Here is a 57,671-nt window from a genome sequence, read left to right on the forward strand (position 1 = left end):
AATGCGAAGCAGTCCCGGCTCTGGATAAGGCCCTTTTTGATAGGAAAATTGCGTATACATCCACTGCTTTAATCCATCTCTGTCTCCCTCGTGCAGCATATCTACCCATGTCCGCTGTTCGGCGGGAGTCAAGAACGGGTCTATCGTTTTCCAATTGATCACATTTTCTGCGACGGATACTTGCCGATATCCTGTGAAGAAGCGAATTTGCAATGCCTGACTCGCATCCTGATATTTTTCGCTCAAGCTTTTTTGCTGATCCTGCGCCTCGTAGACGACGAGAAACAGCGGAGAGTCATGCCTCGCCTCCCACTCGATCAAGATTCTTCTCGCCAGCTGCTGCATGGACGCAAGTGATTCTTTTCCCTGCTGTGTGTCGAAAACCCCGACGATGACATCTGCCAGAGGCAGCAGCACGGGTTTTTGACGAAACGGGAACTCCTGTAAAAAGGTGAGCAGCGCAGGATGATGTCTGGTCTCCTCCAGTTGCGCCAGCAAAAGGGTTTGCTCTCTGTGGTTCTGCGAATCAGGAACAAAGAGCTCGCGATACGTCACCCCTTCTCCCTCTGACCAACTGCCCGCTACACGTACATCTCGCCCCCCGTTTCGAGCCTCGACAATCTCCTGAGAGCATCGGGTCAGGACACGTCTGATCACCTCAGGCGTTTGCGGCTTCAGCCATAGGTCACGTGCGCGCAGCTCGATCGCAAGCATCGCTTTCTCGAACGTAGCCTCTGCCGTCATCACCAGAACAATGGGACGAAACTGCTCGACTAACAGCTTGAGTCGCTCCCAATTGCTTCTAGCTACCATGTCCAGCTCGATACAGATGACATCTGGCACATGGTCTTCCAGCACCTGAAAGACGTCCTCCATCGTTCCTGCCTTGTATACATGATCGTAGGGAATTTGCCAACTGTTGAGCAGCCAGCTGATCCCGGAGCGTTCGTTGGGGTCGCGATCGGCAATCATGATGCTCGGCATGTACATCCCCTCTTTTATCACAGAATATTCTGACGCTACCACGTAAAGGAAGATGTCCCCAGCAGGGACATCTCTCGCTTCATTCATTTAGAGGAAAATGGATTCTCAATCATGGAACCCATGATGTGTTCGAGCGGAATAAAGCCAAGCTCTCGGGAATCCGTGCTGTCATTGCGATTATCGCCCATGACAAAGACGTGGTTGTCAGGAACCGTCAAGATTTCGTCTGACACGTACTCCATTTTTTCCTTGATGTACGGTTCTTCTAATGCTACGCCATTGCGAAATACCTGATGATCTTTAAATTCCAGCACATCTCCAGGCTTTCCGATCACTCTCTTGATGTACATGGATTTGTCCTCTTTTTGACCCAGAACCATGCGCACCAAAGGATGGCCGGTCATATCATCCATCAGGGTTCGATCTCTTTTCACGCGGCTATCAATCACAACGATGTCGCCGTATTCAGGCAAATAGGAAAAGGTATGCGATAGTTTGGACACAAAAACGCGCTGCTCATCCTGCAAAGTTGGACTCATCGATTGTCCATCGACCTTGTACGGTTGAAAGACGAAAATTCCCAAAGCCAAGGCCAGTACGATGGCAAAGCCAATCGAACGAACCCATCCGAAAATCTCTTTCACGTTTAAACGTCACTCCTTCCTCCGAATACATCCTGTCAGTTGCTATCATACCACAAACATCGTCCAAACCAAAAAAGGGGAGAAGGCTCCGCGAGGCGATCTAAAAAAAGATCAAAACTCGTGTTCACGATGATCATCTCTTTTTTAAAATCCCTAAATACTCGGTCCAAGGACCAACGTCCTCCCTGTATCTTTCTGCCAACCGCTGGTAGAAAATGCAGTCAAGCACGGTCTCCTTCGTCAGTCCAAAGGCGGCACAGTCCTTATTCGGATTGCGCGGCAGGACGATTTTACACTCATTGAGGTACACGATGATGGAAAAGGAATGGAGCAGGAGGTAGTCAATCAATTGCTGAGTCCAACAAGAAAGGGAAAAGGCGGTATCGGTCTGTCCAATACGAATCGACGTTTGACGCAGCTATACGGACGAGGCTAGTCGATCCAAAGCAAGCCGAATGAAGGAACAACCGTGTCGTTTGTCATCCCGCATAATCAAAGGAATCAAGAGTCATAATCGAAGTTGCAGGAAAAAGAAGACAGGCTTGGTGCTTCTAACACAAGCCTGTCTTCTTTTGACCCGATGGAAGCTGATAAGCGTTACGTCTAGCTGACATCCATACAGTACAACAACCGTTTGGCTTCCAGATGAAAACCATACTGATCCAGTCTGTTGTACAGGAGCTGCATCACTTCCGAATGATTGAAATACTGCGATTGACAATCTCGTATGAATGCCAGCAGGGTTTCCATCTCCGCATTATGAACAAAGGCTTTTAAATCGTTCAAATTCACATCAGACAAATCTATTCTTCGCCATGGATGAGGGATGTACACCTTCGTCTCTTCCCTTTCCCCCAACGGAACAATCCCCAAACCGTCTGCTGTTTTCAAGACTCTATCTGTTTTGCGCTGGGCCTGCAGCTCCTGAACATACGCAAATCCGTCCTCAATCGGTTCGAGGTTGAAAGCCTTCACTGCTTCTTCCCGGACTATCGCTCTTTGGCGATCCCATTTTTCACGGTCAAAATGTTCGGAGGCTTGTGCGTCGTCTTGGCTTTGGAGATAATGCATATACTCCTCTTTCGACTCAAAATCTAGCAGCAGCAAACCTTCATGACCGAAGAAATGAAGCCTAAAAAAGTCGCGGATACCGTCATAGCCCGTACCTGCAAACATGATCGAATCTACTGGTGAACAGCGATATCCGCCGTTATCGTTTTCATTGAACGTTAAGTAGAAGCCCGTGGGAGTATCTAGATAAGGGACTTCAGGTGCAATGTCTTTCTCCCACTGGATGATGCTTTGTAATAGATCCGGTATCACCGTGTTACCTAACATCCGCATTCCCCTATTCTCGTATTCCACTTATCGCTTGCCCCTATGATAACCCGTATTCCTTGATTTTCCGAAAAAGGGTTGCCCTGCTGATCCCAAGCCATTCAGCCGCGTCCTCCTTGCGTCCCCTAGTCTGTTCTACTTGACTCAAAGCCTGTTGAATGGCCGCTCGCTCCAGCTCCTTGAGGTTGAGCGGGAGGTTCATATCCGACGTGCTTGTCCTGCCTGAAACCTCCACCCGTTCCCGCTTTTCTCGCAGTTCTAGCGGCAGGCTTTTGGTCTCAATCAACGCCGATGTCTCCATATTGACAGCGTATTCGATCGCGTTTGCCAGCTCTCGGACATTTCCAGGCCAGTCATAATGAAAGAGAATGGCTTGCGTTTCTTGTGAGAACCCGATAACGTTTTTGCCCAATCTTTGAGAGCAGCGCTGCAGACAGTCATTTGCGATGATCAAAATGTCTTCGCGTCGCTCTTTTAAGGATGGGAGGAAGATCGGAATTACATAGAGACGGTAGAACAAGTCCATGCGAAATGCTCCTTGCTCTACACGACTCCGCAAATCATGATGGGTGGCCGCGATGATCCGGGCTTTCAGCGGGATGGTTCTGCCTGTCGACCCTACCCGCATGATTTCTCTCTCCTGTAGAACGCGGAGGAGCTTACCTTGCACGTGCAGCGGCATGTCACCAATCTCATCCAGAAAAATAGTCCCCCTACTCGCTGCTTCCAGAAGTCCGATTTTTCCTCCCCTGCGGGCACCCGTAAAAGAGCCATCTTCGTAGCCGAACAACTCACTTTCGAGCAAATGCTCCGGGATGGCCGCACAATTGATCGAGACAAAAGGCAGATTGCGACGCTGGCTTTCCTGATGAACAGCCTTGGCAAACAGCTCCTTGCCAGTTCCACTCTCCCCATACAGCAACACCGTAGACTCGCTGTCCGCGACACGCCTAGCCACTTCTTTTGCCTGCGCAATGGCGGGACTATTGCCCACGATGCGAGAAAAGGCATCCTGTCGTTCGAAGCCACCTACCTGTCGAGCTATCTCAACCACTTCCCGGACATCATCGATCGTGATGACCCATTCTCTCGTAGTCCCTTCCAGTTGAATGGGCTTGATCGCAAACAAAAATTCCTTTTCCTCTTCCCCCACCGCAAGCATGACTTTTTTCGGCGTGATCCCGGAGCTGTCGACCTTGCGTATCGCTGTGATCCATTCTTTCGCTCTTGCACTGCCTTCCGTTGCCAATGTTTGCAGCAGCAAGTACTGTCTGGCACGTTGATTGGCTTGTACGATCTGGTCTGACTGATCCACGATCAACATGGCCTTGTCCAGCTCATCCATCAGCACGCGCAGCTTTTCCAGTGTCAGCTGCTGCTCTACGTACATCAGATGTTCCTTCAGCTTGCTTGCGATCAGCTCCGCAATCTTTTGCAGAAAGTTGAGAATGGAGTCCACATCTGTAAACAAACGCTCGCGCTGTGATGGATCAAAAGCCAGTAGTCCGATGACCCCCACATTTTTCCCATCCATCTGGATCGGGCAGCAAATCTCTCCCGTCTCGGCACAGTTTCCATAGTGCATGCAAGGTTTGCAGCGATCATCTTCCCCAGGGTGCGTGATGACCACCGGCTGTCCAGCGAACAGAGAGGATCGGTACACGTGATCCTCCCCAGCCATCGTTCGCAAGACACCTGGTTGTGTCTGACCTGTACCAGCTATGCGCAGCAAATGATGATCGGCGATCTCCACTTCCACACGTAATACGGAAGCAACTGCTTCGGCAATCTGCTGGACGCTCTCCTGAATTTCGCGCAAAGGCATATGGATTCCCCTCTCCGCTTGCTTTGTCTCCATTATACCTTGCGAGGCAAGAGAGCGATGACAATCCCTGGCGTTATCCGCAGAAATCACAGATCGTCTCGACCAGGATGTGAGCCATGTCCACGAGGCTGTCTGCTTCCACATATTCAACCGCTGCGTGCAAGCCTACTCCGACAGGCCCGAAGAGCAAGGTGGGAATGCCCGCTCCCTGTAGCAATGCTGAATCAGCCCAACCGGAAAAGCCGGAAATCTCCGGTGAACGCTGCATTTTTCGTTCGAAAGCCGCGTGCATCGCGCGAAAAATCGGCTCATCCGTCGATACCTCGAACGGCTCGCGCCAGAAGAAGAGCTCTGCTTCTGCGCGAAAGGACTCGTCTTCCTGCCGCAGTTTTTGCAAAATAGCTTGGATTTCCTGCTCCACCGCATGCTGTGTTTCTCCAGGGATGGTTCTACGCTCCCACTCCAGACGACAATAGTCCGGGTACGTAGACAGCTCCGTCCCGCCCTGAATCAGGGAAGCGTGGACGGATGCCGCGCCTACGATCGGGTGCTTGCTTGTGCCAAGGTTCTCTGATAGTCGCTCAAGCTCCTGTAGGACCCTGCCTGCCCGTACGATGGCGTCTACTCCTTCAGCCGGTCGGCTGCCGTGCGCCGCTTTTCCTTCTACCTCGCAGCGGACCCAGCCAAAGCCTTTGTGCACGATGCCGATCGCCAAATCTGTCGGCTCACAAACAATCGCAGCATCAGCACGGTACTCTTTCACCAGCTCTTCTGTGCCGATGCTCATGTACTCTTCATCCGCCACAAACGTCAGGATCACATCGCCAGCCAGAGCCATTTGCGCCTTGCTGATCGCCTCCACCGCCGCAATCATCGCACCAAGGCTTCCTTTCATATCGAGACTGCCGCGTCCGTAAATGTTTCCATCCTGATAGGTCGGCTCAAACGGGGGGATCTCCATCCGCTTGGCACTGACGGTATCCATGTGTCCGTTCAGCATAAGGGATTTGCCGCCACCACTTCCACGCAATACGGCTATGACATTGACCGCTGTCTCATTGATTGGCTGCATGTTGACTTCCAGACCGCTCGCTACCAGACGTTCACGAATAAAGCGCGCGATCTGGCGTTCCCCATGACCATCCGCATCGAGATAGGGATTGACCGAATCGATGCGGACCAGCTCCTGGACCAGACTGACGATTGCATCACGCTCAATCAACATGTTCATTCCTCCAACGCTCCTCTCACCTGTGCAGGTGTAGATTTGTCCGAATAGGCGCTGTGCATGACAATCCGCTCGTACGTTTCGCGATCCGTATCGCCCTCTGTGCTGAAGCAAAGCACGACGGAATGGTCATCCAGCTTCAGCTGTTTTCGCAGATGTGCCAGCTCTTCCTTTTGCATAATCGCTGCGAGAAGTCCGATCCCGACTGCACCGCTCTCTCCGCTGACAACCGCCGCATCTTCATCTGTTGGTGATGCCAGCAGTCGCATGCCATTGGCTGCGATGTCATCCGGACAGCTGACAAATGCATCTGCATAATCCCGCAAGATCTGCCATGCCATCGGATTGGGCTCCCCACAAGCAAGCCCTGCCATGATCGTCTGTAGCTCCCCGGTCGCCACCTGAGCCTGCCCGTCTCCAGCCGCTGCTGATAGATACATGCAGTTCGCCGCATGAGGCTCTACGATCACCGTGATGAGATCATTCCCTTGATCAGCCTGGACAAAATGTCCAAGTACCGCTGCTGCCATCGATCCCACACCAGCCTGTAGGAACAGATGCGTCGGTTTGTATGAAGGAGCCTGATCAGCCAATTGTTCGATCGCCTCGGCCGCCATCGTCGTGTATCCCTGCATGATCCACTGCGGAATCGTCGTATACCCTTCCCACGCCGTATCCTGTATCACCTGCCAGCCTCGCTCCTCGGCCATTTGATTGGATAGCCGGACGGCCTCGTCGTAGTTTCCGTTGATCACATGGGCATGAGCACCTGTCTGCCGAATCGCTTCTACTCTTTGAACAGCTGTCCCCTTCGGCAGCAAGACGACTGCCTTTTGCCCCAATTGAGAAGCCGCCCAGGCGACAGCCCTCCCGTGATTGCCATCGGTTGCCGTAACGAAGGTGATCTCTCCGAGCTGACGCCGAACCTCTGCAGAGCGCAGCGATTCAAAATCGACTTCTTCGACGGAGCGGCCCAATCGTTCACAGATATAGCGAGCCATCGCATAGGAAGCTCCCAGAACCTTAAAAGCATTCAGACCAAAGCGATGAGACTCGTCCTTTACGTATAGCTGGCGAATCCCGCATTTGCTGGCTAAACCCGGCAGACTGACGAGTGGAGTGGGCTGATAGTTCGGAAAGGATTTATGGAAGGCTTTTGCTGACAGACTGGCTTGTGTAGACAAATATTTGGGCAACGAATGACCCTCTCTGGATAATGGCTTGCGACTCATCCTGTTCATAGCTACGCGAATTTCTTTGTGAACCATATCCGACATACACTTTCATCCTCCTAGCTTTTTTGTATCCATCTTTTTACGTACTGCCAAATAAGATAAAGCAAGGAATGTGCCAGTCTTTCGCTGATGCTGGACGCGAGGGTAATTGGCTCACTATCTGCATGAGTATCGATTTGAGATAAAAAAGTATCAAAAAGAGATTGCTTGTATCAATTCGATACGAACAATCTCGTCAGTTCGTTGCTGGCTTTGATACACGCTAATTGTACACTTCGTTCAAATAGCTCGCTACGATAACGAGTGGTGCATTGTAATCAATCGCGTATTCATTCGTCGCATATGAACGATGATCATCTACATAGCTGAGCGCCCCCTGCCGTTTCGGTGCAATGCCGTCATTGGCATGTGAATTGGGACCGCCGACCAGAAGTCCGGGAATGAGAATTCCACTGGCAACCGTGTAACGATGATGAGGCTCGACAGGCGAAAACATGCCCATGCCAGTGACAAATGACTGAGAAAGTGCGTTGCTTCCCAATACCCAGTCCAATTGTCGGATGATCGCGTGAATGTAGGCGGGCTTTGGTTCCAGCTTGTGCGCTGACGCCAGATGTACGCCATATCCAAGCGTGTTCTTGGCAGAAGCCCAATCGAAGTCATCCGCTTTGTTCAAAATCGTCCCGTAAGCCCTCCGCTCGATAGTAGCTGCCACCCGATCCGCATGCTGAATGATCCGTTGGCGCATCAGTGCTGTCAGCTCCCAATCCGACCGATCATTCAGAGCCAGCGTCAGAATGGTCATAGCGGAAGTGTTTTGCCAATAGGCGGGGAACATTTTCTTCGGACGCAATTCCAACACGCTGTAATGCTCCTCTACATACTTGCGAAACAATGGCAGACTCGTCGTTACATACAGCTCAGCTGCTGCCCAGACACGTGATTGACTATCGCTTTTGCTGCGGTAGGCCTGATCTTTGCCAGGAACCAGTATCTCTTCGTTCCCTTCCAGAAACCGCCATGCTTGCATCGAAGCATTCAGCAGAATCTTGGCGTAATCTGCGTCATAAGCTTGATACACGCGTGCAGCTCTTGCCATCGCCGCTGCATAAATCGCCGTATCCGGCGTCGCGATCGGCTCTACATACTGAATCTCCTGATCCTCCTCCGGTCTGATCATGCCAGGAAACTCTGCTGTTTTGACACTGTGGTAAACAGCCCCGTCCTCTCTTTGCATCTTCCTCATCCAATCCAGCTCTACCCGGATGACTGCCAGCACGTCAGGCTCATCCCTCTTTTCACGATGCAAGGAGAGCGAGGAATGCTTCAGCGTGCCCGGGGTCAGCTCTTGCAGCAGCAGCAGCGAAGCGACAGTCATTCCGGCATTGGGCATGTACTTGCCGTAATCCCCGGCATCATGCCAACCACCTGTCACATCTCGCACTCCCCCTCCATCCGCGGATAGAATGGCAGGCCGAGTATGGCACGCCTCGTGATTGACGTGTGAGATGGGATCGTCAATTGCAACCCCGCAACGCTGTAGTTCATAGGAGCGCATCGCCATTCTGTAGATGCTTTCAAAGACGTTGTCTGAAATCTGAAAGGGAGCACTTCCCAGTCCGTTGGATAAATGAATCTGATACGTTCCAGGCTTTTGAAATGTTGAAAAATCCAGCTGGTACACCGGCTTCCCCGTCTGTCCATCCTGAGGTCCGCTTTTTGGCACCCCACTGTATACAGCCCGATGATCCGCGAGATCGACGAGGGTAAATTCTGAAGCTGGCAGCGTAGTTGAAGCCATTTTGATGGCATCTGGCGCATAGCCCACCTGATTGACACTGATCTCTCTGGTCACTGGCAGCGGTGCGACCATCGGAGGAGGCTCCTGCCTCTGCCCCTGGATCAGGAAAAGTCCGGCTATAATCAAGGCAAGCAGCAGGAGAAGCCATCTCCATCGCAGGAGATGCACCATCCCCTTTACCATGGCTGAATCTCCCTGTAGACGTGCTCCATTTTTTTACCGAACGATTCCCAGGTGTGTTCCTTGGCAAAATCATAGCCAGCACACCCCATGCGCGCTCGTTCCTCCGGCTGTCGATACAGGGCTTCGATCGCTGCTGCCATATCGGAGGTCACCTGCTCTGGAGAAGTGACAGGGATCTTGATTCCTGCCGTCGTCGGCACAAAATCACGTACACCGTGATGATCCAGCACAATCACGGGCAATCCATACGCCATCGCCTCCAACACCTGTGCCCCGAAGGAATCGCGCAAGCTGGTAAAGAGAAAGACGTCGCTCGTCAAATAATGCTGCTTGACCTGCTCCCAGGGAAGCTGCCCATGAAACTCCACTCGATCCTCGACCTCGTATTGCTGTATCCACTTCTGAACCTGGCCCTCCAGCTGCCCTCCGCCTACAATACAGAGCTTGATTGGATGCTCGGGGTTCACCTTTGCCACAGCCTCCAGGGCGATTTGCAAAGCTTTGCGCGGCATGAGACGACCAACCCAGAGCAATTTCAGACTTGTATCTGCCTTTCTTTGCGGGAGGTTGTCCGGAAAAAAATCATGTGGCAGCGAAGTATCGAGAAACAAGGAGAGATTTTTCCCGCCCATGCGTCGGGCGATTGCCAGCGTATCCTGATTGGTCGCAAGCGTCGCACTGGCATGACGGATGGTTCCACGCAGGACAGGATTCCACGCTGCCATTCTGCAACGAAACAAGGACCTCGCAGCTTCCTGTCGCCACTCCCTGCCAAAATACTGTTTAAAGGCTTCCGGAGCGGTCTGTCCGCCACCTACTGGACCAAATACCATCGGCTTTCCAAGACGCCACAGCCAGGAGCCTCCCTGCAGGCTTCCCAACGTGATGTGATGAATGATGTCAAATGATACTTCCTTCTCCAATCGCTTGGCCGTTCGGTAAGCCTGATACTGCCAATAAAAATAATTGACAAAATAGCCCGAATTCCCTTTTATCACCTTGCGAATCTGCGGAAAGTCGTCCACGATGACGAAGTGCAAATGAGGCAGCGACTCTCTTGACAGCCTTTCCTCGATCGCCCTGCGTCCCTCCGGTCTGGTCAGGATCCACACTTCATTTCCTTGACGTGCCAGCTCTATCGCACAATTCCATCCAAAACCGGGCTCCGATCCGCGATCCGGCTCACAGGCAAAAGCAGACAGCAGTATTTTCATTGCTTTTCCTGCCCTCCGATCCTTTGTCTTTTTCAAAAAATCAAACAACCGCTGATACAAGCATGCTCTCATTTTCATAGGATGGAGAGAGCAAAAGTTCACGTGCTAACAAGGAGGTTTTGGACAATCACATGAAAAATAACATTTTGGTGACCTCGCCGATAGATCGCTCATTTTTCGGGATTCAAATTCAGGATGTTCGCAATATGCGTCCTCTTGGATTTGGCACGATGCGCGTAGGTACCACCTGGCGTCAGATCGAACGAGAAAAGGGGAAGTTTACTTTTGGCGAAATCGATCAGTATGTCGCCTTTGCACAGCAACAAAATTTGGATGTCATCATGCAGTTGGGTCAGCCCCCGAACTGGGCAACTGGCGGAATTTCATCTTCCCCGTACGGCAATCTGTTCAACAGCATTCCGCCTTACAACATCCAGGATTGGCGAAATTATGTGACGGCATTGGGACAAAGGTACAAAGGAAAAATTCGCTACTACGAGGTGTGGAATGAGCCGAATCTGAGCGGCTTTTACTCCGGCAGCCTGGCCAAGCTGGTGGAATTGACGATGGAGGCAAATAAAGTACTGAAAGCCATTGATCCGCAAATCCAGATCATCAGCCCCACCTACACGACCGAGAATGGCGTTGCCGGTATGGGAGATTTTTTACGTGCAGGAGGAAAAAACTGGATAGATATCGTCGGAATTCATCTCTATGGCTATCCGAAACCGCCAGAAGACATGCTCACTCTCGCCAATCAATACCGACAGATCGTCACGCAAGCAGGTGCCGGTCATCTCCCTGTCTGGAATACGGAAAGCAGCTGGAACAGCTACTATTACAAAGGAGTCCTGTACGGAAGCGATGAAAACGATTACTCCATCCAAATGCCTGACGATTTGGCTATTTCCTACATTCACCGCATGTTTTTGTGCAACTGGATCGCTGGAATGGAGCGCGCTGTGTTTTACGGAATGGATCAGCCTTGGTCGCGCATTCGCTTGTTAGACCTGAAAAATCTCCCGAATGTCGCCGTCACTGGCCAGGCTTATCAGCGAATAGTGGACTGGCTGACCGGTGCATCCATGCATCAGTACTCGTTTTCCTCCAAAGGGTTACACACGATTTCGCTCCTGTACGCGGATGGACGCTCCGGCTATGTGCTCTGGACCGATGATGACCGTACGGCGACGATCCAACTCTCACCAGAGCTTGCCCTCAGTCAGATGCAAACTGCGGACGGAAAGCAAGTCCCTGCAACAGAAACTGTGACGATCACCTCCATGCCCCTCTACCTGAAGAAATACGATGATCATCTGACCCTTCCCGAGATTGTTCCCAATAGTGAAACCCAAACAGAGTTGCTCTACAATGGCGATTTTTCCATGCGAATGTCAGACAATTCCTTTCCACTTGGCTGGTCGACAGGCAATTTGAGCGTGAGCAAATATGCAGGGGCAGACGCTCCACCCAATCAGACGACGATCACCCTCACACCTGCCGCGCAATACGATCAGATGGTTCAACGACTGCGAAAGCCACTGGCGAAAGGCAGCCTGTACAAAATGTCGATTACCTACAAGCTGCCCTCTTCACCAATAACGGGCAAATGGACGATGGGACTGGACGTTAGCGCAATGGGGACACCGCTGATTGCGAATGCCTTTATGCCACTCCCTGCCCAGGATGCCTTTCAAACCAGAGAAATCACCTTTTACTACGGCTATGAAGACCCCGATCCGTCTCCCGATCTGCGGATTTCCATCGTGAACATGGCGCCAACCGGACAAAAGCAGCCGCTTTATATCACCCGTATTTCGCTGACGAAAATCAGCGAGAGCGGGAACATCGATCCACACACCTACAACCTGATCTACTCACCGGTCAAACCCATGTCCGGTTCCTTCTCTGTCCATGATCAGATCCATTTTACGGATGCCAATCTGATCGCAACAGAGGGGATGGGCTGGGTCTGCGTTTCCTCGGGAACCTACGGCACACTGAGTGGAGTGAGCGGGACCTTGACCAGCGGCAGCCACATTCTCGTCGTCAGTCGTGCCAATTCCCTGCGCGTCGGTGATTATGTGAAGGTGGGCAATGATACCAACGTGTATCTGGTATCCTACCAGCAGAACGGGACTCGTTATGAACTGGGAAGTGTGGCGAGAAGCTCCCAACAAAATCAAAGCGTCTCCTACGTACCTCCTGTCTTTATTCCGCTGGCAAAGACTGCTCAAGCGGCACTGCCCGCACCTGCTACCCAAACCGCCGGACGCAGCCCCTACGTGTACCAAAATACACAATCGTATCCGGTAGACATCATGGTCGCCAAAGGAAACGTCTCCCTCTTGGAATGGAGTCGAAATGGAACGACTTGGTATAATACAGGCTTGACCAGAGGAATGGTCACATTGTCCGCAGGAGATCGAATTCGTATCACGTATTCCTCCGCCCCGCAGATAACGGTCGTCCCTCGCTAGCAAATGAGCGCCTCCCAGGCGCTTTTTTTGTACAATCTGAAAGTAACCGCCCTAATGGGCTAAAGGATTAACGGAAACTACAGCTTGCTTGCTTGCTAGCCTGCCTAGCCAAAAGACTCTTCACGCACCTGCTGATCGGGAAACAAGACAGGGATATTGCGCACCCCTATAGCCTGGGCAAACAGGGAGAGCAGGTAGAGCGGATTCAGGTACAGGTAGCGCCTCCACAGCCTTTTGGGCTCTTGAATGAGCCGAAACAGCCATTCCAGACCGCTGCGTTGCATCCACGCCGGAGCCTGTGGCAAGTGTCCGGCGTGAAAATCAAACGCCGCTCCTACAGCCAGCAAGGGCATCTGGAGCTGGTTGCGGTATTCATACACCCAGGTTTCCTGACGCGGGCAGCCAAGTCCGACAAACACGATCTTGGCTCCACTCTCCTGGATCTCGCGGATGACCTCCTGCTTCTCTGCTGGAGACAGCCTGCGAAAACGAGACGGAGATGCCCCTGCGATACACAGCTCCGGGAATCGTTGCGACAGCTTGAACGACAACGTGCGTATCGTCTCAGAAGTACTTCCGTAAAGGTAGACGGGAATCTTCCTGGCCGCAGTGGCCTGCATGACGCGCAAGGTCAGCTCTGGACCATATACACGATCCGGCAAACGAATCTGATGCAGGATGCGCAGTCCCCATCTTACAGGCTGACCATCTGGCACCAGGAGATCGAGACCGTTTAATCTTCTACGCTGTATCTCATCCAATGCACCCGTCATCACACCGTGCACGGCAAGTGCCGAGACACCAAAAGCTCTTCCCTCTTGTGCATGTGCGATGATCTCTTCTACGGCATACTCGTAATCCACCGCCGATATTTGGACGCCCAACACGGAATGTTTGCCTTGATTGATCATCGCGCCAAGCTCCATCGTTCCCTGTTTTGCTCATGAATCTCTTCCATGATCATGGAGATGGAATAGCTGATGCGCCACTCCGGATAATGGTCCATCAGCTTTTGGATGTCGCTTACGTACCAGATATGATCACCGGCCCTGTGCTGATCGCGGTATTGATAATCCACTGTCCGGCCGGTAATCTTTTCCGTCAGCTTGATCGCTTCGAGCATGGAGATATTGGAATAGATGCCGCCACCGAGGTTGTACACCTCTCCCGGATTAGGCGGTCGGGTAAACACAGCGTCGATTGCTCCGATGACGTCCTTGGCGTGGATCACATCGCGCACCTGCTTGCCTTTGTAGCCCAGAATCGTATAAGCCGTCCCGGTCATTGCACATTTCATCAAATAGTTGATAAACCCGTGCAAGGGTACACCAGCCTGCCTGGAGCCGCTCAATACTCCGCCTCGAAAGCAGACTGTCCGAAGCCCGAAGTATCGTCCATACTCCTGAACCAAGATATCGGCAGCCAGCTTGGAAGCTCCAAAAAGAGAGTGCATATTCTGATCGACACTCATATCCTCTTTGATTCCCAGGTGATACGGGTGCGACTCCTCCACTTCCCACCTTGTTGCTTTTTCCACCAGCGGCAATCGGTTGGGTGCGTCACCGTATACTTTGTTGGTCGAGGTAAAGACAAAGACCGCATCCGGACAATGGCTTCTCGCCGCTTCCAGAAGATGCAGGGTGCCATTGGCATTCACCGTGAAATCCATGATCGGATGACTTGCGGCCCAATCGTGCGAAGGCTGGGCGGCTGTATGAATGATCAGGGAAATCGCTTGGCCGAAACGGGCGAAGATCCGATCCAGCTCCTCGCGATCGCGTATATCTACGTCATGGTGTTCATAGCTATGTCCGAATTCCTGGATCAGTTGCGTACGATTCCATAGCGTCGATCCTTCTTCTCCAAAAAAGGTCTGCCGCATATTGTTGTCAATTCCTACCACATGATAGCCTCTAGCCGCGTAAAAGGCTGCTGCTTCCGAGCCGATCAAGCCCGCCGATCCTGTGACGACTACGACTGCCATATATTCTCTCCCCTATCTGCCGCCGCTCTGTTCGGATAGGCGGCGTCCATTGCCTGACAAATTCCTTGGGCAAACCGCTCAGCCATTTCTTCGATCGTGTAGGTCAGGCTGGCTCGAGCACACCCTTGCTGTAATGTCATGAGGCGTTGATCATCGGTCAAAAGCTCAATGACCTTTTCAGCATAGCCCTCTACATCTTCCGGATCTTCCAGCATGACACCATTTTCCTGATCCCGCAGATATTCGATCTCCGGACTGTGATAAGGGACATTGGTGGTGACGAGTGGAACGCCAAGCGCAAAGGTATCGAGGACGGCCAGCCCCACGAGACCGGGCATGAGAAACAGCTTGGAAATCATAAAGTACGGGACTTTTTCCTCTTCAAATTTCGGCCCGACATAATGGATCCAGGCATGGCGGCTGGCCGCCTCTATGATCCGTCCATCCTCAACACCTGCTCCAATAAAGATCATGTGAAATTCCGGGACAGCCTTGCGAATCCGCTCACACGCCTCCAAGAGAAAAGGCAGCCTTTTTTCCGGATACATTCCGCCCGTATACAGCCCTATATGATCGCTTGAGATGCCAAGCGACCGCTTAAACGCCATAAGCTTTTCCCGGGACCACGTTTCTTTTGCCTGAACGAGCTGACGCGTATCGATAGCGTTTTGCACAGCGGTGATCCTCTCTGCTGGAAAGCCCAGCTCCTTTACCACTTTGGCACTCCGCTCATTGTAGGAAAACCACCAGAACACCCGGCGAGACATCCACGCCTTTACCCATTCCCCTGACCTGCTGGCGTTGTGATCCTGAAAATTGCGGCCATGCCCCCAAAAAGCCATTTTTCTTCTGCCAAAAAAGCTTTGAAGCATGAGCCAGTAATTCAACAACAGCTTGCTTGCTTGTTCCACAATCACCAAATCCGTATCTTTCAACAGGCGTGTGCAGGGCTGCCAGTACAGCTCTCTTGACCCCAATCGAAAAATGCTGTTCTTGATCTTGTGCGCCCAGGGCAGCTCGATCGAATCTTTTTTGCTCGCCTCCGAATGGCCCGGCTGTCCGTAGATCAGGACAAATTCGATTCCCTGCTCTTCCAGACGTGCTTTTAGCAATTCGTAAAAACGGCGCCGATACTGAGGGAGCGACTTGTATACAATGGCTACGCGGGGACGTCTTTTTGGCTTCTTCAAGTCGTTTCCTCCTTCCGCTTGCGAACTCCCCGTCCTCTTCCCTTTTGCAGTACCCGGTAGCTGTAATACAGTCCTCCTCGCAATGTTTCCTTGCAGAGATCTTTGAGCAGTTTCGGAAAAGGCAGAGGGTTGATCGGCATCTGCAAGGTCTCCGGCCACATTTCCCGGATCATCTCCCGGTACAGCTCATTTCGCAAACCATAGCTATGCTTGACGGACAGCACGGTGATCAGCAGCTTGCGATTATTGAATGGGCTGAATTCATCTATGGCAATATCTTGTTCAGATACATAAATTGCGCCCCAATTCCCGGAAATTTGTTCCCACTCAAACAGCGTCAGCGGATTGATGTCCCATTTTTCCTTTGCATCTCTGATCCCCTTCAACCAATGCTCGAAGCTATCTATGACATAAGGCTGTTTGCCCAGCCTGGCATGCTTGGCCAGAAAACTGCCCGTTACCTCGCGTTTCGGATGATAATCGTAGTACGCTTCTCGAGCGATTTCGCTATGATTGCCTGTGATGTTCACCTTGCCCTGGGAACGCAAAAAGTGCTGATAGATGATGCTCGATTTGGCCAAATCCCGCATTTGGGTGTTTTGCTTGTTCAAGCTGACAAAGCTCCCATCCAATTGCTCGATGGACGGCAGAACGTGAAAAGGAAGGCCGAGACGTGCGAGCAATCTGGACGGTACGGTGACGTCCGTCGAGTCTTTCTTCAATCCGGGATGCAAGGAAATGTAATAGAACACATGGCTGCTCACATGGCGGCTTGCAGCCAATAAGATGCGGCTGTCCCATCCCGCGGTGACGGGCAGCATCACTTCGGAGCGGTTGGCTATGGCCTTCATCGAGCCGATGAGCATGTTACTCGCTTGCTGAACGGCCTCACGCAAGGCAATGGGTTGCAGTCTGGCTCTGGGCCAGTAGCGTGCTGTTTTCCCACTGTGCAAATCCAGATAGTGATTGGGAGTCAGATGCTTGATTCCGCAATAAGGCGAGCCATCCCCAGGCCAGAAATTTTCAGAATGATGATACTGGGGTGAGTGCAGAAACGTCTGCAGGTCCTCATTCTCATCAAGTTCAATTCCGAGATGATCTGCGAGTGTGCTCGCCTGAGACGCACACCACATGCCTTCTGGCTGAACCGTATAAAACACCTGTCGCATGCCGCACGCATCATGAAAAAGCTTAAGCTGCTTCCCGTCCTTGTAAAGAATGATCCACCGCCCCCCGCAGTGATCCATGCCTTGCAGCAATTGTTCAAAGGACGAGCATTGCTGATGGATGTCCTGCAAGATCTCTTCGTTGGACCAATCAGGATGCTCGGGATCGATCAGATACCCGAGCAGGATCAACTGGCTGTTTTGTCGGAAGGATTGGGTGATTGGCAAGTCTGGATGGACAGAGAGGAACAATCGATCATCGAGCGGCAGGTGAATCCAGTCATCCCTTTCGAAATAACGGGAACCGATTATAAATTGACGGCGATAAACGAGCCGTTCCGTATTGGGGATCATCACGTAGACTCCTTTGGATTCGCTCGGACAAATCTGTTCAGGAGATTGGCTGTTACCCCTTGGGTGATCTCACTTACCGTCCCGCGCTCATCTTCCCAGGGATTGGCCAAACCAAAGCACCAATATATCGTCCCTGCATCAAAGACGAGTGAATTCGTCCAGTAGCGATAAATGGTCGTGTGTGCCACTGCCTTTTCACCCTGCGAATTGATCAGAGGGGAGGCAGCAATTACTTCCAGATTGGCAGGCGTAAAAATATCGTCGGTCACGGTGTCGTACTCCCACCCAACCAATCCTTTCACCAGATCTCCCTGCTTGACGTCGAGACCTTCGAATAACCAATGCTCCGGATCGTCGATGACCCAGTCTTGCGGCTGCTCGACGATTCCTTCATACATTTGACCCAGAACCTGACTTTCCGGTTCGTCGATATTCCGCCACTCGGTGCTCATCAGCTTGCGCTGGGGAACTGGATCTTCCTCTATTGCTCTGTATTTGTAGCAGGTCTGTATGCGGGGTTCCGCTTTTTCTTGAGAGGGCTCATCCAAGCGAATTTGCCAGTACAGGTCGTTTGCACCGAAAAATGCCAGGTTGACCCCCATATCTCGCAATCGCTCCACATACTGTCTCATTTGACGTGAGTAATACTCATCGTGTCCAATGGAAACAAAGCCTTTGGGTATCCATTTAACCCGTCCCAGATGGGTGTCCATATTCGTCACATAACCGATGTCATAGCCCTTGGATTCCAGCCAGTAAACAGTGGGGTACTCCAGATACAAATCTCCTGAGCCGTAGTATTGTTCGTACGGGCGGTTGTAGGAAATGACGACAGCCGTATTCTTGGGATCATCGTCATACTCGATGTATGCGCCTGTCTGATCGTCGTAATGCCCGTAGTACCCGTACCCTCCCCAAGCGCTGTAGGCATGCCAGGTCGTCACGGAAGACTGCACCATCAGATCATGCTCGTACGTCTCGTCACGCACCAAGAACGGAATATATTGTTGAAATCCCTCTTCTTCCGTCAGTCTGACAATGTAATAGCCTGTCACCCAATCCTCCTGAATCGTCAGCTCAAAAGCTTGCTTCCAGTTCAGATTCAATAGCTTTGTCTTCGGATCTGGTTCAGGCAGGCCGTTTCTTCCTGACTGCTTGGACCACCACCCCTGTGCTTGCCCGATCAAGCCTGTCTTGGAGAAAACAAGCCTCGCTCCCTTCCCTTGGTAGTAGCCCAACCGAAACACTTCCAGCTTGTACCTGCGACCGCTGGTCTTCGTACTGATGTAGAGTCCCAGCTTCTCCCCTGCTACGACACTCGTCGCGGAGGCGTAACCCTGGATTTCTCCTGCAGCCGGCCTGGTGACCTTCCAGTCTGCATGTCCGGGCTTTGCATTTTCTTCTGCTATGAACGATTTTCTGGGGTACTTTTTTCCTACAGGCATGGCAAAAGCAGGTGCAGCAGTCGCCAGCATCCACTTTTTATGCAGCAACGGGATATTTCCCAGCGTTAGCAGAACACCCGAAAGCATCGTATACTTCAAAAACATCCGCCTTGTAATCCGACCTTTTTCTTCGTTCATTGGCCGATCACACCATCAGGGGAAAGCAGATGCTCCGACACACCCATTCCCTCGTAGTGAATCTTGGCCTTCTGAATTTCATTCGGATTCAAAAAATTGCGTGTATCCAGTACATAAGGCTGACGCATCAGACTAGCGAGCTTCTGCCAATCGATTTCCCGATATTCCTGCCAATGCGTCAGCAACACCACGGCGTCTGCCAGGCGTCCCGTCTGGATGGGATCATGACAGTACTCGATCGGCAAATCCGGGTTCAAAGCCCGGAACATGCCCATTCCCTGGGGATCGTGCACCTGAACCAGTGCCCCCCGCTCAAGCAGCTTATCAATGATGAACGAAGCTTGTGTTTTTCGCGCATCATCTGTATTCGGCTTAAACGAGAGTCCCAAAATGCCAATTCGTTTGCCATTGAGGGATTTCAAGCGTCGAATCAACTTTTCCACCACATACATGTGCATCCGTTCATTGGATTCGACTGCCGCCTTGACCACCATCAACTCACTCCCGTATTTTTCACTGGTCGAGAGGATTTCAGATGTATCCTTAGGAAAGCAGCTGCCACTCCAGCCGCTGGATACCTGAAGAAACTTATGACCGATGCGGCTATCCAGCCCCATGCCCGCAGCGATGTCCTGCACGTTGCCACCGATCACCTCGCACAATCGGGCTAACTCGTTGATATAGCTGATTTTTACAGCCAGAAAAGCATTCGAGGCGTACTTGATCAGCTCGGCACTCTTGGTATCCGTCTCGAAATAGTTCGCCCGTGGTGCGTTCAGATCGTACGTAAAGGTGAAGTGCGGCGTGAGACGCTCGTACCCTTCTCTCGAGATGAAGCTCTGGTACAGCTGCCGCATCTGCTGCAAGCCCTGTGGATGAACACTCCCAATCACGATGCGATCCGGGAAAAAAACATCTTCCAACGCATAGCCTTCTCGCAAAAACTCTGGATTGCTGACGACGGTAAAATGCGTTTCGGCAGTCAGCCCGGACGTTTCTGCCAGTAACGTAGTGACCAGCTCTGCCGTTCCTACTGGAACCGTCGATTTCATGGCGATCACGGTAAAATGATCAGACGACAAGCGTTTTCCGATCTGTTCGGCAGTCGCTTTGATATAGCGCAGATCGGCAGACCCATCAGCGCCTGACGGAGTACCCACTGCGATAAAGACGACCTCCGCATCCGCTACCGGATCGTAGGAGCTAGTGGCAAACAGGCTTTTTCCGATCAGCTCCGGTACCAGAGTATCCATCCCTGGCTCGTAGATCGGACTCTCTCCCCGATTCAACCGATCAATCTTATCCGGGTCGATATCGACTACCGTTGTCTGGTGACCGTTCGCTGCCAACGCGGTTCCCGTCACACTGCCGACATACCCTGCTCCGATGCAAACGACCTTCATACCGTTTTCCCCCTCCATTCTCACGACTGGACGCGTTCTATCATCTGTCCCCTGTACGCTTTGATCGTACGCCGAAGCCCTTCCTCCAGATTTACCTGCGGCTGCCAATCCAACAAACTTTTCGCTTTTTCAATAACGGGGCGGCGCATCTTGGGATCATCCTGCGGCAATGGATGGAAAGTGATGGTGCTGCGCGATTCGCACATGTGCTTCACCATGACGGCCACTTCCAGGATTTGATATTCACTGGGATTTCCGATATTGATGATCTCTCCCGTCGCCTCCTGTCTATCCATCATGAGCTGCAGTGCGCGAATATTGTCATCGACATAACAGAAAGACCGCGTCTGCTTCCCGTCTCCATACACGGTGATATCTGCACCCGTCAATGCCTGCGTGACAAAGTTGGAGATGACCCGCCCATCGTCGTTGCGCAAACCCGCTGAGTACGTATTGAAAATCCTCGCCACCTTTACCTGGACGCCAAAGCGTTGAAAATACTCGTAGCAGAGCACCTCGCCAAGACGCTTCGCCTCGTCGTAGCAAGCCCTCGGCCCCCACGTGTTGACATTGCCGCAATACTCCTCGGGCTGAGGATGCATGACAGGATCTCCATACGCTTCACTCGTACTCGCATACAGAAGCTTGGCGTTGTTCATGCGCGCCAGCTCCAGCATGTGCTGGGTACCGATGGTATTGACAGAGATCGTAGCAAAGGGTTCATGTTGATAAAATTTGGGCGATGCTGGAGACGCGAGATGATAGATCTCCGTGACATCCATGAGCAAGTCGAGTTGGAGCACGGCCGGATCGGATACGTCAAACCGAAGAAATTCAAAGTTCGGATGATGACTCACCGTCTCTATATTTTGCATGCGACCAGTGGACAGGTTATCCAGTCCGATCACGTACTTCCCCTGTTCCAGCAATGTTTTCAACAGATGGGAGCCCAGGAAACCAGCCACACCCGTTATCAGCGTTTTCATAAACAGCTCCTCCTGCCCTATGAAAGCAAAAATCCCTTTATCAAGTGCCGTGCGTCTGTCTGTACTCCTCGTAGCGCCTTCCTGCCAAACCCATGACCATGCCAGCACCCAGACTGATTTGCTGCAGAGCCTTGTACAACCGGACTCTCCCCATCCCAACGGCTGGTAGGATGAGAATGGCCCCTATCGTGATGCGCGCGAGTCCCTTCAAGGCACGGAGCAGCAATTTTCGTGTCGGCAGCTGGATGTCGCGTTCACACAGGGCATAGGTGTTCCCTGCCCGATAAGCTCTTTGCAAAATCCAGCCCAGCTTCATGCGACTTGCTGGTACGGTCTCGTACACGACTGCTTCGTCTGCCCAAATGATTTGATGGCCTTGCTTGCTGATACGCAGAAAAAAATGGGTGTCTTCTCCTCCGGTCAAGGCATAGCGCGGGTCGAATCGGTTTTCATCACGAGCAAAAACCTTCGTGTGAATGAGTACATTTCCTGTTCTCGCCAACTCCATGTGATAGCCTGTCGGGTGGCGCGATCGCTCGTAAAATCCACCTTTCACACTCCACACAGGTGCTGCATGCCCGAAAACCGGCAGGACTGGGCCAGTCACCACATCCACCTGGTACGTTCGCTGCACAAGCATCAAAGCTTCCAGCCATCTCGGATCTGGCACTTCGTCATCGTCGATGAAAGCCATGAAATCATACGTGTCCTTTGTCAGCTGGATCGCAGCGTTACGAGCATGGGATATGCCCCTTCGCGGTTCGTGAAATAACCTCAAGGTCCAGCGATAACCGTCTTGTAGCCTGGAGCAGATAGCAGACGCACTCGACTCGGGATCATTGTCAATCACCAGCACGTGTACCTCAGGTGCGTGACCGGATGTGAAGTCCAGCTGTGCCAGGCCAGCCAGCAGCTGCCGCAGCCCTTCCGGTCGTTTGTAGGTCAGCACACAGATCGCTACCTTCATCCCTCCATCCTCCTCGTCGTTCTGAGACGGCTCCGTATACGCCCTCTTTGCTCAGCTCTCTTTTTATGCGGAAGGGAGAATCCGAGCGTGATGAAGAGCGTCCAAAAAAAGCTGTTGTGATCTAGCAAGGTGGTCTCGGTCAGATTGCACAGCACGAGATAGATCAGATAGAGCAGCGGCCAGAGGTTTTCCCATCTGTGGGAGGATACATGGTAGCGCATCGCTTTGTATAAACGGCTCACGAAGCTAAATAGAATCAGACACAGCCCGATCAAGCCAACATCGAGAGCGGCATCCAGAAAACCGTTGTGGGAATTCGGCGGCTCCCAGGTGGTAACCATCCAGACATATGCCGACTCTCCTTCCCAGCCCAGCCAAAATCCACTGTAGCCATATCCCAGCCAGGGATGAACCTGAATCATTTCGATCACGATGTCCCACAATCCAGTCCGTCCTGTCAGCGTCATATCTCTCCCAAAATACCTGAGCAACGCTTCCATATGAGGAAAAATAGCGAGACATAGCCCTATGAAGAAGAGGCTTGCAGGCAGCCAGAAAAGAATCCGGGCGTATGGATTCCATCGCAAGGTCGTGAGAAATGGAATACAACCCATGGTGATGAGCAAGACGATCATTGCCGTTTTGGATTCTGACATGGCAAGCATCAACACACTGAGCAGAAAGCCTCCAACCGTCAGCCATCGCGGCCATTGCTTCATCAGGATCAGCAGGAAGAAGACGATCGCTGCCAAGGACATGATCCTGCCTAGCTGATTTTTATGTGAAAATATCCCTCTCCAGACTAAGTTGCCCTCATGCATCATCGTCCCGAGCTCGGGAAACAAAATGGTGACAATCAGGCTGAACACCGCCCCCGCGAGTAGTGCCCATGCGATCAATTGAAACAACTCGCGCAGGCTGAATCTGGTTGCCAGATAGATGGCGAACAGATTGGTTCCTACAAAGGCGATGCTTCTGCGCATCGTAATCTCCGGCGCAGCTGACCAAAGAGACGAGAGTACTATCATCAGCAGAAGAACGAGCGTAAGTTTGTCCCTAGATATTATTTTCATCACGTGTTTTCGATGGATGTAGATCAGCACAGCTGCTATAACGTAGATCAGCTTCCAAATCGTCTGTAGCAAAGCATTGCCATCGGCCACACTGTCCATTTGCCCGGCCTGAAAAAACGGAAAGAAGGCCTGCGCAAATAATAGGAGAGTGATGATGACATAGACCTGCTCAAAGCGTCTCCATCGCTGGGATGACTGCTCTTTCCTTTTTCGGGCCTCTACCCTCGTCTCAACGATCACTCCATTGTGCAAGCTTCGCCTCCTCATGGGTCAGCTGTCCCTCCATCCGCACCACTCGCTCCCGCCGCAGCAGATAGCCAATAATCAACCAGTAGCAGCAGCAAAGCATGATATCTCCCACAATGCTGACTACGATTGCACCCTTCCAGGAATAGAGCGGCACGATGAGCATGTGCAGGACTGCCACAATGACGGCAACCATGACCTGAATGCTGGAGCGCCATCCCTGAAATCCGGCTCCTGTCAGGGCATCAGCGGCAAAGATATGAATTCCCTTAAATAAGGGAACAACAGCCATCCAGCGAATGGCCTCGACTGCGAACAGATAATCCTCTCCCAAAATCCAAGGCAGAATCGGTGCCATCAAGTATAGGATCAGCCAGGCAATTGCCGCATAGATCAATGCGAACGGAATGAGTCGTTTGGCATAGCCGACGCTGCGTGCGATGCCGTTCTTCCCTTCCTGAAAAAAGCGGGAGAAGGATGCGCTCATCAAGGAGTAAATCGGCGTCAAGGCTACATCCACGATCCGACTGGCTGCTGCATAAATGCCGGCATGATCGGCTGAGCCATATCTCACCAGCATGGTTTTACCGATGTCGGAATAGACAACAAGCGAGGACATGCTGATTGAAAAATATGCTCCTTCTTTGACTTCTCTGATCAGCTTGCGGATGTTCATGACAGGCCTGCCCAATTCCTTGATCACCAGGATCAGTGCTGCGAGCATCATCACGAGTGTCGTCATCAGGTAAAGGAATCCCCATAATTCAATGTTTTGCTCGGTATTCATCCATGCGAGTGTAGCCGCACCCGACAGCCGCACTCCGCCCATCAGCATATTTAATTGTGCTGTGCGTTTTAATCGCTCGAAAGCTTGATACGATTGCCCGCTAATGTTAAACACGCGATAGCAGATCAGATCAGACAAAGCGACCCAGAGAATCACCAGCGGATTGATCGTATCGGGAAGAAAGAGTCTGCCCAGCGTTACAGTGACGGCCGTCAGCACAATTCCCGAAATGAGTGTCATTAACAAGGCATTGCCCAGATACTCGCGAAAAACGGTCTTGTCGCGCGAGACGTTCATGACCAAAAGCTCTCCTCGTCCCAAACTGGAAAAGGGGGCCATGATCGCGACTAGTGTGACGACTCCCATGAATAATCCATAGCCGTGTGCTCCGAGGGTTCTCGCGATGATCACGAAGTATGCCATCTGCAGGACCAGCTTGACTCCTTCGCCCATCAGCATCCACAACGTATTGCGCATCAGCAGGCTGTTCCAATGCTGGCGCCATACAAGCAACTGTTCTTTCCAACTCATCCGCGCCTTCAGCATGTATTGCTCCGAACGACCACACGTATCGTCTGACAAATGATTTTGACATCTGTACAGAAGGAAATTTGCTGGATATAAGTAAAATCGTGCTGCAGATTTTCATGAATCGGCCTGTTTCGATCCGGGCTGATCTGCCAAAGACCCGTAATTCCCGGCTTTACCAGCCAACGCTGTTTTTCATGGAAGGTGTACACCTCTTCCACGATCATTTTTTGTTCGGGACGTGGACCGACAAAGCTCATCTCCCCTCGGAGAATATTCAGAAGCTGTGGCAATTCGTCCATGCTCGTCTTTCGGAGAATTCGCCCTACTCTCGTGATCCTTGGGTCGAGCTCAGTAGTCGGCGAAAATCCTTCTGACGGCGCATGTGTGTACATCGTCCGAAACTTATAGATGTTGAAGACCTTACCGTTCTTGCCCACGCGAACCTGGCGAAAAAGCACACAGCCCGGAGAATCCAGGTAGATCAACACAGCAAGCAGGAGAAAGAGCGGACTGAGCAGGAGAAGCAGAAGCGCAGCAAAAGTGAAATCGAGGATGCCTTTCACGCAAGTCGCATAAAGGGAAGTATTGACTCTGGGTCTTGTAACAGGGATATAGTCCATATGCTCATCATCCTACGGGAAGCTTCCAATGATTTTGCAAGTATTTGTCCTTCACTTGCGTCAGGTACAGTCCAAAATCCTTATTGAGTTCTTCATTTTTCATGGCAAATTCGACCGTTGCTTTCAAAAAACCAAACTTGCTGCCTACGTCATACAGCGTGCCTTCATAGCGGTAAGCCAACAAATCCTGCTCTCTGGCCAGGGTCTGCAGAGCATCTGTCAATTGGATTTCACCTCCTACACCCGGCTCGATCTGCGCGAGAATCTCAAAAATGCGCGGGTCGAGGATATACCTGCCGATAATGGCCAGATTGGAAGGCGGCGTGCTTTGCGGCTTTTCGATCAGATTGTGGATCAGGTCCAGACGCTCCCCGATTGCCACCCCGTCAATGACACCGTATTTACTCACGTCGTCCCAATCGACTGCTTCTACCGCGATGATGCTGTTCTGATGGTGATGGTATAGGTCCATCATCTGTTTCAAGCAAGGCACCTCGCTGTCGATCACCATGTCCCCCAGCAAAACCGCAAATGGCTCATCCCCGATGAATTTGCGGGCGCACCAGATGGCATGCCCCAACCCCAATGCTTCCTTTTGTCGGATGTAATGGATTTCGACCAGATTGGTGAGTCCTTCTACGATTTCGTACAAATCGTTTTTCGAGCGCTCCCTGAGATTGATTTCCAGCTCGTAATTTTTGTCAAAATGATCCTCGATGGCTCGCTTGCTGCGCCCGGTGACAATGATGATGTCTTCGATACCAGAGTTTACAGCCTCTTCGACGATGTACTGAATCGTCGGCTTATCTACGATAGGAAGCATTTCCTTGGGCATCGCTTTTGTGGCTGGAAGGAACCGGGTACCCAGGCCTGCGGCAGGAATCACTGCCTTTTTGATCTGCTTCTTCATACCCTCACCTCATTCGTATCGTTACGTTCCAACGGTTCCCACTCATGTACGGGTCTTTGTTCCGGCATTGGTCCTAGCTTCGGCTCCGATTCCAGCTTCTGCTCAGCTATCGCCTCCTGCTTCGGCTCTGCTTGTTCCAGGCTCATTCGTTTTCTCCTCGGCTTCTTCCGGATCGCGGCTAGTGCTTCGACCCAGATCAGTACGCATACCATAAGCACCAGTCCCAGTACAAAAGCCAGTGACATATTGAGCAGCGGTTTGGGAAAGACGGGTTCCATGCCAGCTTCGTACTCTGCCTCGTCGACGATCATGACGTTGTCGACATTCATAAACAGGTTGATATTTTGTGAAAATGAACGGGAGACTTCGTTTGCGATTTGGATAGCTAGAAGGGGGTCATGGTCGGTGTAGGTAACGGTGATAATGAACGAGATGTTTGAGGTTTCGACTTCCAATTGCTCCAGCAGTTCTTCCGGGGTACGGGATAATTCCAGCTTGCGGATCACATCCTGTGCCATTCGTCGGGTTTGAATCAGGCTGCTGTAGGTCTTTATCAGTTGCTGGTTGCTCAAGATACTGTTGTAAAGATCCTGTCTGTCCAAATCCTGCGGTTTGACAAGCATCGTGGTAGTAGCAGAATAAGTGGGCGTCAGTACAAAGTAGCTCAGGTAACCAGCTCCCATCACGCACAGCAAAGGTATCAGGACCATCAGAATCCAGCGCCTGCGCATGGCCTGAAGAACCAGCAGGACAAACTCTACATTCATGTGTAAAAGGACTCCTTTTTCATTCGTTTCATGCAAATCACCTCTTGCGAACGTTATGATTGCCCCATTTTTCCCGACAGGCAACACGGCACAGGTAGTCCAATTTCCCTAAACTTTAGTGCCAGTATATGTACAAAGCTTCGGGATATATGTCATGTTCCCAGAAGTGTCGAACCCTTTTTTTCTTGCAGGTCCGCAGCCTCGGAAACCGGTTTTTTCAAAAACTGCTCGATTTCCTCCTTGAGTCTTTTTCGCTCCTGATCCGTGACGAGGTAATAATAGATTCCGCCTATCATTCCGCCTTCTCCACGGATGCTTAATACCTCAAGCTCCTCCAGCGCACTTTTGTAATCCAGCATCAGCTCCTGCATATCGGTGAGCGCGAGGTTGGTCTTGATACTGTTTCCGACATTGGCCAGTATGGTGTCCAGTTTGCCTACGGTACTCACCTGCTTTCCCTTGCTCATCAGCTCCCGGATAATCTGCTGCTGCCTTTTGTTGCGGCCAAAATCCCCTTCCGGATCCTCATAGCGCATTCGCGCATAGGCGAGTGCCTTGTTTCCATCCATCGAGATGCTTCCTTTGGGAAAATGATAGCCTTCATAGTCAAACGCAAACGCATTCTCTACCGTGACGCCGCCAAGCGTGTCGACGATAGCGGAAAAGCCCTCCATCTCTACTTTTACGTAATAGTCGATAGGGATGTCCAAAAAGTGTTCTACCGTTCGAACCGTCGAGGGGATGCCACCCGCACTGTATGCGTGATTGATCTTGTCCTCCTTGCCGTTGGAAATGATCGTGGTGCGGGTATCACGCGGGATGCTGAACATGAGCGTCTCATGCTTTTCAGGATGGACAGCTAGAAAAATCAGGGTGTCGGTTCGACCTGGATCAGCTCCCCTTTTGTCTACTCCAAACAACAGCATCGTAAGTGGGCGTTTTGGTTCCTTTGGCACGACTTCTGGAGTCACGGTCAACTCCATGTCTTCCTTTTTTTCGCTGACCTGTACAGGGTGCGCAGGGGGTGGCAAGGGTTCATAAATGATAGAAGCCGTCTCGCGAACATTCTGCCACAGCTGATAAAAAGAAAAGGCGATTACACTCGTGCCGACCAGCGCAATGGCTATCGTGATTTGCCAGAATCGTCGCTTCATCCCCATGCATCTCCTGGTCCATGCTCATGAGCATTCTAATTAGTCCCAACCCGGTGTCAAATCAATCCCAAATCAGTCCCATTACCAAGGTATTACCCTTTAGCGCTTTTCTTTCCCCAAAAATACAAAACCCCCTCTTCTCGCAAAAGAAAAGGGGGCGTATCGATCTAATCCGTAGGTCTCTTTAGGAAATGGGATCCAGATCCGGATTGTAGCGCTTCACGTATTCAAATATTTCATTACCGCGCAGTAACGTACAGGTAAAAACCTCCTGTTTTTCACCGAGATGGGCTAAAAGCTGCTCCGTCCCTTTGTCGATGCGACGAATAGCCGCTTCCGGCAATGTAAGCACGTGCGGGACCAGGAGCTGCAAGTACCATTTGCCTTCCTCTTCCTCTGAAACATCGATCTCCAGCTCCATATCGTTCGAGTCGAATGCATACAGATGTTTGAACAGCTGTTCCCGCGTTCCAGAATCCAAAGAAGAGATATCTGCATGACTCACGCTCAAATAATATTCTTCGTTAAACAATACGACCTGCTCATTGATTACCTTGTACTTTTTAATCAGGGGATTCACTTCCATGTTGGGCCTCCTCACAGGTTGCTTGGCATTGTGTATAGCATACTATCTTTCCGAACTTTCACGCAACTTCTGCGCTGCACAACGATTCGCAAAGGCTTTTTCGGGCAGAGAAAAAAGGCCCTGCCGTCTGTTGGCAAGGCCCACTGCTTGTTTTCGTTCACTTGATTTTAGACCAGGGTAGAACCGTCTACGACGGCTTGCGCATCCTCGAGAGAGATCAGCACCGCTCTGGCTTTTCCTCCGCTTTGACCCGCGACATAGCCATCCGCTTCCATCATCTCGATCAAGCGCGCTGCCCGGTTGTAACCTACCCTGAATCTGCGCTGAAGTCCAGATGCAGAGGCTTGTCCCTGCTCGGCTACATACATGAGCGCCTCCAGATAGAGAGGGTCATCTCCTGCATCGTATGACTGCACCTGATGCTCCAAATCTTCCTTGCTGAAAAGGAAGGAAGGCTTTCTTTGCTTTTTGATCACGTGCGTTATGCGTTCGATCTCATCATCCGAGACAAAGTTCCCTTGCAGGCGCACAGGGGTCGTTCCGCTCTCCAAAAAGAGCATATCCCCTCTTCCCAACAACCGCTCTGCTCCAGACTGATCAAGTATCGTCCGGGAATCAACCTGGGAAAAGACGGCGAACGCAAGACGCGTCGGTACATTGGCTTTGATGTTGCCTGTGATGACATCGACGGAAGGACGCTGGGTCGCCAGCAAAAGATGAATTCCGCAAGCCCTTGCCTTCTGCGCGATCCGAATGATGCAATCCTCTACGTCCTGTGGAGATACCATCATCAGGTCAGCCAACTCGTCAATCACGATCACGATAAACGGCAGGACATCGTCAGTCGTTTGGTTGTAGCGGTCAATATCGCGCACTCCAGCATCCACAAACAATGCGTATCGCTTTTCCATCTCTTCGACTGCCCATTTGAGTGCTGCTGTCGCTTGCTTCGCTTCCGTAACGACCGGAGTTACCAGGTGCGGCAAGTTGTTGTACGGAGCTAGCTCTACCATTTTTGGATCGATCAAAAGCAGGCGCACCTGTTCAGGAGTCGCTTTGAACAAAAGACTGACAATAATCGAATTGATACAGACGCTTTTACCGGAACCAGTGGAACCAGCGATCAGTCCATGCGGCATTTTTTTGATATCCGCGATGATGGGTTCTCCACCGATGTCCATCCCTAGTGCCACGGCAAGCGGGGAGGAATGCTGCTGGAATTTTTCCGAGCCGATGATCTTCTCGATCAGAACTGGCTGACTGGACAGATTGGGCACCTCAATCCCGATTGCATTTCGACCAGGTATCGGGGCTTCGATCCGGATGTCCTTGGCTGCCAGGTTCAGCTTGATGTCGTCAATCAATCCGGTAATTTTATTCACCTTCACGCCCGGCGCCGGCTGTAGTTCAAATCGGGTAACGGATGGTCCTTTTACGATCCCTACCACCTGAGCACTGACGTTGAAATTAGCCAAGGTCTCTTCCAACAGCAGCTTTTGCAGCTGCGTATGCTCGTCGTCATCCCCTGTTGGCTCAGGGCTCGGATTAAGCAGCTCCAACGCTGGCAATTGATACGTTGGTTCTTCCAGCTCCCCCACCTGTTCAGTCGGTTCGACTGTGGCGCTGGATTCGCTTGCTGGAGTGTCGCAATGCTCTGGTTCTTGTGCAGAGAGGTTCAATTCCGTCTCCTTTGCCTCTGCTCGCTCCAAAAGCCGCGTCAATTCAGGGCTTCTCCACGGTTGGACAACCACTGAAGTCGGGGAAGCATCTTCATGAACACTCTCCATGACTGGCTGCTCATCGTCTACCAGATCTGCAGGCAGCTCATCTTCGCTTTCATCCTCGTCGAGGGAGATGCTGTCGTCCTCCTGCACCTGTGTCAGCTTTATTTCTTCCATTATAGCCGGTGCCGATTCTTCCAGCTCTTCATCCGCTTCTATCGACTCTACGATTGCCGCAGGCTCTTCGGTTTGGCTTGCGCTTGCCTGCCATGGGTAGTCGTGCGCTGTGGCGTCGTCCACCTGCTCCTCGTGAGTCATGTCAGAAATGTTCTGCGACTCGTCACTATGCCATGCGAGTTCTTCTTCTTTCCATTCACTCTCGTAGCTCTGCACGTCATCGGCTGCATCTGCCTCACGCTGATCCGTAAGCGTGTTGGTTCCAGCAGGCTCGTCCACCAGTACAGTCTCGATCGTGACTGCCACTTCATTTGTATGTAACTCAGCTTCGTACAGGTCCTCTACCGGCACCGTGGACGCTGTCTGCAAAGAAGATTCTGCTGGCTGTAAATCACTCATTTCATCCGCGAGTGCAGGTTGCTGCTCTCGGGTAAAAAGGAACAACGGCTCCTCATTCTTTGCCTGTACTTCCGTGCCATCAGAACGTTCTACCGCGCCATCCTTGCTTTGCGCTTCTTCTTTTTTCAATTGATCCCATCTCTTGAGCTGTTTGAGATTCTCTTCCTGTTCCTGACGCGGATACACGATTCCCGCCGTCGTATGGATGCGATGCTCCTCCTCTTTGGTAGCCGGAGTGATTTTCCCGTAAACGGGCGAAACAATATCAGACGGCTGATAAGTGCGTTTTTCCACACCCGCTAAACGCGATGGATTGGGAACTGGTGGAGTTGACGGTTTTTCAGCCTGTCTTTTATTCGCAGTTCTTGGAATCTCCGGCTGTTTTGGCTGCTGTGTATGCACGCTTGATTTTTCCTTTGACACCTGTGCACGTTCCTGAAAATCTGTCAATTCGTCTCGTCGCTTGGACTTCCGCTCGTTTTGGGGCGGTATGTATGCTTGAGCCTTGTTCGTCTCTTCTCGTATTTCTCGTTCACTGTTCTTTCGTTCCGGATAGTGATCAGGAACAACCGGGAATCGGAAATACCGCTGTTGATTCAGACTGAACTCATCATTTGTCCGATCGGTCTCCCGCTCTCTCGGGTAGATGCTTTTTGTCTTCGCCTGGAGCTGACGGGGATTGGAACTGCCGGATGGACGCACTTCATCCGTTTCAACCTGTTCATCTTCACCCCGGAAAAAACTCATCAGCTTTTGAAGCCACGACCACATGTTGCAACGCCCTTTCTCACTTACCTTCATTTCTCTTTTATTTTACCACGAAATAGGTCTTGATTTCGTTCAATTATTATTTTTTCGTATTTGCGAAACTTTTCACAGCTCTAATGCGTAAATAGTAGGAGAACTGAAAAAATAGTACATAGGGAGGAAGACAGGATGTGGAAGAAAAGTAGTGCCCTTCTATTAGCGGGTATGCTCGTCTTGACTGGATGTGCTGGCGAAGCATCGATGGTGCGTGACTCCATTGTGCAATCCTTGGATAAACCCAACTACGATTACGAAGGTACACTGAAATTGACTGGTGATTTCGACAAGCTGCCAGCAGCATTGGGAGAGACACCAGATGCTCAGGGAACAGCTCTTCTGGCTGCTCTGAAAGCCGGCGTATCCGTCAAAGGTTCACAGCTTGACCTGGAAAATACCAAGGCTGTGATTGAGGTTAACGACGACAAATTGCTTCGCGACAACAACTTGTGGACAGGAGACAAAAAAGCTTCTGTAGAGCTGTTGGTCAACAAGGATTCTTTCTTCGTGAAATCCCCGCTGGATAGCAAATATCTGGTGATGAGTGCTGATATTTCGGGAGATTTGACAGGTCTTGGCGCAAGTGAAGGTGTCAACCCTGCCAAACTGAAAGAATATCAGGAAAAAATGAACGACCTGACGATTTCCTTTATCAAAAAATACGTTGCAAAATACGGCTACAAGCTGAACAACGTGAAAAACCTGGGCGCTGCAACCGTAGAGCTGCCGAATGGTGAAAAAGTAGAAACCACTCATATCGCGATCCAGTTGGACGCAAAAGAGCTGGTAAACATGTTCTTCTACACGGCTAACGATGCAGTAGCCAGCCAAGATGTCAAAGCATTTGCAATCGATATGATGGTTCTCTCTACTTCTCTGCAGGAAGAAATGTTCCCAGAGGATGGCCGCACGACTGACGCTGAAAAGCGTACAATGGCTGAAGCCGCTGTAACGGCTGGCCTGGCTGAAGCGAAAGTTTGGCTGGATGAAGTAGGCAAAACCTACACAGTTGACAAGATCGTAGAAGAAATGAAAACTGCTGGCTTCCACGGATTGAACTGGAATCTCGACTTCTACATCGACAAGGATAAAATGCCTGTACAACAAAAAAGTGCTCTGAATGTTACCTTCCAAGTAGAAGAAATGAAAGAAGCACTGACGATTGGCCTCGAAGCTGACCAATACGCTTACAACTTCGGCAATGCAACCAAGTACGCAATCCCGGCTGCTAGCGAAGGTGTGACCGTGGAACAGCTGTACAACGATGAAAAAGCAATCGACAGCTTTAGTGACAAAGGCTTCTTCCGCCTCTTCGTACAAAGCACCCTCGATTCCTACAAAGCTCAAAAAGAGTGGGAAGCGGAATGGTCTGAGTGGGAAGACGTAGAGGAAACAGAAGCGGTTGAAGAACCTGCTGCTGCATAATCCTCAACACGAGGAAATGTGAAAAGCACGATGCCATCATACGGCATCGTGCTTTTTTCTTTCCCTCTATTCCTGTATATATCCGCGAATCGTATCATGCAGCTGTCCGTTGGTAGCCACTAGAGAAGCCAGCTCCTCCACCCGAAAAGCTTTGTGACGATAGGGTACTCCCTGCCAATCCGTAATCGTGGCACCGGCTTCCCTGGCGATGACAATCCCTGCGGCCACGTCCATTATACTGGATCTCTGCATCACCACGTAATCGAGCCAGCCATTGGCGAGCAGACACCAGTCCAAAGCAGGAGCCACATTGCGCAGAAGGCGCTTGGTTTCCATGACAAATGGCTTGGTAAAGGCCAGCTCCTCTTCTTTCGTGATGGAATGACGCCCGCGAATATACGTGCCTACTGCTCGCGTCCGATCTGTTCGCTGATTGACTGATATTCTCTTTCCATTTAAATAAGCGCCCTTCCCTTTTTCAGCCCAGAACATTTGACCTGCGACGGGATTGTAGACGACACCCAGCACCAGTTCGTTTTGAACTTGCAAAGCAATCGAGATGGAAAAGTAAGGAAACCCAATGAAGTAATTGTTGGTTCCGTCGAGCGGATCGACAATCCACAGATATTCCGCTTCTCGCTCTACCAGTCCCACCTCTTCCGAAAAGATCGTATGGGTAGGAAAATGGCGGTGCAACACCTCGATGATGCGCCTTTCGCTCTCTTTGTCTTCCGGCAATTTGACGTCATTATGCAATTCTGCATCCGGAACGAGCTGCTCCAAAAAACGTTCCTGTAAAAAGTCCCCTGCCAATTTTGCTGCTTCTTTGGCAATCTCCAGCATTTTTTCCAACACCTCTTTCACGTATCCATCGCGTTTTTGCTTGCACCTAGCGGGTACCATAACTATGATAGAGAGATACCTTTACTACCCGAATAGGGAGGGGATACCAGATGAACAGTGATTTCATCCGTCTGAAGCATCTGGAAGGCGAATTGAAGCTGTCCCAGATGAACAAGAACGTCGGCTGCTCAATTACCAGCAAAGAACTGGTGTTCTTTAAACCTCATTTGACTTACCATCTGTTTTTGCACGACATCGTGAGTATGGTCCCGGTCAACCAGGAAGCGATCCCCGTGCCCTTTCGCAAAAACTCGGCTAACCAGCGCCCTTTTTTCGACTCCCAAACCTACAAGCTGGTTGCCAAATGGGCACGCGTCGTATCCCGTTCTGGTATCGTGGAGAAAGAAAACATGGAGTTCATCGTTCCAATCTCCTCCAAGATGCTGTCGTACATCTCGCAATACAGCGGTCTGGTTCTCATCCGTTGAATCATGTCCGGCAAAAGCCTCTATTTTCCCACTCGGCGAAAATAGAGGCTTTCCTATTCATCCATCCGATTTACTTCTTCAGGACGATAAATGTCCCCGTTCCGTGTGCGACTCGCTTGTTGCGCTCGTCGTAGATACTGGTATCCATCACCACCAACGTTTGACCGCGATGTAAAAACGTCGCTTCCGAGCGCAATCGCGTTCCTTTTGCTGGACGCAGGTAGTTCACCTTCAATTCCGTCGTCACCGCATACTTGTCCTCAGGCAGGGAACGGTTGATCAGCGATCCCATCGTAGAATCAATCAGTGTAGCCAGTATGCCGCCATGAACGGCTCCAGTCGAGTTGTGCATGAACGGTGTGATCGGAATCTCGAAGGAATAGGTGCGCTCATCGAGAAATTGTCCCTTCAATCCTAAAAATCCGGATAAAAAGGCGCTTTTCCTCTCTCTCTTCTGACGAATGGACTGAAGAGCCAATTCGAGGATTTGACGTTCCTCGTCGCTCCCTTCATCCAAGATGTTTTTTAATTCTTCTATCATTTTTTCACTCCACCCTAAAATTGTCACTTCCTTTATTGTAGAGCAATCTATCGCTTTTTTCCACGCCGCCAGACTGCTGTGTGTGCTTGAAAACCCTCCATTCCGAGCCAATGTTCAGACTTTTACGGTTGTTTCTATTTAGGGAAAAGTGTTAAGATAGTGCAAAATAGAACGCAGGTTTTTCTATTAGGAAGGGAGAGATTTTCAAGTGGCTAGACTCAGAAGTGACATGATTAAAAAAGGCTTTGACCGCGCTCCACATCGCAGCTTGCTGCGTGCTGCAGGCGTTAAGGATGAGGATTTTGACAAACCGTTTATCGCGATCTGCAATTCGTACATCGACATTATTCCGGGGCATGTGCACTTGCAGGAATTTGGGAAAATCGTGAAGGAAGCTGTTCGTGCAGCAGGAATGGTTCCGTTTGAATTTAATACCATCGGTGTCGATGACGGGATTGCGATGGGTCACATCGGAATGCGCTATTCCCTTCCGAGCCGTGAAATTATCGCAGACAGCCTGGAAACAGTGGTTTCCGCTCACTGGTTCGACGGCATGATCTGTATTCCAAACTGTGACAAAATTACTCCTGGGATGATCATGGGCGCTCTGCGCGTGAACATTCCGACAGTTTTCGTTACTGGTGGACCGATGAAAGCCGGAAAGACCAGCGACGGACGTGCGATTTCCCTTTCTTCCGTATTTGAAGGTGTAGGGGCTTACCAAGCTGGCCTGATTGATGACAAGCAGCTGGACGAGCTGGAGCAATACGGATGTCCTACTTGCGGCTCCTGTTCGGGTATGTTTACCGCAAACTCGATGAACTGCCTGCTCGAGGCTCTCGGTCTCGCTATGCCGGGCAATGGTACCGTCCTCGCTGTCTCTCCAGAGCGCAAGGAGCTGGTTAAAGCATCTGCTGAAACACTGAAGCATCTGATCGAACGCGATATCAAACCGCGCGATATCGTAACCCAAGAAGCAATCGACGACGCTTTTGCCCTCGATATGGCAATGGGCGGTTCTACCAATACTGTATTGCACACCCTGGCAATCGCTCAGGAAGCTGGCATCGAGTACTCGATCGAGCGCATCAATGAGGTAGCCAAACGCATTCCAAACATCTGCAAGCTGGCTCCTTCCTCTGATTATCACATCGAGGATTGCCACGAGGCAGGCGGCGTTTCCGCCATTCTGAAGGAAATCGCGAAAAAGCCTGGCGCGATCCATCCTGACCGCATCACGGTTACAGGAAAAACGCTCGGCGAGAACTTTGCAGAAGCTGAAATCAAGAACGACAAGGTCATTCGTCGTCTGGACAATCCTTACAGCGAGTCTGGCGGTCTGTCCGTCCTCTTCGGAAACATCGCAGAGCAAGGCGCGATCATCAAAACAGGCGGCGTCGATCCTTCCATCAAGAGACACGAAGGCCCTGCCATCTGCTTCGACTCCCAAGAAGATTGCCTCGCCGGGATCGCTGCAGGCAAGATCAAATCTGGCCATGTCGTTGTAATTCGCTACGAAGGCCCTAAAGGCGGCCCTGGCATGCCTGAGATGCTCGCACCAACTTCTCAGATCGTCGGTATGGGTCTCGGCAAAGAAGTGGCTCTCGTCACAGATGGACGCTTCTCTGGAGCTTCTCGCGGAATCAGTATCGGCCACGTGTCACCTGAAGCAGCTGAAGGTGGACCGATCGCTTTCGTTGAAGACGGCGACATCATCTCCATCGATCTGGAGGCACGCACGATCGAATTGCACGTCGATGAAGCCGAGCTGGCTCGTCGTAAAGAAGCCAACTGGAAAGAATTCGAGCCGAAAGTGAAAACAGGCTACCTGGCTCGTTACTCCAAAATGGTTACGAACGCCAGCATGGGCGGCATTCTGAAAATCTAGTTGTTCGGATACACCCTTTTATAAGGGAGCTTCTCATCGTTTATCCAACGAGAGGAGGCTCCCTTTCTTGTTTTCTCCTCTCCCATCTACTGTATCAATAGTCCCTTGCCGAGGCTTGTTCAGGAAGGTGTCGTATCGTTTTTGGCGGAAAAATACCTGTGCTGAAAAAAGGGAAACCCCGTAGATAGTCGTGCTTGGGTGTTGTTCTAAGGTTAAACCTTGCTCATATTCAGCTTTGAGGATGGTTTTAAATGATCATGAAATGACGGAAAAAAACAAAGCTGTCGCCAGGAAACAGGAGAAATAAGCGAAGATCTTTGGGCTACCTACCGAGATAGAGTGAAAAAAACGAAACACGCTCTTAAGCGTCCACCCATGAGAGACTCCTTCGAGGCGGCTGCTTTGGACGCGGTTTCGTTTTTTTCACGGAGTCGGGCATTGAATCTCCTGCGCTGGTAGCCCAAGAATCTGGAGCGTTTTCTCCTGTTTCCTGCCCACCACTACGGTCGGATCAACTATTTAAGATAAACGGAGTACAAAAGACCTCTCACCGTCTGAATGCGACGAAATGAGAGGTCCTCAATGACTATTTCCTGTTTTAACAGGATTTGCTTTTCTATGATATTGAAACTATTTCATCACTCAGGCGTCTTACCTATAGAATCGCAAAAAACCTAAGCTAGGGGACTACATCACCCTACGCGCTGAAACGAAGCGCTTTTCCCAGGACGTGCCTTTAAAACTGGTGAAGGTCACACCCGGTTTCCCGTATGTATGTAAGAGTTTGTTATTTCCAGCATAAATCGCGACATGCGTGATTCTTTTGGATGACGTCGTCGTGCTCGACTTGAAGAATACCAGGTCTCCTTTTTTCAGATTGCTTTTGGACACACTGGATCCTTTTTTTGCTTGTGAACGAGAATCACGCGGCAATTCCTTGCCGATCGCCTCTCTAAATACACGTTGCGTAAAAGAAGAGCAATCAAACACAGCAGTCGTACTTTTGCTGGCACCAAATTTATAGGGCCTTCCCAAATATTTTTTCCCAGTATTGATCACCTTGTCTGCCTTGCTCTGACTCCAGGCGGCATGGGCTACTCCCACTCCGGGGTCTCCTGGAATCGGGGCTACCATCGCAGTTATCCCCAACGTAACTCCCATCAGGATGCTTACTAGTGTTTTTCTTACTTTCATGTGGTTCATCCTCCCTTTTGAAAAGTTTGGCTGACTTCTGATGTTTTCTACTCTACCACCCCTATCTTCTCTACGAAATTGGCAAAAAGTTACCAAATGCCATATCCACTTTAGGACAAGATTTCCACTTGACGCCCTAAAGCGCGGTTTTATAGGCATTTGTCAAATTTTCAGTTAATTTTATTACCAACATGTTCCTCCGTTTTACTCCAATTTTTTCCCCCACTAATATTGCTCCTTTCGCATATCCTGTGAGTTTTCTCCTATGTATCCTTGTAAAAAATCCCTACCACCCTGAAAACAGCTTGGTCTTTACTGGAACACTAGCTTCTCGTTGTTCTAGCTACTTGCAACATGCGAGGACTCATCGTAAAGTTAATAGGAGTTCGTTTTCAAGGAGGCACATATGCGACTACGTAATATCCCAGGCGCCGAGTCGGCCCTGAGAGAATATCCGACGTTCGTGGACAACCCGGTTTCGTACAAGGGAAAGTGGCGTGAACGTTTCGGCAATGACAACCCCATCCATGTGGAGATCGGCTGCGGAAAAGGGCGCTTCATTAATACACTGGCTGAGCGACACCCTGACATCAATTTTATTGCGGTAGAATTGAAAGCCGAGGTCGTCCTGAGAGCCGTGCAACGGACAGAGTACCGCAAGATCCCCAATCTTGCCTTTGTTCAATATAATGCGGCAGTTCTTACAGAGCTGTTCGCTGACCAGGAAATCTCCCGACTCTATCTCAATTTCAGCGATCCGTGGCCCAAAACACGTCACGCGAAACGTCGTCTCACCTATTCCAGCTTTCTGAACACCTATCGCCAGGTGCTGAAAGCAGACGGTGAAATTCATCTCAAAACAGATAATGAAAAATTGTTTGAGTTCTCGCTCAACCAATTTGCCGCAGAGCGTTTTCAAATGCGCAACATCACCTTTGACCTCCATCAATCCAAGTTGGCTGCAGACAATGTGATGACCGAATACGAAGAACGTTTTTCTTCAAGAGGTCAACGAATCTATCGTGTAGAGGCTAGCTGCCAAATCCAATAAAGTGCTTACGCTAGACTCCTCCAAGGGATCGCTTGCATGCCTTGGAGGAACCTCTTGATATTCGATAGGTTGAAATCCGTGTGAAAGGCTGAAGAATGCGCCAATGAAAGGATTAAATCACGATTTCTATTTATCCCACACATCCCTTTTGCTGCATCGTTTGAAAATTATCTCTTTTGGCTTGCTTCTATTTTATGCATTCTATTTATATGTCGATTTCGTACTCTACCAGGATGTATTTGGCACCTCCTTTCACACGACCTTATTGGTAACGCATACAACGGGATTTGTGGCTTCTCTCCTCTATCTGTATTTGCATGCTGTCACCAAAAATAACGATCGTTTCCTTCACTCGACTTGGCCTACTTGGATTATTCTCTTCTATGTCACCTCGTACATCGGTTCCAGTGCACTTAACAGTTATAAAATGACCGGTAATCATGATGCATACTTGATGATTCCTTATGGGGTTGCGGTCATGCTGCCCATCCGCCCCAAGCATTTTCTAACCATTCTCATACTGGTTCACAGTTTCTTTCTATTCGGTCTGAGTACGCTAATCGACGACTCATCTCTTCTCATATCCAAACAAATCAATACAACGCTTGCTGTCTTTATCTCTTTGATCGTCTTGCTCACATTCTACTCATCGTTTAAAAAAGACTTCTTTCATGGAAAAAAACAGCTCGAGATGCAAAAGAATTTCCGTACGCTTTTTGAAATCAATCCTTATCCACTCTTTCTTTCCCGACTTCATGATGGTGAAATCCTTCTGATGAATAAGACTGCTGTAAATCAGAACCCACATATCAAAGAAGGCTCTTCCCTGACAGATCTTCAATTTGTATTTAACAACCCCCAAGAGCGTCACGCACTCACAGACCAACTGCAACAACAAGGCAGCATCAAAAACTACACCCTCAAGCAAGAGCTTACTCCGGACTTTACGAGATGGGTGATGGTGAATTATGAGCTGATCGAGTACGACCATGAGACCTGTATCTTATCGGGCGTTACTGATATCACCCAGATGAAAAAGATGGAGGAGGATCTGACCCAACACGCTTCCACAGACGTGCTGACGGGAATCTTGAATCGCAGAAGCGGCATTGCCCTGATGCATAGTGCCCTTTCTCAGACCCATGTGGAGCATAGGGAGTCCATCATCTGCTTTGTCGATTTGAACAATTTGAAAGCGGTTAACGATCACTACGGTCATCAGGCCGGAGATGATATGATCAAGGATTTCTGCGCAGTGGTCAAGCAGCAGTTGAGCCCCGAGGATGTCTTTTTCCGCTATGGCGGGGACGAGTTCATCATTCTTTTTTACCAGAAAGGGCTTCAAGAGGCACAGCGAATCTGGGATGCGATCCAGCATGCGGCCGAAGCATACAATCGCACTTCAGGAAAACCTTATTCGCTTTCCGCTAGTCATGGATATTATCCATACGACCCAAGCAGGAACGTCTCTCTCGACGAAATCATTCATCTGGCTGATCAGGAAATGTATAAGGAAAAGCTGAGGATGAAAAGTGTGGTAAAATAGGGAAGGATCAACTTGGCTGAATAGACAAGATTGGGGGCAAAGCATGTCTACGTTTTATGAAGCAAAAAACCGTACACGACCGAGAACGCAATGATAAGCTGGATGCGCTCATCCACCTTCTAAAAGAAAGAGAACGGCAGGAGTAGATGCCGTTCTCTTTTTTTTCTATACATCCCTTTTTTGAAAGACGCGAATCGCCAGCAGCAAGGCGACCAGCCCGTACCCTATCGTATAGTAAATCATCGCCGTGCTCGGGGGTGAGGAGGTGCCAAAAATCCCTTGAGACGCAAAGGAAATCGGATTGTCCACTGTCTCAAACAAGGAAAGCGTGGTAAGCCTGAACAGAGAGTCTGTCGGGAACAGCAGACTGGATACGATCCCGATATTGATCAGCGATTCCTGGTCAATCAAGGAGCCCAGCTGTTCGACAAAACCGCCAATGAAGCTGATCCCGTACAGGATGATCAGAATGATTCCACCTGTCACGGTCGTGGTCATGCTGCTCATCAAGAGAGAGACACTGACCAGGATGACGGGCAGCAGGACAAAATAGCCCAATCCGGACAACAGCTGGCCCGCGCTCACCTGCACAGCCACCAAGCCACCCCCTACCCACTGGTTGATTGCGAGCAACCCCAGAAACAAGAGTGCTGCATACAGAATCAACATACTCGATAAGCCAAAAAATTTGCCGAGCATATATTGTTTGCGTGTCAAGGAACGGGCAAGCCACGTATCGATCTGGTGGCTCTCGATCTCTGAGGCAATGCTGCCGACACTGCTGAGAATAGCCAACAAAGCCGTAATGATGGAGCCAAAGTAGAGTCCCATGCCCAGCAATTGCGTAGAGAAGAAGCCCTTCATCATCACGCCATCGCTCCCAATACGCCCCATCATGTCATTCACTTCTCGTGCTGCGAACCAGGTCGCTACGCCAAAAAGAATGATGAAGGCAAGGGACATCAAGATCGTAATCGTAAAAATACGCTTGGAGATCATTTCCCTATACGTGATTTTGATGATTGGCCACATGCGCTTCTCTCTCCTTTTGCTGGACCCAGTACAAAAATACATCCTCCAGAGATTGCTGCTTGCGTACGACTTCATGAACAGCCGCACCGCTTGCGATTAACCCTTCCAACAAGGCAGGAACACGCCCATCCCGATCCAGCGTGACGAGCCAGGTCGTCTGACCCTCCACGTCTCTCAACAAGCGATTTTCGGTCACGAACGGCAAGAGTTCATGCCAGTTTTGGCTAGCCTGCTCCAGGGTAATCTCGATCTGAGGCTTGACTGCGCTCAGTTTGCGCCACTCCCCATGCACCACAAGCTCGCTGCGGTGAATAATCCCCACATGGTCACATACCGTTTCCATTTCACTGAGCAAGTGACTATTGAGAAAGATCGTTTTACCCTGATCACGCAGCTGCGCGATCAATTCCCTGACCTCTTTTCTTCCGATCGGGTCCAAGGCTGATGTCGGCTCATCCAGAAAAATCAAGTCCGGATCAGAAAGAAGCGCGCAGGCCAGCCCGATCCGCTGCTGCATGCCTTTGGAATACCCGCGAATACGCTCATCGACTCGTCCGGACAGACCGACGCGTTCTACGACTTCGTGGATGATTCGTTTTCGCTCACTTCTCGTAAGTCCGCATATTTCTCCGTGATGCTCCAGCAATTGTCTTCCCGTCAGCCAATCTGGATAACGGAACAATTCGGGCAAGTATCCTACTTTTCTTCGAGATGCCTCCGTCCCGATCGGCTGCCCCAGCATTGTCGCCTTCCCTTCTGTAGGATGCAACAAGCCGAGCATCGTGCGTACAAAGGTGCTTTTCCCGGCACCATTCTGCCCGAGAAATCCAAAGACGGTACCTCGTGGAACTTGTAGAGTAATCTCCTTGCATCCGCCTTTGCCATCGTATTGTTTGGAAAGCCCCCAGGTTTCAATTACATTGCCAGACATGCTTACCTCCTCTAACGGCTTAAACGGGAGAAAGCAGAGCCCACCAGTGATTGGTGGAAGGCTCTGCCATTCCGACTTCTATTTACTTCAGTTTTTTAGCCAAAGCCAGCAATTGATCTCCAGATTGCGCTGCACCGTCCAGCATGTGAATCGAACCGTAATGCTGCCACATCAAATAGGAGCGGTGCTCGGAATCGACGAGCAGACCAGGTTGACCGTTAATCTTCACTTCCTTGACCTGATTGTCCTTGTCTTCAACATATGGCATCGGCAATGTAGACTGCCAATCCTCGATGTCTACCATCTGTTTTCTCACATGATCCGGGATGAAGGGCAGTGCCAGCACGGTGTCGCGAAGTTCTGCCAGGTCAACATCCTGCGGTGCTTGCAGCTGCAAGCTGTCGACTACATTATAAGTAAATTCCCCGTCGTCGGATTTCAAATACATGTTGATGCTTTGCGGGACTTTCAGCGAGAAGCGTTCACCGTTCAGCTTGTCATCAAAGCGATTCTCCACTCCGATTTGGGCAAGCAGGCTGTTTGCCTTCTCTGTGTTGATCTCAAAATGCACCGTGTGAGCACCGTGTACATCCAGACCGTTGATCTTGACGTCCTCAGGCAAAGCGGGCAGCTCGACACCTGCTTCCACCGCCTTTTCCTTCGTCTCGTACCAGACGGAGCCCATGGAGTCCTTGTCAGATTCATCGATGCTCAGCTTGCCGATGCCATTCAGCTCCAGCTCCCCTGCGTTGCCAGAGGATAGCCACGATTCCGCATGCTGCAGATCTTCTTGTGTCACTTTTACAAAGGCTACTTTATCTACCCGGAAAATGGACAAGAGATCTTTGGCTGCCGCTTGCACTTGCGGGAACGAGAGTGCTGTCACGACGACTGCCGCCGCCGATACTCCTGCCATCCATTGCTTTGTACGTTTGTTCATATTCGCCCAGCTCCTCTTTTTCATTCGACTGTTTTGATCCACATGACTACCTGTCGTTCTTTGCTTGCCCTTGTTCATCTGAGCAGAGAATGCTTGCCACGCAGCGTCTGTATCTACCTGCATCGATTGGGGAGACGGGAAGAAGGTTTGCTCGACCTTTCCTTTTGTCCAGCTATCCAGCTCAGCCAACTCGATAAAATGCTCCAGACACGACTGGCATGTCTCCAGATGACTAGAGAAACGCTGGAACTCTTCGTGACTGCATTCTCCATCCAGATACGCCTGGATAAAGCCTTCATCCATGCATTTCATCATGCGTCCCCCCTCATCTGCTTGTAGATGCTCCGAAACTTCTTCTTGGCGCGTGACAGAATCGTACCTATCGACCCTACTTCAACACCTGTCGCTTTTGCCAACTCCGCGTAAGGAAAGCCGGAATATTTCATGACCAGAATGGTTCGATCTCGTTCGTCCAGCTCTGCCAACACTTCTCGCACGCTTTCGATCTCCTCTTTTTCCAACCACATCTCTTCGGAGGAAGGGGTTGATCGCTCTTGCTCAGCGGCTACCCGTTCCTGTCGCTCGCTTCTGCGTTTTTCCGACCGCAGATAGTTATAGGCTGCGTATACAGAGGCTTTTGACAGCCAAGCTGGAATATGTTCTATGACAGATCGATCGGTATGATAAAACGAGAGGAAAACATCCTGGGCTAGATCCTCGGCAGTTTGCTGGTCTTTTACAATCCGCATGATTTGGCGGACCACAAAAGGATAATAGGCCGTAAACAATTCCTGAAAGCTGTTTGACTCTGCCTTCAACCCGATTGAGTGAATCGCCAGCTTTGCCTGCATCTCCACTTCTTTCCCTCCTTTCGCTTCGTTCATCCTATAGAAACCGCCAAATCGATTTTTGTGACACCCTGTATCCATTTTTCTTGAAAACTTTTTTTCGGTCGCACTCACTATCACTCCATTCTTTTCCGATACACCCTATAGGGGGGAGTCTATGTGAACAAGGTTTCCTTTCTTCAAGAAAAAAGCTCATTTCATATGAAATACCCGGAGCAAAGCGACCTCGCCTTCTATCGATGGTTCACCGAACAACACCCGCAGGAAGCGATCGGCTGGTATCACCTGGGGCGAGAAAGAGAAGCCCGCGGCGAACAGGAGCTGGCGATTGCTGCCCACCGGCGCGCCCTGCATGCCAAGCCCGGGCCTTATTTCGAAGAAGCAAGGCAAGCGTACCAGGATTTACTGCGTGCCAAACAAAAAGATACATGGAAAAAACGTTCCCGACTCTTGCTTGGCTCGCTATTGTTTTTCTATCTGCAATTCGTATTTTCGCCGGGCTTGCTGACGGACCCGTTCCCTGCCCTTGCACCTGCATCCGCTGCGTCCGAATTGACGCAACAGCCTGGTGAAGAGCAGCCCCATGTCGAAGTGATTGCAGTACCACCATCTCTTAGTCTGTCCGAAATGCAAGAACAGGTAAGGCGCTATTTGGGAGCGCGACGCCCATCCTTATCACAGCCGTACACACTTCTGGTGGTTCCGCAGGCCCCGCTCCTGCAGCCGTTTACACCGCTGCTCTTCTATCAGCCAAAAGAAGTTCTCGGCGTGCTCAGGTACAATCCTCTCACAAGAAGCGTCGTCAGTGAAAAATGGTTTCCAACGCCAGTCAGCTACACACAAGAGCCATCTTTGAAAGAAACGAAGGATGCATTTGTCCAAGAACAGTCTGTTTTGCAGCACATCATCACGTTGCGCAATGCTCTTTATCGCCATGTTCAACTAAAGGGTGGGCTCCCAGCACGACTGTCCGATCTGGCAGGCGCCTATCCCGGCAACAGCTTGCCACAAATCCCGCTGCCTCCAGCTGATCTGGGACTGGCTGCATATCCGTATCATCCGGAACGCTTCGATCCTGCCCAGGCATGGGATTCGTTGCGTGAAGTGCTGCCTCTGCCTGGCTATCCGGAGCCTGCTCAGCCCCTTGAGCCAATGCAGATCCATCTGTTTCAGGAAGCTCACAGGATGGAGTTGAGAAGTGGCTCCCATCTGATTCGCAGCTATCCGATTGGACTCGGGAAAAACAGCTCCACGCCAGATGGGTATTTCACGATCCTGCAAAAAATCAGCAAGCCCCGTGGCCATGACAATATATACGGCACACGCGGCCTGGTCTTCATCCAGGAGGGCTACGCCATTCACGGGACTAATGATCCGAGCAGCATCGGAGAATACGCTTCTCTGGGCTGTGTACGCCTCCTCAATGAGGCAGTCGAGGAATTGTACAGCTTTGTCTCCCTCGGCACTGAAGTGATCATCTCTGCTCTGCCGAATGCCGGCGCTGCCTGGAGCAATCCGCCGCCTTTCATTCTGGAGCCAGGCCCAGAGGAAGAAACTCCTCATGTGGTCTACAAATGGCTGCATTGATCAATCGCTAGACAGGACGATACAAGATCAAAAAAGTTACGTTCCGCAAAAAAAGCGTGTCCTCCATTTTCCAGAGGAACACGCTTTTTTCTATAAACGCTCGATCGGTACATTTCCGGGCAGCTTGTAGGGGTCTTTTTTATCGATGTAATCATAAAACATGATTCCGTTCAAATGATCGATCTCATGCTGCATGACAATCGAGCCGTACCCTTTAAATGCCAGAAGCACTTCATTTCCATCCATATCGTAGGCTCTCACTTTGATCCTTTGATAGCGCGGCACATACCCTTTCACAGGTCGATCCACAGAAAGACAGCCTTCTCCTTCTGACAGATAGATGATCCCTACCGAATGACTGATAATCTTTGGATTGATCAGCATGTATTCGTGCTGATCCCCGTATTCGTCTGTGAAGTATGCGACGAACATCCGCTTATCCAGGCCGATTTGATTGGCGGACAGCCCTACGCCGGGACGCAAGCGGTACTGCTTGGATAATTCGGGGTCCTGGCTGTTCTTGAGATACTGCATCATGCAATGCAGCTCCTCCACCACTTCTTCCCCCGGCGGCAGGCTCACTTCCTCGGTCACTTTTCGCAGGATTTTGGCGCCTTCACGTACGATATCCTTCATTCGGATCGTGTATTCCCTGTTGAACTTGCTCAATTTCTAGCACCTCGTTCCTATTTCCCTAGTTCCTTTTTTGAATGGCTGACTACCGCTTGTAAACATGCAAGGACGGCAAAAACGCGCCCCCCAAGAGGAGAACGCGCTTTTGCATTTATTTTTCTTCTTCCAATTGACTGATTGTTTCTTCTGTCTCGGCTTCTGGATTCCAGTAGTCGAGCACCTTTCCTTGCAGGACTTTTCCCTCGATGAACTTCACTTGCTGCTCGCTAAAATCAGCGGTCCACTCAATGCCAAGCTCCTTGGCCAAACGCACTACTGTCAACAATTCTGACCAAGCGACATAGCGTTTATACCAGAAAAATTGAGGCTGCTCGTTCATGTATGGGTAGAGATCATCAAAATCGGTGTGTTTACAGTCGAGAGCTCGCTCAAAATTCACCTTGGCTCGTCGTAATTGCTCCATGAAAAATGGGGGTAAATCTGTTTTTGCGAAGTCAGACATAGACTTTCCCTCCTGTCTCCCGATTTATAGGTATTGTACCACGCCAAGAAAGATGTGCAAATAGCTGAAAGTGTTTGCTTACCTTATCTATTCAATTCATCAGCCGTGTGTGTCATTGGACTGAGTTTCTTCTGTCGGTGGTGGCGGAAGCTCAATACCTGGCGAAGTTGTACCAGGATCAGGCGTGAAGATGTCTGGCGGCGTCACGGGTATTTCTCCTGAATTCTCACCATTCCCAGAATTTCCTCCATTCCCGTTGTTTCCATTATTTCCATTATTGCCATGGTTCCCTGCGTTTCCTGGAAATCCACCACCTGGCTGCTCAGAAGTTCCTCCATCCGACCAGTCTCCCGGCTGCTGTCCGTCTCCCTCGATCGGGAATTCCGTACCATCCTCGTGGTGCTGTTCCGCTCCCTCAAACAGCTTTTCCAGCTCCTTGGTGTTCACATCGACCATTTTGGAAGGTGTTTTTTCCTCTCCATCCGCTGTTTTCGGCACTACCATATACTGGTACAAGGTCGTGCTGTCTAACACGTCAACGTATTGGCTTTCTGCCAGATCTTTTGCGATCAGGACGCGTTCGCCGCTTGGCTTGATGCGATACACATCATACGTGTAATCCGGCAGACCGCCAATCCAGCTCAGTACGACGACCACTTTGTCATTATCCAGCGTCATATCTGCGGCCAAATCAATCGGAGGTACGGTCTCTTCCTCCTCCTCCTGACCACGCAAGCCAGCAGGTTGAACGAACTGCCCGGACTTGACGCCTTTCAATCCTTCTCCAAGCACTTTGGAGAACATACCCGCCGTCATGCTGCTTCCCTGGGTCATCAAATGCTGTTTGTCCTCAGGCTCAAAGCCCATCCAGACTGCGGCCACGTACTCAGGCGTATAGCCGACGAACCAGGCGTCCTTATTCACATTGCTGCCGCCTGCCATCGATTGTGTCGTACCTGTTTTTCCTGCTACAGGACGACCAGAAATGCGTGCAGCCTTACCCGTACCTTCTTGCACGGCTCGTTCCAGCATGGTGTGCACTTCCCAGGATGCTTCCGGCTTCAGCACATTCGTCTGCTTCACTTCATGGACATGCGCTACGCCGAGGCTCCTGTTTTCGATCTTGCTGATGGAAAATGCCTCGGAGACAACGCCGCCATTGGCAAATGCCGTATACGCCTGAGCCATCTTCAATGGAGACGTCCCTTTGTCCAAACCACCCAGTGCGATCGCCAGATTTCGGTCCTCAGGCGAGAGATCAATTCCGAAATTCTTCAGGTACTTCAAGCTTTCGCCTACGCCAATCTCGTTCAACAGCCATACAGCAGGTACGTTGAGTGAGTCAATCAAGGCGCGGTTCATGCTAACGGAATCACTGTACTTGTTGTTGTAGTTGCGTGGCTCATAGCCGTTGAAGCTCTGCTTCTTGTTGCTCAGCGAGGAATTTCTCCCCCATTTCTTGCTGTTCAAATCAATCGCCGGCGCAAAAACAGCCAGAGGCTTGAAGGTAGATCCCGGCTGACGCTGCATTTGTGTCGCGTAGTTAAAACCCTTGGCTACGTAGTTGCGGCCACCGATCATGCCAGCGATTCCGCCGTTTTTGGAGTCGACCACGATCATCGCGGATTCGACACCACGCTGTGCGCCGTCTTTCGGAAAGTTTTTCGGATTGCTGTACTGGTTTACCATCGCGTCCTGCATATTGGAATCAAGCGTGGTGTAAACGTACCAGCCTCCGCGATACAGCTCTTCTTCTGTCACATCGTACTTGGCTTCCGCTTCACGAAATACGTAATCAATGAACGCACGATTGCCTTTTTTAAATCCACTTTCTGAAGTCACTTTTGTCTCCTCAGGCAGTGGCTCGGCTTGTGCTTTTTCTTTCTCTTCCAACGTGATATGACCATCTTCGTTCATGAGACGGAGAATCGTATCTCGTCTTTCTTTTGCCTTTTCCCGGTTTGCGAATGGCGCATACACAGATGGTGCCTTTGGAATAGCTGCAAGCATGGCCGCTTCCGAAATGGTCAGATCGGAGGGCTTTTTATTAAAGTACACTCTCGCTGCATCTCCAACACCATAGACGCCTTCACCAAAGTAAATCTGGTTCAAGTACATCTCGACAATCTGATCCTTGGAGTAGTTGCGTTCAAGTGCGACCGCAATACTCATTTCCTTGGTTTTTCTCCAAAAGGTTTTCTCTGCAGAGAGAAATACTCGTCTCGCCAACTGCTGCGTAATGGTGCTGCCACCCTCTGCTAATGATCCTTTTTTAATGTCATTCACAATCGCTCCACCGATCCTGACCACATCAATACCTTTGTGCTCATAAAAGCGCTTATCCTCTACAGACAGTAGAGCGTCGATCAGCATCGGTGAAATTTCATTGAAGGGTGTGTAATCACTATTTTTTTGCCTTACTAAACTCATGATTTTTTTACCGTTTTTATCGAAAATAATAGATGGTTCTGTCTTCAAAGCATCTAGTTTTGTAGTATCGATCATCTTTTCTCCTGCATACAACAGGGAGAAGTAACCCCCAATAACGCTGAGGATTAAAAAGATGACAAAAGAAACGGTAAACATCAGCAGTTTATTTTTCTTTTTGACCCGTTTCTTAGCCTTTGTTGCCATAACTGACCTCCTAGTTCGTGATCTCACACAATTATAGACGAAAACAAATAAAAAAAGTTTCCTGCCTAGGTATTGGTGTAAATTCTCAGCTGTTCTCTCTTTGTTGTATTCTTCATCTTTATAGGAGAGGTTCGCCATTTTTGTTAGTAACGGAAAAAACGGAGCGGCTACAACTCGGTATCACACCGAGTTGTAGCCGCTCCTTTAATGTTGTCATTCCTTATTTCAACAGTTTTTCCGCTTCAGCTACTACATTGTCCACGGTAAAACCGTACTCTTTCATGATTCTATCACCTGGTGCAGAAGCGCCGAACTGGTTGATGCCGAGCACTTTGCCGCCATCGCCCGCATAACGCTCCCAGCCGAATGGAGAACCCATTTCAACTGCAAGACGCGCTTTGACCTCAGGAGGCAGAACCTCATCACGATACTCCTTGGTTTGGCTCTCGAACAGATTCCAGCTAGGCATGGAGACGACGCGCGCCTCGATTCCTTTTGCAAGCAGCGCTTCACGAGCCTGCATCACCAACGAAACCTCCGAACCGGTTGCAATCAGGATCAGCTGAGGCTTGCCGCTTGGCGCATCTGCCAGGACGTAAGCGCCCTTGCTCACACCTTCAGCCGCTTTCTCGATGCTTTCTGCATGCACAGGCAGGTTTTGGCGAGTCAAAACCAGAACGACAGGCTCATCGGTACGGGAAATGGCGTATTTCCAAGCCTCGTTGGTCTCTGCCGCGTCAGCCGGACGCAGAATGGTCAGACCTGGCATGGCACGCAGGGATGCCAGCTGTTCGATCGGCTCATGAGTAGGTCCATCTTCCCCTACCGCAATGGAGTCATGCGTAAACACGTAAACGACTGGCTGTTTCATCAGAGCGGAGAGACGGATTGCAGGACGCAGGTAGTCGGAGAAGACGAAGAACGTTCCGCCGTATACTTTTACTCCACCGTGCAGGGCCATACCGTTCAATGCAGCACCCATCGCGAATTCACGTACACCAAACCAAATGTTGCGTCCTTCAAAGCTGCCAGGCAGGAAATTGCCGCCTTCTTTAATCAGCGTGTTGTTGGAGCTTGCCAGGTCAGCAGAACCACCCAGGAAGAACGGAACTGTTTTTGCCAGTGCGTTGATCGCGTTTCCGGAAGCTGCCCGTGTCGCCAGCTTCGCTCCTGCTTCGTACGCAGGCAGTTGCTGATCCCAACCAGCAGGCAGCTTGCCGTCTACTGCCATTTGGAACTGCTCTGCCAGCTCTGGATAAGCCTTTGCGTAGTCAGCAAACAGTTCTGCCCATGCCGCTTCCGCCTTTTTACCAGCTTCAGCCAAATCGCTGTAGAAAGAAGCTACATCTTCTGGCACATGGAAATCCGTATCATGGTTCCATTCATAGTTCTGTTTGGCCAGCTTTGCTTCGTCCTTGCCCAAAGGAGAGCCGTGGGAAGCACTGGAGCCTGCTTTGTTCGGACTTCCGAAGCCAATGATGGTCTTTACCTCAATCAGGGTTGGACGATCCAAATCCTGTTTCGCTTCAGCGATTGCCGCTTCGATTGCACCCAGATCATTGCCATCCTCGACACGCAGGTACTGCCAGCCATAAGCCTCGTAGCGCCCGGCCACATTTTCCGAGAAGGAACGAGACAGCTCTCCATCCAGCGAAATATCATTGGAATCGTACAGGACAACCAGCTTGCCCAGCTTCAGATGTGCCGCCAGGGAAGAAGCTTCGCTGGCCACACCTTCCATCAAATCGCCATCGCCGCAAATCACGTAGGTATAGTGGTTGACGAGGTCAAACTTGTCCCGGTTGTAGGTGGCAGCCAGATGCTTTTCAGCCATTGCCATCCCGACAGCCATTGCAATCCCTTGACCCAAAGGACCTGTCGTCGCATCTACGCCTGCTGTATGACCGAACTCCGGATGCCCCGGTGTTTTGCTTCCCCATTGACGGAAGTTATGGAGGTCTTCCAGTGAAACATCATATTTCATCAGGTGCAACATCGAGTATAATAGCATAGAGCCATGTCCAGCCGAGAGCACGAAGCGGTCACGGTCGAACCAACTCGGATTGCTTGGATTTACTTTCATAAAGCGGCTCCACAAGACATGCGCCATAGGAGCAGCGCCCATCGGCATTCCCGGATGACCGGAGTTTGCCTTTTCGATGGCGTCAATGGCCAGCGTGCGGATTGTATTAATGGAAAGCTGATCAACAGTTGATTGCTGAGTCATCTTACACGATCCTCCCTGTGTGTACTTGTAAAATTCGGGTAATAACATGACTGTCCAATTATAGCACAGTTGCTAGCTACAATCATGCAACGAAAAGAAAAAGGAGGGTAATCTCTTACATGTCTCCTACGCTTTCCTTAATCATCGGAATTGTTCTGGCTTTGGCCGGATTTGGCATGATGATTTTTGCATTCTCCAGCTCGCCCATGTTCAAAAAAAATCGGGTAAAGCTGCGAAAACAACGTACGGAACAAAATCAATCTCGACGTGAAGAAGCCTAGAGGAGCCTAAAGTATGGGGAAAAAATGGTTTACCATGCCTGTTGCCGTTCATCTTTTTCTCGTAAAGGGGACGGAGATTCTTTTGCTGCGCAGATACAACACCGGCTACGAAGACGGCAATTACAGTGTTCCCGCCGGACATATGGACGGTGGAGAAGAAGTCAAGCACGCCGCCATTCGCGAAGCGCGTGAAGAGTGCGGAATCGTGGTCCGAGAAGAAGACCTGCAAATCGTTGGGGTCATGCATCGGCACTCATCTGACGAGCGAATTGACTTTTTTCTCGCTGCATCGTCCTGGTCGGGTGAAATCGTCAACACCGAGCCTGACAAGTGCGACGAGCTCATCTGGGTGGACATGCAGAAATTGCCTGCGAATATGATTCCCTATATTCGTCAAGCTATTAGCAACTATCAACAGGGAACCTGGTTTGACAGCTTTGGCTGGAAGGAATAAATAAAGACACCCCAAACAGCCGTAGCGACTTCTGCGGCTGTTTGGGGTGTTCTTCGTATTATTCTATGCTTTAACGCTGTAAGCGTCTTCTGTTTTTGACTGCCGCAAGAGCCTCCATAAACTCTTCCTTATCAATGACATTCAGCTCGTAAAGCTCACGAATTTCATCCTCGAGCAGCAGCAAATCCCCCTCGGGATCACCCGTGTACACATGCAAACGGAATCGCTGCAGAAACGCATTTAAATCGAAGTCGTTCGGGCCAGTTTTCATTCGGATCCCTCCAGATCGATTTCCATCCTCGCGAGGACGGCATCGTAGTCAAACTCGACGGCAAAGCCGGTAATTACGACGATCTTCGCATGTGGATACGTTTCTTGCCAAGCTTTTTCCTCATCCGGTCGTAATCCGACGATGTACAAAGGATCAGCAGATAACAGTGGGTCTTCCATGCATTGTCGTATAAACGCATGGCATCTGTCCTGTTCCTGCGCAGCATTCAGGACTAGCACCGCCCTTTTCACTTCTCCTGATTTCCGTTGCTCTGCCAGCATCTCAAATGTCTTGGCCGTCGGCACCACCGCATTCACTTCAGGGAAACGGTCGAGCATCTCATCCAGCCAATCATCCTCATGCCAGGCTAGGTAGTACATCATCGCAGTAGACATGGTTCCAAACTCCTCATGAAAAGATACTAGAAATGAAAAAATCGCTTCGACTTTCTCGTACATTATAGCACGTACTGGTGCACATGCCCATTGTGTAGCTTGACTTCGCTGAATCCTTCACGTAAGGTAAAAAAAGCTAACAATTGAAGGGTTTAATGAAGAACGAAATCAAAAAAATGATAATGAAGCCTTCTACATACAAAGAGGGCTTACGTTGAAACGTAAGTACAAGATATATTGTGGAAAGAGGTATTTTCTGTGAATAAGAAGCACCTTGCCCTCCTGTTCTTGATTGCATTTCTCACCATGTTGGGCTTTGGCATTATTATCCCCATTATGCCGTTTTTTGCGGAAAAGCTTGGGGCATCCTCCTTTGATCTCGGCATTCTTTTCGCAAGCTTCAACATCATGCAGTTTATTTTTGCGCCGATTTGGGGTTCCCTTTCAGACCGAATTGGGCGCAAGCCACTCGTTTCATTCGGCCTGTTAGGCTTTGCCATCACGTTTATCCTGTTTGGTTTGGCAGAGAGTTATACAGAGATGCTCATCTATCGCATTCTCGGAGGCATCGTTTCCGCTGCATCCCTTCCGACCGTCCATGCCATGGTTGCTGATCTGTTTCCGCCCAAGGAACGCGCCAAGGGAATGGGGATCGTCGGCGCAGGGATTGGCTTGAGCTTTGTATTTGGTCCGGTAATCGGCGGATTGTTGAGTGGTTACGGCGTAGCGGTTCCGTTCTTTGTCTCGGGCGGAGTTGCGTTGCTCACGTTTTTTGTTATTTTGTTTGCCTTGCCCGAGAGCTTGCCCAAGGAAAAACGGAGCCATGCCCAAAAAAGGTCGGCCCCAAATCCGTTTAACGCACTTTTTGGCCCTCTCGCCTTGCTGTACACCATTTTATTTGTCGTCTCGTTTGCCTTTTCCGGTTTGGAGACAACCTTCGCGTTGTACATCAGCGATTTGTACGGCTTTAATTCCCGTGATCTCGGCTACATGTTTCTCATCATGGGAATCATTGCTGCCTTTGTACAAGGCGGCATGATTGGCAAGATGGTCAATCGTTGGGGTGAAGGCAAAGTGCTGTTCATCGGCATGTGCCTTTACGGAATCGGCTTTTTCACGATTCCCGTTTCCGGCAACTTCTGGGCATTTTCGCTCATTCTCGCGTTGTTTGGGGCTGGACAAGGCATGATCCGGGCTACTGCCAATGCAATGATCACACAGCGCACCACGCTTGGCCAAGGGGTCACCACCGGTGCGATCAGTTCAATGGACAGCTTGGGACGCATTCTGGGCCCGTTGGCTGGAGGCGCAGTCTACCAGTTCACGGCGAGCGGTCCGTTCATCCTGGGTGGTGTTCTGATGGTAATTGTGCTGTTCTGGTTCCACAGTCGCCATCAACGATTGCCCGAGCCTAGTGTGGAAGCCTAGTTTTGGAACATTCTTCACCGCTTGCAAGTCAGCTATCTCGCTCAGGGATAGCTGATTTTTTTGAACACGAGCTACTCGAACAACATTCCCTTGCCCGCCTTGTTCCTGCTTGGTAAAATGACCAAAATAACGGGAGGAGTGCGAAGGATGATTCGATATCCAGTCACCTTCAGCATTCCTCACAGCTTTATCAGAAGGAGTGGAACTTTGCGAATCCATCGCCTTGTGTCTTTCACTTGACCGAACCTACTTTGTGGAAAACGGTCACCCAAACCGAGGTACATATGCAGGGGCGACTGCTCGGTGGCTGCATCGATGTCATCCGTCATCTGGTCGGCACACCGTATGGGGATTTGAAGCATTTTCAAAAGCATTTTCTCCGAGACGAACCCATCCTCTGGTATTTCGAGAATTGTGAGCTGAAAACGGCCGATCTGCGCCGATCGCTCGTGCAGTTGAAATTGGCTGGCTGGTTTGATCACTGTTCGGGTATATTGTTCGGGCGTAGTCCCGCCAATCAGCCTGTTCAGGATTACACCGCGGAAGATGTGTACCATGATCTTTCCGCAGAGCTCCACATTCCGATCGTTTACGATATCGATTGTGGCCATGTCCCGCCGCAAGTGACCTTGATTAATGGCGCCTTTGCTGAAGTAACCGTGAAGGAAAACAAAGGAACGATTCGGCAAACCTTTCTCCCGTAGGAAAACGAGTATTCATAGGTAAAAAGGCTAGAAAAGCAGATTTCTGCTTCTCTAGCCTTGGTTTATTGAAGATAAAATAATCTAATTCATTTCTACATATTTCAAATCACCGTTGCCCAATGAATCCATGTAGATGCCTTGTTTCACGTTTTCGCCCTGCAGCCAGCTGTCTGTATAGAAATAGATGGGAGCTACAGGCATTTCATCCATCAATATTTGCTCTGCCTGGCCAAACAGCTGCATTCTTTTCGCAGGATCCAGCTCTTTGCTTGCTTGCTCCAGTAGCTCGTTGTATTTCGGGCTCATCCAGTTTGTACTGTTGTTTCCTTTTTTCTCACGGAAAATATCCAGGAAGTTGACGGGGTCGTTAAAATCACCCTGCCACCCTCTGCGGGAAACTTGATAATTGGTCTCGTCTACCGTGTCCAGGAATACCTTAAACTCCAAATTGGATATTTTGACATCAGCGCCGAGTGTCTGTTTCCACTGGTCCTGAATAGCTTCAGCGATCTTTTTATGTCCATCGCTGGTATTAAAAATCACCTCGATCGGCGGCAGCTTGCTAATCCCCAGCTCCTTCATGCCTTCTTCAAGCAACTGTTTGGCAAGAGCCGTGTCATGATCCTTGAAGTATCCATTCGGATTTACTGCCATCGTTGGTGGCAGGAAGCCTAGCGCAGGTACCTGTCCGGTCTGCATGATATTTTCTACGATCTGTTGACGATCAATCGCGTAGCTGAACGCCTTCCGGATTTTCACATTGTTGAATGGCGGCTTCTCAATGTTGAAGCCGTAATAGTACGTGGATGCTGTCGGTTTGGTAATCATCTTCCCGGAGTCCTTTAATGCCGGTATGGCATCGGTTGGCAAGCTGATTGTCGGAGCGCCTGCCCAATCCAGCTCCCCATTTTCAAACATCGACAAGGCCGTATTGTTATCTTCGATCATCGCTACTTCGATACGATCTACCTTGACGTTCTCTTTATCCCAATAATGGTCGTTTTTCAGGTATGTGATGGAGTTTTTATGTTCCCATTTCGCTAATGTGTAAGGTCCGTTTCCTACATGAGTGTCAGCTTCCATGGCCCAGTTGGGATTGGCCTCCGCCACCTTCTTATTGACCGGGAAATAGGTGGAAAACGCGGTCAGCTCCAAGAAAAACGGTGTCGGGTTAATTAATTGGACTTCGAGCGTTTTATCGTCTATTGCTTTTACGCCGACATCCTCAGGCGTTGCTTTCCCTGTATTGTAGGCTTCTGCGTTTTTAATATGGAACAGCTGATACGCATAGCTGGAAGCAAATTTTGGGTCCAGCGCGCGTTTCCATGCATATTCAAAATCTTGTGCCGTGACGGGGTCGCCATTGCTCCATTTGGAATCCCTCAGATGGAAAGTATACGTCAAGCCATCTTCAGAAATATCGATTTTTTCGGCAACCGCATTGTGAATTTTTTCGTCTGTGCCTTTTCTCGTCAAGCCATCAAAGAG

At 50.4% G+C, this 57,671-nt stretch carries 49 protein-coding genes and 1 pseudogene (2 of these 50 cut by a window edge); 12 read left to right on the top strand and 38 right to left on the bottom strand.

The genetic code is table 11. The features are described from left to right. Positions 1-984, bottom strand: partial view of a response regulator transcription factor gene (locus EDM52_RS08800; protein ID WP_122908631.1) — the 5' portion only. 549 nt of this gene lie to the left of the window's left edge; only the first 984 of its 1,533 coding nucleotides appear in the window; the start codon lies at positions 982-984; its stop codon lies off the left edge, out of view. Between the two features lie 83 nt (positions 985-1,067). After that, complete coding sequence (gene lepB / locus EDM52_RS08805; RefSeq protein WP_122908632.1) at positions 1,068-1,628, bottom strand: signal peptidase I; 561 nt, start codon at positions 1,626-1,628, stop codon at positions 1,068-1,070. A gap of 205 nt (positions 1,629-1,833) precedes the next feature. On the opposite strand from lepB, the gene EDM52_RS08810 reads away from it, so the two are divergent. Beyond that, a complete protein-coding gene (locus EDM52_RS08810) occupies positions 1,834-2,064 on the top strand; it encodes a sensor histidine kinase (protein WP_420866957.1) in 231 nt (76 codons plus the stop codon). A gap of 167 nt (positions 2,065-2,231) precedes the next feature. Here the strand turns inward: EDM52_RS08810 and EDM52_RS08815 are convergent, their stop codons facing one another. From EDM52_RS08815 to EDM52_RS08840, 6 genes are all read right to left on the bottom strand, one after another. Then, on the bottom strand, positions 2,232-2,966 hold the full coding sequence (locus EDM52_RS08815) for a hypothetical protein (RefSeq protein WP_122908634.1): 735 nt from the start codon (positions 2,964-2,966) through the stop codon (positions 2,232-2,234). Between the two features lie 40 nt (positions 2,967-3,006). Continuing rightward, complete coding sequence (locus EDM52_RS08820; RefSeq protein WP_245996728.1) at positions 3,007-4,824, bottom strand: sigma-54-dependent Fis family transcriptional regulator; 1,818 nt, start codon at positions 4,822-4,824, stop codon at positions 3,007-3,009. A gap of 40 nt (positions 4,825-4,864) precedes the next feature. Continuing rightward, positions 4,865-6,022: an ArgE/DapE family deacylase gene (locus EDM52_RS08825; protein WP_122908636.1), complete on the bottom strand. Its 1,158-nt coding sequence runs from the start codon at positions 6,020-6,022 to the stop codon at positions 4,865-4,867. Further along, positions 6,019-7,296 carry a diaminopropionate ammonia-lyase gene (gene dpaL, locus EDM52_RS08830; RefSeq protein ID WP_122908637.1) on the bottom strand — a complete coding sequence of 426 codons (1,278 nt, stop codon included), beginning with the start codon at positions 7,294-7,296 and terminating at the stop codon, positions 6,019-6,021. Before dpaL ends, EDM52_RS08825 begins: the two co-directional genes overlap by 4 nt. Positions 7,297-7,516: 220 nt before the next feature. Further along, positions 7,517-9,238 (bottom strand): glycoside hydrolase family 9 protein, encoded by a 1,722-nt coding sequence (locus EDM52_RS08835; RefSeq protein ID WP_122908638.1) that lies wholly within the window; start codon positions 9,236-9,238, stop codon positions 7,517-7,519. Continuing rightward, positions 9,232-10,488, bottom strand: a complete 1,257-nt coding sequence (locus EDM52_RS08840; RefSeq protein WP_183184924.1) for a glycosyltransferase family 4 protein — start codon at positions 10,486-10,488, stop codon at positions 9,232-9,234. Before EDM52_RS08840 ends, EDM52_RS08835 begins: the two co-directional genes overlap by 7 nt. 95 nt (positions 10,489-10,583) lie before the next feature. On the opposite strand from EDM52_RS08840, the gene EDM52_RS08845 reads away from it, so the two are divergent. After that, positions 10,584-12,932, top strand: a complete 2,349-nt coding sequence (locus tag EDM52_RS08845) for a GH39 family glycosyl hydrolase (RefSeq protein WP_122908640.1) — start codon at positions 10,584-10,586, stop codon at positions 12,930-12,932. Positions 12,933-13,036: 104 nt separating this feature from the next. Here EDM52_RS08845 and EDM52_RS08850 read toward each other — a convergent pair whose 3' ends face one another. The 16 genes from EDM52_RS08850 to EDM52_RS08925 all read right to left on the bottom strand — a co-directional run bounded on the left by EDM52_RS08850 (position 13,037) and on the right by EDM52_RS08925 (position 32,307). Next, positions 13,037-13,843: a WecB/TagA/CpsF family glycosyltransferase gene (locus EDM52_RS08850; RefSeq protein WP_122908641.1), complete on the bottom strand. Its 807-nt coding sequence runs from the start codon at positions 13,841-13,843 to the stop codon at positions 13,037-13,039. Beyond that, positions 13,840-14,916 (bottom strand): NAD-dependent epimerase/dehydratase family protein, encoded by a 1,077-nt coding sequence (locus EDM52_RS08855; RefSeq protein ID WP_122908642.1) that lies wholly within the window; start codon positions 14,914-14,916, stop codon positions 13,840-13,842. Before EDM52_RS08855 ends, EDM52_RS08850 begins: the two co-directional genes overlap by 4 nt. Then, complete coding sequence (locus EDM52_RS08860) at positions 14,904-16,106, bottom strand: glycosyltransferase family 4 protein (RefSeq protein ID WP_122908643.1); 1,203 nt, start codon at positions 16,104-16,106, stop codon at positions 14,904-14,906. The genes EDM52_RS08855 and EDM52_RS08860 overlap by 13 nt, the downstream gene beginning before the upstream one ends. Next, on the bottom strand, positions 16,103-17,626 hold the full coding sequence (locus tag EDM52_RS08865) for an asparagine synthetase B family protein (protein WP_122908644.1): 1,524 nt from the start codon (positions 17,624-17,626) through the stop codon (positions 16,103-16,105). The genes EDM52_RS08860 and EDM52_RS08865 overlap by 4 nt, the downstream gene beginning before the upstream one ends. Further along, on the bottom strand, positions 17,626-19,209 hold the full coding sequence (locus EDM52_RS08870; RefSeq protein WP_122908645.1) for a N,N-dimethylformamidase beta subunit family domain-containing protein: 1,584 nt from the start codon (positions 19,207-19,209) through the stop codon (positions 17,626-17,628). The genes EDM52_RS08865 and EDM52_RS08870 overlap by 1 nt, the downstream gene beginning before the upstream one ends. Further along, positions 19,206-20,612, bottom strand: a complete 1,407-nt coding sequence (locus EDM52_RS08875) for a UDP-glucose dehydrogenase family protein (protein ID WP_122908646.1) — start codon at positions 20,610-20,612, stop codon at positions 19,206-19,208. The genes EDM52_RS08870 and EDM52_RS08875 overlap by 4 nt, the downstream gene beginning before the upstream one ends. A gap of 20 nt (positions 20,613-20,632) precedes the next feature. Then, positions 20,633-21,598, bottom strand: a complete 966-nt coding sequence (locus EDM52_RS08880; RefSeq protein ID WP_183184926.1) for a GDP-mannose 4,6-dehydratase — start codon at positions 21,596-21,598, stop codon at positions 20,633-20,635. Between the two features lie 40 nt (positions 21,599-21,638). Then, positions 21,639-22,565, bottom strand: a complete 927-nt coding sequence (locus EDM52_RS08885; RefSeq protein WP_122908647.1) for a glycosyltransferase family 2 protein — start codon at positions 22,563-22,565, stop codon at positions 21,639-21,641. Beyond that, the gene (locus EDM52_RS08890) at positions 22,562-23,890 is read right to left on the bottom strand and encodes an O-antigen ligase family protein (RefSeq protein WP_183184928.1); all 1,329 of its coding nucleotides are present in this window, start codon (positions 23,888-23,890) and stop codon (positions 22,562-22,564) included. The genes EDM52_RS08885 and EDM52_RS08890 overlap by 4 nt, the downstream gene beginning before the upstream one ends. Continuing rightward, on the bottom strand, positions 23,868-25,202 hold the full coding sequence (locus EDM52_RS08895; RefSeq protein ID WP_183184930.1) for an oligosaccharide flippase family protein: 1,335 nt from the start codon (positions 25,200-25,202) through the stop codon (positions 23,868-23,870). Before EDM52_RS08895 ends, EDM52_RS08890 begins: the two co-directional genes overlap by 23 nt. Positions 25,203-25,210: 8 nt before the next feature. Next, positions 25,211-25,822, bottom strand: a complete 612-nt coding sequence (locus EDM52_RS08900; RefSeq protein ID WP_122908650.1) for a sugar transferase — start codon at positions 25,820-25,822, stop codon at positions 25,211-25,213. Between the two features lie 7 nt (positions 25,823-25,829). Continuing rightward, positions 25,830-26,732: a UTP--glucose-1-phosphate uridylyltransferase GalU gene (galU, locus tag EDM52_RS08905; protein ID WP_122908651.1), complete on the bottom strand. Its 903-nt coding sequence runs from the start codon at positions 26,730-26,732 to the stop codon at positions 25,830-25,832. Further along, entirely contained in the window at positions 26,729-27,499 is a 771-nt protein-coding gene (locus EDM52_RS08910) for a YveK family protein (protein WP_122908652.1), read from the bottom strand. Before EDM52_RS08910 ends, galU begins: the two co-directional genes overlap by 4 nt. A gap of 152 nt (positions 27,500-27,651) precedes the next feature. Then, on the bottom strand, positions 27,652-28,653 hold the full coding sequence (locus EDM52_RS08915) for an LCP family glycopolymer transferase (protein ID WP_245996733.1): 1,002 nt from the start codon (positions 28,651-28,653) through the stop codon (positions 27,652-27,654). A gap of 184 nt (positions 28,654-28,837) precedes the next feature. After that, positions 28,838-29,239, bottom strand: coding sequence for a hypothetical protein (locus EDM52_RS08920; protein ID WP_183184932.1), 402 nt, complete (start codon positions 29,237-29,239; stop codon positions 28,838-28,840). Between the two features lie 167 nt (positions 29,240-29,406). Continuing rightward, a complete protein-coding gene (locus EDM52_RS08925) occupies positions 29,407-32,307 on the bottom strand; it encodes a DNA translocase FtsK (protein WP_122908654.1) in 2,901 nt (966 codons plus the stop codon). A 165-nt stretch (positions 32,308-32,472) separates the two neighbouring features. On the opposite strand from EDM52_RS08925, the gene EDM52_RS08930 reads away from it, so the two are divergent. After that, positions 32,473-33,765 carry a hypothetical protein gene (locus EDM52_RS08930; RefSeq protein WP_122908655.1) on the top strand — a complete coding sequence of 431 codons (1,293 nt, stop codon included), beginning with the start codon at positions 32,473-32,475 and terminating at the stop codon, positions 33,763-33,765. 66 nt (positions 33,766-33,831) lie between these two features. Here EDM52_RS08930 and EDM52_RS08935 read toward each other — a convergent pair whose 3' ends face one another. Then, the gene (locus EDM52_RS08935) at positions 33,832-34,608 is read right to left on the bottom strand and encodes an inositol monophosphatase family protein (RefSeq protein WP_122908656.1); all 777 of its coding nucleotides are present in this window, start codon (positions 34,606-34,608) and stop codon (positions 33,832-33,834) included. Between the two features lie 110 nt (positions 34,609-34,718). Here EDM52_RS08935 and EDM52_RS08940 point away from each other — a divergent pair, with 110 nt between their 5' ends. Continuing rightward, positions 34,719-35,096, top strand: a complete 378-nt coding sequence (locus EDM52_RS08940; protein ID WP_122908657.1) for a hypothetical protein — start codon at positions 34,719-34,721, stop codon at positions 35,094-35,096. Between the two features lie 70 nt (positions 35,097-35,166). Here EDM52_RS08940 and EDM52_RS08945 read toward each other — a convergent pair whose 3' ends face one another. Further along, the gene (locus tag EDM52_RS08945) at positions 35,167-35,637 is read right to left on the bottom strand and encodes a PaaI family thioesterase (RefSeq protein WP_122908658.1); all 471 of its coding nucleotides are present in this window, start codon (positions 35,635-35,637) and stop codon (positions 35,167-35,169) included. 208 nt (positions 35,638-35,845) lie between these two features. On the opposite strand from EDM52_RS08945, the gene ilvD reads away from it, so the two are divergent. After that, complete coding sequence (gene ilvD / locus EDM52_RS08950; protein WP_122908659.1) at positions 35,846-37,525, top strand: dihydroxy-acid dehydratase; 1,680 nt, start codon at positions 35,846-35,848, stop codon at positions 37,523-37,525. 687 nt (positions 37,526-38,212) lie between these two features. Here the strand turns inward: ilvD and EDM52_RS08955 are convergent. Further along, positions 38,213-38,719, bottom strand: coding sequence for a C40 family peptidase (locus tag EDM52_RS08955; RefSeq protein ID WP_122908660.1), 507 nt, complete (start codon positions 38,717-38,719; stop codon positions 38,213-38,215). Between the two features lie 406 nt (positions 38,720-39,125). Here EDM52_RS08955 and trmB point away from each other — a divergent pair, with 406 nt between their 5' ends. Together trmB and EDM52_RS08965 are read left to right on the top strand one after the other, a co-directional pair. Beyond that, complete coding sequence (trmB, locus tag EDM52_RS08960) at positions 39,126-39,770, top strand: tRNA (guanosine(46)-N7)-methyltransferase TrmB (RefSeq protein WP_122908661.1); 645 nt, start codon at positions 39,126-39,128, stop codon at positions 39,768-39,770. A gap of 103 nt (positions 39,771-39,873) precedes the next feature. Beyond that, positions 39,874-41,316 carry a sensor domain-containing diguanylate cyclase gene (locus EDM52_RS08965; protein WP_122908662.1) on the top strand — a complete coding sequence of 481 codons (1,443 nt, stop codon included), beginning with the start codon at positions 39,874-39,876 and terminating at the stop codon, positions 41,314-41,316. A 165-nt stretch (positions 41,317-41,481) separates the two neighbouring features. On the opposite strand, the gene EDM52_RS08970 is transcribed toward EDM52_RS08965, so the two are convergent. The 4 genes from EDM52_RS08970 to EDM52_RS08985 all read right to left on the bottom strand — a co-directional run bounded on the left by EDM52_RS08970 (position 41,482) and on the right by EDM52_RS08985 (position 45,103). Then, positions 41,482-42,348, bottom strand: a complete 867-nt coding sequence (locus EDM52_RS08970) for an ABC transporter permease (protein ID WP_122908663.1) — start codon at positions 42,346-42,348, stop codon at positions 41,482-41,484. Then, a complete protein-coding gene (locus EDM52_RS08975; RefSeq protein ID WP_122908664.1) occupies positions 42,320-43,279 on the bottom strand; it encodes an ABC transporter ATP-binding protein in 960 nt (319 codons plus the stop codon). Before EDM52_RS08975 ends, EDM52_RS08970 begins: the two co-directional genes overlap by 29 nt. An 82-nt stretch (positions 43,280-43,361) precedes the next feature. Next, positions 43,362-44,534 (bottom strand): zf-HC2 domain-containing protein, encoded by a 1,173-nt coding sequence (locus EDM52_RS08980; protein ID WP_245996737.1) that lies wholly within the window; start codon positions 44,532-44,534, stop codon positions 43,362-43,364. Beyond that, positions 44,531-45,103, bottom strand: a complete 573-nt coding sequence (locus EDM52_RS08985; RefSeq protein ID WP_245996738.1) for an RNA polymerase sigma factor SigX — start codon at positions 45,101-45,103, stop codon at positions 44,531-44,533. Before EDM52_RS08985 ends, EDM52_RS08980 begins: the two co-directional genes overlap by 4 nt. Before the next feature lie 123 nt (positions 45,104-45,226). On the opposite strand from EDM52_RS08985, the gene EDM52_RS08990 reads away from it, so the two are divergent. Further along, positions 45,227-46,654 (top strand): L,D-transpeptidase, encoded by a 1,428-nt coding sequence (locus EDM52_RS08990; RefSeq protein ID WP_122908666.1) that lies wholly within the window; start codon positions 45,227-45,229, stop codon positions 46,652-46,654. A 90-nt stretch (positions 46,655-46,744) separates the two neighbouring features. Here the strand turns inward: EDM52_RS08990 and def are convergent, their stop codons facing one another. From def to tkt, 4 genes are all read right to left on the bottom strand, one after another. After that, positions 46,745-47,323 carry a peptide deformylase gene (gene def, locus EDM52_RS08995; protein ID WP_122908667.1) on the bottom strand — a complete coding sequence of 193 codons (579 nt, stop codon included), beginning with the start codon at positions 47,321-47,323 and terminating at the stop codon, positions 46,745-46,747. A 115-nt stretch (positions 47,324-47,438) separates the two neighbouring features. Next, positions 47,439-47,789, bottom strand: coding sequence for a hypothetical protein (locus tag EDM52_RS09000; protein ID WP_122908668.1), 351 nt, complete (start codon positions 47,787-47,789; stop codon positions 47,439-47,441). Between the two features lie 99 nt (positions 47,790-47,888). Next, positions 47,889-50,423, bottom strand: a complete 2,535-nt coding sequence (locus EDM52_RS09005) for a transglycosylase domain-containing protein (RefSeq protein ID WP_122908669.1) — start codon at positions 50,421-50,423, stop codon at positions 47,889-47,891. Positions 50,424-50,643: 220 nt separating this feature from the next. Beyond that, entirely contained in the window at positions 50,644-52,650 is a 2,007-nt protein-coding gene (gene tkt, locus EDM52_RS09010) for a transketolase (RefSeq protein ID WP_122908670.1), read from the bottom strand. Positions 52,651-52,769: 119 nt separating this feature from the next. On the opposite strand from tkt, the gene EDM52_RS24575 reads away from it, so the two are divergent. Further along, a complete protein-coding gene (locus EDM52_RS24575; protein WP_183184934.1) occupies positions 52,770-52,931 on the top strand; it encodes a hypothetical protein in 162 nt (53 codons plus the stop codon). Between the two features lie 13 nt (positions 52,932-52,944). Next, the gene (locus EDM52_RS09015; RefSeq protein ID WP_122908671.1) at positions 52,945-53,385 is read left to right on the top strand and encodes an NUDIX hydrolase; all 441 of its coding nucleotides are present in this window, start codon (positions 52,945-52,947) and stop codon (positions 53,383-53,385) included. 70 nt (positions 53,386-53,455) lie between these two features. Here EDM52_RS09015 and EDM52_RS09020 read toward each other — a convergent pair whose 3' ends face one another. Together EDM52_RS09020 and EDM52_RS09025 are read right to left on the bottom strand one after the other, a co-directional pair. Beyond that, positions 53,456-53,656, bottom strand: coding sequence for a YqgQ family protein (locus EDM52_RS09020; protein ID WP_122908672.1), 201 nt, complete (start codon positions 53,654-53,656; stop codon positions 53,456-53,458). After that, on the bottom strand, positions 53,653-54,051 hold the full coding sequence (locus EDM52_RS09025) for a hypothetical protein (RefSeq protein WP_122908673.1): 399 nt from the start codon (positions 54,049-54,051) through the stop codon (positions 53,653-53,655). The genes EDM52_RS09020 and EDM52_RS09025 overlap by 4 nt, the downstream gene beginning before the upstream one ends. A gap of 237 nt (positions 54,052-54,288) precedes the next feature. On the opposite strand from EDM52_RS09025, the gene EDM52_RS09030 reads away from it, so the two are divergent. Next, positions 54,289-55,479, top strand: a complete 1,191-nt coding sequence (locus EDM52_RS09030; protein WP_338068294.1) for an MFS transporter — start codon at positions 54,289-54,291, stop codon at positions 55,477-55,479. A gap of 161 nt (positions 55,480-55,640) precedes the next feature. Further along, a pseudogene (locus tag EDM52_RS09035) lies at positions 55,641-56,183 on the top strand (S66 peptidase family protein); the annotation flags it as partial. 81 nt (positions 56,184-56,264) lie between these two features. Here EDM52_RS09035 and EDM52_RS09040 read toward each other — a convergent pair. After that, on the bottom strand, positions 56,265-57,671 hold the 3' portion of the coding sequence (locus tag EDM52_RS09040) for a peptide ABC transporter substrate-binding protein (RefSeq protein WP_412850192.1). 246 nt of this gene lie beyond the right edge of the window; 1,407 of the gene's 1,653 nt are visible here — the last part of the coding sequence; the start codon falls outside the window, past its right edge — the gene reads right to left on this strand; it ends in the stop codon at positions 56,265-56,267.

This window comes from Brevibacillus invocatus, from assembly GCF_003710915.1.
Lineage (GTDB): Bacteria > Bacillota > Bacilli > Brevibacillales > Brevibacillaceae > Brevibacillus > Brevibacillus invocatus.

Coding starts and splice junctions, on each gene's coding strand:
- EDM52_RS08820 (WP_245996728.1), bottom strand. CDS start 4,824: ATGGAGACAAAGCAAGCGGAGAGGGGAATCCATATGCCTTTGCGCGAA.
- EDM52_RS08970 (WP_122908663.1), bottom strand. CDS start 42,348: ATGTGGCCAATCATCAAAATCACGTATAGGGAAATGATCTCCAAGCGT.
- EDM52_RS08925 (WP_122908654.1), bottom strand. CDS start 32,307: ATGTGGTCGTGGCTTCAAAAGCTGATGAGTTTTTTCCGGGGTGAAGAT.
- EDM52_RS08920 (WP_183184932.1), bottom strand. CDS start 29,239: ATGGAAGTGAATCCCCTGATTAAAAAGTACAAGGTAATCAATGAGCAG.
- dpaL (WP_122908637.1), bottom strand. CDS start 7,296: ATGTCGGATATGGTTCACAAAGAAATTCGCGTAGCTATGAACAGGATG.
- EDM52_RS08895 (WP_183184930.1), bottom strand. CDS start 25,202: ATGAGTTGGAAAGAACAGTTGCTTGTATGGCGCCAGCATTGGAACAGC.
- EDM52_RS08935 (WP_122908656.1), bottom strand. CDS start 34,608: ATGCTGGAGATTGCCAAAGAAGCAGCAAAATTGGCAGGGGACTTTTTA.
- EDM52_RS08910 (WP_122908652.1), bottom strand. CDS start 27,499: ATGAATGTAGAGTTTGTCCTGCTGGTTCTTCAGGCCATGCGCAGGCGC.
- EDM52_RS09025 (WP_122908673.1), bottom strand. CDS start 54,051: ATGTCTACTGCGATGATGTACTACCTAGCCTGGCATGAGGATGATTGG.
- EDM52_RS08885 (WP_122908647.1), bottom strand. CDS start 22,565: ATGAAGGTAGCGATCTGTGTGCTGACCTACAAACGACCGGAAGGGCTG.
- EDM52_RS08930 (WP_122908655.1), top strand. CDS start 32,473: ATGTGGAAGAAAAGTAGTGCCCTTCTATTAGCGGGTATGCTCGTCTTG.
- EDM52_RS08865 (WP_122908644.1), bottom strand. CDS start 17,626: ATGATCCCCAATACGGAACGGCTCGTTTATCGCCGTCAATTTATAATC.
- EDM52_RS08855 (WP_122908642.1), bottom strand. CDS start 14,916: ATGGCAGTCGTAGTCGTCACAGGATCGGCGGGCTTGATCGGCTCGGAA.
- EDM52_RS08985 (WP_245996738.1), bottom strand. CDS start 45,103: ATGAACGAAGCGAAAGGAGGGAAAGAAGTGGAGATGCAGGCAAAGCTG.
- EDM52_RS08940 (WP_122908657.1), top strand. CDS start 34,719: ATGAACAGTGATTTCATCCGTCTGAAGCATCTGGAAGGCGAATTGAAG.
- EDM52_RS08815 (WP_122908634.1), bottom strand. CDS start 2,966: ATGTTAGGTAACACGGTGATACCGGATCTATTACAAAGCATCATCCAG.
- EDM52_RS08850 (WP_122908641.1), bottom strand. CDS start 13,843: ATGATCAATCAAGGCAAACATTCCGTGTTGGGCGTCCAAATATCGGCG.
- EDM52_RS24575 (WP_183184934.1), top strand. CDS start 52,770: ATGTCTCCTACGCTTTCCTTAATCATCGGAATTGTTCTGGCTTTGGCC.
- EDM52_RS08880 (WP_183184926.1), bottom strand. CDS start 21,598: ATGAAAACGCTGATAACGGGTGTGGCTGGTTTCCTGGGCTCCCATCTG.
- EDM52_RS08975 (WP_122908664.1), bottom strand. CDS start 43,279: ATGTCTGGCAATGTAATTGAAACCTGGGGGCTTTCCAAACAATACGAT.
- trmB (WP_122908661.1), top strand. CDS start 39,126: ATGCGACTACGTAATATCCCAGGCGCCGAGTCGGCCCTGAGAGAATAT.
- EDM52_RS09015 (WP_122908671.1), top strand. CDS start 52,945: ATGGGGAAAAAATGGTTTACCATGCCTGTTGCCGTTCATCTTTTTCTC.
- EDM52_RS08980 (WP_245996737.1), bottom strand. CDS start 44,534: ATGATGAAATGCATGGATGAAGGCTTTATCCAGGCGTATCTGGATGGA.
- EDM52_RS09000 (WP_122908668.1), bottom strand. CDS start 47,789: ATGTCTGACTTCGCAAAAACAGATTTACCCCCATTTTTCATGGAGCAA.
- EDM52_RS09020 (WP_122908672.1), bottom strand. CDS start 53,656: ATGAAAACTGGCCCGAACGACTTCGATTTAAATGCGTTTCTGCAGCGA.
- EDM52_RS08835 (WP_122908638.1), bottom strand. CDS start 9,238: ATGGTAAAGGGGATGGTGCATCTCCTGCGATGGAGATGGCTTCTCCTG.
- EDM52_RS08845 (WP_122908640.1), top strand. CDS start 10,584: ATGAAAAATAACATTTTGGTGACCTCGCCGATAGATCGCTCATTTTTC.
- EDM52_RS08875 (WP_122908646.1), bottom strand. CDS start 20,612: ATGAAGGTCGTTTGCATCGGAGCAGGGTATGTCGGCAGTGTGACGGGA.
- EDM52_RS08825 (WP_122908636.1), bottom strand. CDS start 6,022: ATGAACATGTTGATTGAGCGTGATGCAATCGTCAGTCTGGTCCAGGAG.
- EDM52_RS08965 (WP_122908662.1), top strand. CDS start 39,874: ATGAAAGGATTAAATCACGATTTCTATTTATCCCACACATCCCTTTTG.
- galU (WP_122908651.1), bottom strand. CDS start 26,732: ATGAAGAAGCAGATCAAAAAGGCAGTGATTCCTGCCGCAGGCCTGGGT.
- EDM52_RS09005 (WP_122908669.1), bottom strand. CDS start 50,423: ATGGCAACAAAGGCTAAGAAACGGGTCAAAAAGAAAAATAAACTGCTG.
- EDM52_RS08900 (WP_122908650.1), bottom strand. CDS start 25,822: ATGGACTATATCCCTGTTACAAGACCCAGAGTCAATACTTCCCTTTAT.
- EDM52_RS08870 (WP_122908645.1), bottom strand. CDS start 19,209: ATGAACGAAGAAAAAGGTCGGATTACAAGGCGGATGTTTTTGAAGTAT.
- EDM52_RS08955 (WP_122908660.1), bottom strand. CDS start 38,719: ATGAAAGTAAGAAAAACACTAGTAAGCATCCTGATGGGAGTTACGTTG.
- tkt (WP_122908670.1), bottom strand. CDS start 52,650: ATGACTCAGCAATCAACTGTTGATCAGCTTTCCATTAATACAATCCGC.
- EDM52_RS08915 (WP_245996733.1), bottom strand. CDS start 28,653: ATGAAGCGACGATTCTGGCAAATCACGATAGCCATTGCGCTGGTCGGC.
- EDM52_RS08945 (WP_122908658.1), bottom strand. CDS start 35,637: ATGATAGAAGAATTAAAAAACATCTTGGATGAAGGGAGCGACGAGGAA.